The organism is Psychromonas sp. MME1, from assembly GCF_041080865.1.
Lineage (GTDB): Bacteria > Pseudomonadota > Gammaproteobacteria > Enterobacterales > Psychromonadaceae > Psychromonas.
In genome coordinates, this window is the sequence record NZ_CP160906.1 from 57672 (window position 1) to 115342 (window position 57671).

Below are 57671 nucleotides of genomic sequence, written 5' to 3' on the forward strand. Positions count from 1 at the left end.
TCCTTCTAATATGCTTGTTAATTATCAAACTAATGGTTTGGGTGAAATCACCGGGATTACTGTCTCGGGTGACTCGCCGACTTTCTATTCTAGCCTTGTCGACAATATCCGTTATTCAGCGGGTGGTCAGATACAAAGTTTGCATTATGACAATGGCTTAACATTAACACAGTCATATGATTTAAATGGTCAGCTAAGCAATCAAAACGTAACCGGGCAGTGGAATTTGAGCTATGGCTATGATCTCAATCTTAATCTGGGCAGTATCAGTAATGCAAACTTAAGCGCTGAAAATAAAAACTTTGGCTACCACGTTAATAACCGTTTACAAAATGCAGCGTACGATAGCACAAGCAGCAGTTATGAGTATGATGGCGTGGGTAACCGTATTTCACAAAATACGATGGATATAAACGGCAGTACGGATGACAGTTACCAATACGTTTGGCAGTCCAATCTATTAGCGAGTGTTAACGCTAATTCGGCAACCTATGATGAAGTGGGAAATACACTGACCTCAGCGGTGCGTGATCAAACTTACAGCTATAACGCAGAAGGGCGTTTAAACGTAGTTAATAGCGCAGTGGCACAAGCAGAATATTTTTATAACGGTTTGGGTGAACGTGTCATTAAACAAGTCGGTAGCGATACCTTCCTCTATTTTTACAACACCGCAGGGCAGTTATTAGAAACGCAGCATTATCAAGGTGTGAGTAAACTCAGCACAAGCAGCGTTATCTGGTTAGGCGCGACGCCGATTGCACAGCTAACTGTTACAGAGGGTGTAACGCCACAACTGGTTTACCTGCATGCAGATCACCTCAATACGCCGCGTAAAGCAACCAATGAGCTGGGACAGCTGGTGTGGCAATGGCAGTCAGATGCCTTTGGTAATGGTTTACCGAATGAAGATGTCGATTCAGATGGTGAGTTAACCACCATTGACCTGCGTTTCCCGGGGCAGATTTATGATGCGGAATCAGGGTTATATTACAACTACTACCGTTATTACGACCCACGTTTAGGGCGCTACATTACCTCTGATCCGATTGGGTTGAATGGGGGGATTAATACCTTTGCGTATGTTGGGGGGAATCCTGTAAATTATATCGACCCTACTGGTGAGCTTGCATTTTTATTAGTAAACCCAATAACAATTGCAGCCGCGGGGCAATTAGCTGTAGACATAACAGCTGTCGGTATTGGCCTTTGGGCAATTTATAATAGTGATGTTCCCCAGTATTATAATGAAGAAACAACTGGAGAATTAGCCGCTGACGCTCCTGGGTGTCCAACAGAAGATGATGGTTATAAAGAACCTAAAAAGGGTAAAGGGATCAAAGTTAGAAACCCTAATGGAGAAGGAAAAGGCTACCCAGATAAGGGTGGAAAGGTATGGGTGCCGACTGGCCCTGCCGGAGCTTTGCCAGGTACAACAGGCCCTGCCCATGGAGGCCCACACTGGGATGTACAAGATCCTAAAACAGGGAAACATATTAATGTGTACCCGGGTGGGAAAAAAAGATAAATATTAATAAACACAAAAGAGAAAAATCATGGAATTAGAATGCTATTCGTTAGAATTTTTATCCGAAAAAGATGAAAATAATTTTTTTAACTGGTTAAACAGTTTAGATTGTGTAAATGATATATACGGTAAGGGGTTATCTGTTTTTATTGATATCAAAGAAGATATTAATGACGAATCATTAAAAGAGATAATCGCTGCTTTTTATCGTTATGAAATAGATATGACTCAGCTAGCTGTATTCAAGAATGCTAATAATCAAGATTGGTTTTTTGGTAATCGTTCAGCCTATTGGAATAAAAAAGTATTTCCAGCTAATACGGCAGAATAAAACTAATCGGGGACACTTATTGTTTCGTTCCCAAAGGTAAAAGGTAGGACAGCCATACATTTTTCTTGATTTTAAAGTTTTTTTGATGGCAAAGAGAACTGGAACCTGGTTTTAATTTTGAATGTTAGCTAACTATTCAAAGCCCTGCTTAGGTAACTAAGCAGGGCTTTTTTCTAACCTTCACTTTATGATAATTTCCCGCTTTCCTGCTGGTTGTTGGCTGCAAGTTGTAACCAAAAATATCAACGGAACGAATAAATTTACGAATTGAACGAGTGTCAATAAGGCTTGTGGAGTTAGATTTTTAATATTGATTAAAAATAATAAAAAGGTAGGACAGCCATATCTTTTTTAAACAGTATTACTTATCCTTCTAATATGCTTGTTAATTATCAAACTAATGGTTTGGGTGAAATCACCGGGATTACTGTCTCGGGTGACTCGCCGACTTTCTATTCTAGCCTTGTCGACAATATCCGTTATTCAGCGGGTGGTCAGATACAAAGTTTGCATTATTAAAAGGTAGGACAGCCATACATTTTTCTTGATTTTAAAGTTTTTTTGATGGCAAAGAGAACTGGTACCAGTTTTAATTTTGAATGTTAGCTAACTATTCAAAGCCCTGCTTAGGTAACTAAGCAGGGCTTTTTTCTAACCGTTACTTTATGATGATTCTCCCATTCTCCTGCTGGTTGTTGGCTGCAAGTTGTAACCAAATTTACCTACTACACGCTTAAATATGAGGAGTCAGCCGTTAAGCCCCCCCTTCTTTTATAGCAAGATTACTTCATCATCAATAAACCACTTTGATGCAATTGCATGTTTCTTAACTGCTTGAGGGTCTTGAGAATACGCAACAATTGCTAAGCTCTTTTCTGCCCTGCTACAGGTTACGTAAAACAACCTCCGAGTTCTAGAAATAACCGAGTCTATACCTTGTTTTTCATTATCAATATCTCTTTGCGACAACTCAATAGCCCCAAATAGCTTTTCATACTTAAAGAGAAAACCTTTAGAGCTTTCATCATCCAGAACGACCATAACCCGTTCGAAACTCGCGTCCTTTTACGCCTTGGTGGGTACTAAAACCAAGTTCTCCTGATATATACTTTGAATAGTTATTCACATGGTTTAATGATGAATCTAGTGCTTTATCCCATGCTAAAAGTTTAGGGTCTAACTCTTCCTCATCTATATTTTCTTCATCATCCGCATCAGTAGATAATAATATTTGGAAATTTTCAGGTAATAACAAAAGTTCTTTTTCTCCAACTAATTTCACTACCTGTCGTAAAGAAACAGTATCAACTTGTAATAGCGCTTTTAACTCATTCACTGAATTATTAACTTCTTTTAAAACACCTATAGGATCTTGGATAAATGCTGAATTATTAGAGAGAATGACACTTGAATACTTTTTAATAATCCTCGCCACATCAAAATCATTATCAGCTAATACAGCTTCGATTAAAGGAAGGAGTTGCTCAGTTATAAACTTAATAGTACTGCTTGTACCATTAAGAGCTGAATCTCGTAAGCTATTTTCAGAAGCAAGTGGCATAAAGAAGTCTGAAAATTCCCCTCTATCAGCAGCCATTGCATGTTCAAGAGTTAATGTTTTAATATCATTGACTTGAATCCACTTTTTATCAGAAGAAATCGCAGACATTTGGGAACGAATATCTGACTCTACTCCAGATTTATTGTTAGCCTTAGAATTAATAACAAACAGTCTAACGACTCCTTTTTCAGCATTCTCTTTAGGCTTTTGTTGCTTACCATCATCTTCATTACGAACTGCATTAATCAATTCAATTACTCGTTCAGGGCAACGGTAATTTATTTCTTTAGCAGGAGTTTTCCAATCATTTGGAAGGGAATCCTCTAGATCTTCTTTACCGCCACTGTAGATTCGTTGCATTAAATCACCAAATAGACCTAATGAGAATTTATCAGTGTGGGCTTTCTGAGCACTCATAAATGCTTCTAATAGTCCTTTATTCGTGTCTTGGCTTTCATCAATCAATAATATTGGAAAACGATTTATCAAAACATTCTGCATCAATAAACTATGGGCAATGAATTCTGCACCTAGCTTAATTACTTCATCGTGGTTTAGCGTCCCTTTACCTTTTAGCAGGCTAGTTGGGCTATAAATAAAGCTAGTAATATCATCTAATTCATCACGCCTTTTTACTTTTGAATTAAGTTTTTTGGCATTAATAATTGCTGTTTTATTCGTAGGGCTTTTAGCTCTTTCAAGTTTATCTTTAAGATCTGCAATATCCGTATTCAACTTGTCTCGTAACCAAACTTTAATGTCTTCTGTAAATGGTTTTATAAGATCCCAAGTAAAGCTATGAATTGTTGAAACTGCAAAAATAGGATCATATTTTAAGCGATGTTGAATCTCTTGACATGCTGCGTTGGTATAAGTGATAACAGCAATGCGCTGCCCATTCTTAATAAAACGAGGTAAGTCCCTATTGCGAATTTTTTGCAATACATTCACAAGCGTTCTAGTTTTACCTGAGCCGGCTCCTGCAAATAAAAGAATGATGTGGTTCAATACTACCGGACACTACTAAAGACTTCAGTTAATATGTCTAGTAGAGGTAGATTATGAATAAGAAAAAAGTACGTCCAATTTTTACAGTTGAGTTTAAACAAAGTGCAGTAAAGTTAATTACTGAGCAGGGGTATACACGCCAAGAAGCCGCTAATAATCTTGGTGTATCGCTGAGCGCAATTACTCGCTGGGTAAGAGCCGAAACGCAAGTTGACTCAAAAGCAGGCTCAAAGCAATCAACATTAAACATATCTGAGCGAGCTGAGCTGGAGATATTACGCAAAGAAAACAACCGGTTAAAAATGGAGCGTGATATTTTAAAAAAGGCCGCAGTCTTCTTTGCGAACGAAAAAGAATAAGATTTCAGTTTATTCAGCATCATAAAGAAGACTGGCCAATTAAAGTAATGTGTCGCGTCATGCAAGTAAGTTCAAGTGCGTTTTATGCTTGGCAAAATGCGCCTACTAAACCTTTTGATGCTTTGGGTTTTAATATAGACAGTGCGGTGCAAAATACCTTTAACAGTCACAAAATGACCTTGGGTAGTCGGCGCATGGTGACAGAGTTGGCAAAGCAAGACATTACGATTGGCCGTTACAAAGCCCGCTCAATGATGCGTAAATTAGGGCTTGTGGCTCGCTATCCCAAGAAATATAAAACGACAACTGATAGTAATCACAATAATCGAATTGAACCGAATAAATTAAATAGGAAATTCACTGTTGATGAGGCTAATCGTTATTGGACGACAGACATTACTTATATCGCTACGCATCAAGGGTTTATCTATTTGGCGATTGTCATGGACTTATATTCTCGCCGTATAGTGGGTTGGTCTATTGCAGACAATATGCGTACTGAACTATGCAGATTCAGCCCTTAACATGGCTTATTGGCAGAGAAAACCAGCATCGGGGTTAATGCATCATTCCGACAGGGGAAGCCAATATACCAGCGATGATTATAGGAAATTACTTAGCAGCATGAAAATGGATGTGAGCATGAGCGGTAAAGGGGAATGCTGGGACAATGCCCCTACAGAGCGATTTTTCCGCAGTTTAAAGCATGAGCAATTAAACTATGAAACATTCAAAACAAAGAAAGCAGCAGAGCTAAGCATTTTAGATTATCTTGCTTATTACAACGGTAAACGCCCACACTCGGTTAATGGGTATTTATCACCGATTCAATATGAAAATAAAGTCGCTAAGAAAGTGTCCGGTTTTTATTGACCATTACAGAAAGCTTTTAGGGGAGTTAAGGTCAAGGTACTGATAAATAGCATTATCTACATCATCTAACTTGTTATCGTCACTCATTCCCTTCCTCCTTTTCTTTTGGAAGGGCTAAAATATCGAGATTAGATAACTCAAGTTCATTATTCAACCAATCTAAGCCTTGCTTGACGTACTCAGGGATTTTTAAATTTTCTGGGTCTACATCATAAAGAAGGTCAAGAGCCATCTTAGCTTTGGTTCCATCTAATGCCTCATATAATTTTTCAGAGCATTTATCTAAATCATCTTCAAGAGTGGCTTTATACATCTTTTTAACCATCCCAGTTGAAGAGGTTAACTTTTTAAAAACATCCAAATTTGTTAAGGCAATCGCATCTTCAAACGTATATGGTATTGCCTCTTTGGTCTTGCCATCATTGTTATAGTCAACCTCAATTCCACATTGGTAAGCGGCCCTAACATTGCCTATTATTTTTTTATCCTCAGATAAATCTAAAACGTCATCTAATTTTTTCCCCTTTAAATCAAACCAATCCTTCAAGGTGTCGCTACCAAAACTATAACCTTTACCACGTTGTGGCCGTATCTTGTTTTCATTAAAAGTAGCATCTGTATCCGTCACAACCAATGTTGGTAGCCCGAGCGCCATAATTAAAGGTTTTAGTCTTTGTGCATGGGCTCCACCAACTTCTAAAATGGAGATATAACTTTGGTTTAAAGATTCTGAATATTTATTGCTAATAAAATGAGGGATTAGCATTCGCTCAGCAGCACCTTCCACCAAAATAATACCGTTAGCAAAAAATAGATCGCAGTGAGTTGTTTTCAAGTAACGCGACACAAATTTCTTCGTGTTTTCAACTTTATCTACAGGTGATTTTTTCGTGGATACACCGAAAACCATCGATAGATCAACTACCTCCGCACAGGAGACTTCTGCCGTATTAGTTGCAGGTTTTCGTTTAAAATAACAAAGCTTATCAAAACCAGCTTCGTGAGCAATATAGCTAGAATGACTGCTAACTATCATTTGAGTTGTAAAATTATCACCAACACCTTTTCTTAATACATCATAGGCTTTACGAATAAAAACTTGCTGAACTTGAGCATGAAGATGAGCCTCTGGCTCTTCTATTAAGACCAAGTGAATGGGTTCAATTGCTATATCAGCTTCTGTTCTACGTCGCTGAGCTTTACCTATTCGTTGCCATTTATCCCTATAGGTAATCAACTTAAATACGATATGAATAAGGTTTTTATAGCCTAGTCCATTATATTTCTCAGGTAGAGAAAACACTGAGTTACCAAAGCTTTGCTTTTGCACATCAAAAATAACGGCTGCATCATGATTTAAACTCTCAATAGGATTAACCTTGCTAGATAATTTTATATCGGGGTCGCTAAACCCTGGATAACCTAATGTTTTTATTTCACCAAGCGCACTTTTAAAAGAGCTCTCAAGACGATCATCAAATAAGCTTTGTGCTTCATGTATTGCACTTAATGCCTTAATATCATCTTCATCAGGTAAATCGGTAGGGTTAAGGTGACGAGCATAATACTCGCTCAATTGAGTCGATAAACTCCCTCCTGCTTTTCCATTTTCACCATTTGGGTCTGTAAACCCTCGCTGGGCTTCAATAGTATCGACATTAAATATGCCATTAAAAGGGTAAGCCTCTAGTGGTAATGATTTATCATCTAGCACCTGAAAATAGTTTATTTGGCTTGGATCAAGTAAAAATGCTCTAATTTCAAAATGAGTTTTAAGCTCTTTATCAAGATAGTCTTTAAGATCCCGTGGCCATAAAGATAATTTTTCATCTTGTGCAGTTAGTAGTTTTGCAGCTTCATGTTCCTGTAAATAACTTTCTCTTAATTTATCTATATCTTTAGGTTGATACGACAAACGTACCCCCAATGGCTCACCATTCCATTTTAATGTAGGGATCAAATGAGCTACTTTCTGTACCTCACTAACTCCCGCATCTAGCCAGACATCAATTGACGGGCATAATCGCTGCCACTCATGTAACTCAGTGCCTTTAACATCCTCAGGAGTATTATTCCCCCATGTTTCAGCATATTCATTTAAATTAGACCAATTACTTAGGGTAAAATCTGTCACAGAAAAACGTTTTTGTTTTTCTGTGTCTAAAAAGTTGATTAGAGCATCAATAGCAGACGTTTTCCCACTATTGTTTGCACCGACAAATAAGGTTTCTTTATCACCAAATGGAATCCTACATTGCTTTAGTTTTCTGAAATTTTGAACACCTACAAATTTAATTTTCAATTGCAATTCCCTTCAGTAATAATTAGTTACACAAGTAATAAAAGAAAACCACACTATACCCATTTAATAAGTAATGTTACTTTCTCTTTAGAAAATGTGATTGTAAAAACTTAATGCGGTGTGTAAGACAAGAGACACTTAGGAGGACTTAGACTTGCTATTTATTTTCGTAGCAACAATGCGTTGGCTAAAAACCCCCTTAAATTGATCATATTTAAAGAATTTTTAAAATAAATAACGATAATTTTCATATCGAAAACAAGTCTATTACTAGACATTTGAGCACCTGAAAGTAGATTTTGATGCTAATTTTCAGTTTATGTGAAAATATTTCAGGAAATTTACCCCCCAAAAACATGTCTATTGTTAGACATTCTTACCTATAAAATGATCTTGTGAGTTGAAAATTAAGTTTTGTATTTAATCGGCCAAATGACCGTTTGTGTGTGGCCAGCTAAATTGGCTTTGCCTGGCCAATCAACCGGAATAGACGGCCAGTTGGTGCGGAATCTATAGCAGCTATGTATTGTGAAAAAATAAATTCTGCAAACATTGTATACAGTAAAAAGTCAACGTCGCAATAGGTGAGTGCGAGCTAATGGTAGTGAAAGTACCTCTAATGGTAGTGAAAGTACCTCTAATGGTAGAAGAACTTATCGATGTTTTTACCAATCATTCCAGAAAATCGTCGTGAAAACCTTCTAATCCTTATATTAGTTATATAATGATTATAATACTTATAATCGTTATAATAGTTATAACACTTTTCAAGCTTTTTTTCAATGATTAAAATAATGACTTAATAAGGAAAGGTTTTATTAATCAAGTGTTTATATTTTTATTTGTATAATGTTCTGTGATTTTTCATCTAAAAATTTTGCTTTTTTATTTTTACTTCGCACTCCCCTAGAGAGAAACTTTAAGGGTGAAATTTGGTTGGAATTAAGATAAATTTTAAATTGATTGTTTTATTGAGAAGGGATTAAAGAGCTGTTTTAGTCTTGTTAGCATTTCAACTTAGCTACCAACTGGCGTTTTTAATGGAGCTCAGCGACATTAGTATAAAAAGAATTCTGCCTGCGTAGTAAATTACTCTATTGATCTAAATGAGAAGTACAAGGTGTATTAATAAGTATACTTGTGAATATAGGTTTGGTTTGAATACATCGCAAACCATTTTGTGGGGATTAAGAGTTACTGCTTCTAATGAATTTAGACTATACTTCTAGGGTTTAGATATATGAATACATTCATTAAAGGAATAACAAATGCGACTAGCTTATATAAGAGTATCGACAGTAGAGCAAAATACAGATCGTCAAGTAATTGAAGCGGATAAAACTTTCACTGATAAAGTATCAGGTGCAAATACAAACCGACCAGCTCTAAAACAATTAAAAGATCATGTTCGATCAGGTGATATTGTCATATGTCACGATATAAGCCGATTAGCTCGTAACCTCTTAGACTTGAAAGAGCTAATCACATTTTTCACTGGTAAAGGTGTATCTGTTCAATTTATAAAAGAAGCAATGACCTTTAGCAGTGACAAGAGCAATCCGATGAATGAACTAATGCTGAACCTGTTAGGTGCTGTTTACCAATTCGAGCGTGATATTATGAAGCAACGTCAGGCAGAAGGTATTGCTATTGCTAAAAAGAAAGGTGTATATGTTGGAAGAAATACATCAATGCGATTAAAGTCTTCAATTATCGAGTCTTATAAGAGTGGTACTTCACAGCGTAATATTGCTAGAGACCTTGAGACCTCGCTGTCTAATGTTCAACGTGTTATTAAAGCTCATAAAAATAAAGCTTCATATGATTTATGACCCGCAGTAACTGAATGAAAATATAGAAAGCTGTTGGGTGGAATTTTTTAGCTGGTGGGGCCCCTATGGCACAGATGCTCTATAAATAAGTGTTCTTTTAATAGACATTTCAAGTCGTTTTTTTGAATCTCTCAAGCAGCAGTGCTACCTAATTACATTTAGCTATGCCACACCCATGAATTATATTTGAGAAGAAAATTTATGTTAATAAATAGTCTGCTTAGCTCACAGTTGAATCTTGCTTTTGATAGCTTCAAATTCACTGATCTTCAATAATGAAAAAGAACCATCCAGGTTGTTTATCCACTCAATGGTATCTCCTTCTTCCCACCCTAGCTCTTTTTGAAGCTTCTTGGGAAGGTTAAAGTAATGCTCTCCCCTCTCAAGCTTTTTAATTTTAACTTTCATCAAAGTCCCCTAAAAACCGTTGCATTATGTAGAGTATATCAAACTGACTGTTGTGGCTAAATAGCTTTGTTTTTGATTGGAATGAAGTGATTATTCTAATTATTCGCACATTCTCATCAAAAATGCCGTGTTTTTGATGAGAATGTGCGTTCTATCCTCATCATTTTTACACTTGCGATAAATTTTGAACTGCATTGCTAATAATCTATCCATTCCATTTATACGGAAGTTGAGCCGCGGAATAACTCTCTTTTATAGAATAATTGGAAATCGCGACTTTATAAATCATTGTTTTAAGAAGTGGTCGTTTTTAAAAAACTCAGACCACTTTAATGCCTGCTATGTCGGATTTCCTGACGTAACAAATTGAATTAGTTACGGCTCCTCAGAGCCTAGAGCGGACATTGAATATGTTGCTTTCTATGGCGCAAAAAACGACTTAGGGGATGTAAATTATTCCACTCTATTACTGTAGTTTTTTATTCATTAGCGATGCATTTCTATCAATAGGGCTTGTCGTGCAGGATGAATGCTGACCAATAACATGCGTATATATCTGGGTTGTTTTTAAGTCGTTATGCCCTAATAACTCCTGAACGGTTCTGATGTCTGTCCCATTTAACAGTAATTGAGTAGCAAAACTATGGCGGAAGGTATGTGCAGTGACATGCTTTCTAATACCACTTTTTATCACTGCTTTTCTTAACTCTTTTGTAAGCGAAGTCCAATGTAAGTGATGTCGGCAAAAGTAACCATCAACAGGATGCTGACAACGATTTCTAGAGGGAAATATATATTGCCATTTAATATCGGTGATTGCATAGGGGTACTTTCTTGCAAGTCCGGTTGGTAAACTGGTTCTTCCTTCTCCTTCTAATATATCTTGTTGGTGTAGGTCTTCCACTTTACTTATTTGTGCTCTGATCAACGGTATTATTGTTTGTGGGAGTAGAGCTACTCTATCCTTACCACCTTTCCCACGAAATATAAAAATTGAATTAGATTCAAAATCAATATCTTTTACCCTTAACCTGAGCAACTCAGATTTTCTTAGGCCACTGCCATATAAAATTAAAAACATCAGTCTATATGGTTCTTTCAGTAAGTTAATAATAGTCATTGCTTCATTATTTGATAAAACAACCGGTACACGTTTCGGGGCTTTTGCTCTGACGGTATCATCAAGTAAAGTGAGTTCTCGGGAAAATATATGTTTGTACATAAACACAATTGCACACAAAGCAAGGTTTTGAGTGGATGCGGTAACACCTCTTTGAACAGCCAGATAAGTCAAAAATTGACTGACTTCTTGCTCTGCCATATCTTGAGGATGCCGTTTGTGATGAAAAATAATGAATCGCTTTATCCAAGCTAGATAAGATTTTTCAGTTTGAATACTGTAATGCTTCGTTCTTAACACCTGCCTAATGTGTTCTAGAAAGGGAGATTTTGACATCATTTCGATCCTATTTTTACTGTTTTTATATACAGTTTTAGTTTGTATTTTATAAAAAAGCAAAAAACAATAAATTATGTTCCATTTCAATTAGACCAGAATAGGTATTTGGTCGGTAAGTAGGTGACAATCTTTTGAACCATTAATAATATCAACTTTTTTAAATTGGATGTTACTGAGAATTCTTAGTAACACACATGACTGTGTTCAATTATCAAGGTAACTACATTGTTTTTAATGTGTTTAGGTATTTTGTGGAGAGATTATTACTGAGACTTCTCTGTAATAATCAAGGGAATGATAATTAACCCCGTGTTAATTTAGATAAAAAATTGATTTAAATGGTTTATCTGGTAACTTTATAGCTTTTGAGTAGGCGTTATTACTGATATGTCTACATAATAAGCTGTTATGCGGCATCGCGATTCTGATTTTAGGTGTTTTAAGCATTTGTACGTTACTAAAAGTGCTGCGCGTGTTTCTTTGCCTTTGTTGGAAGTAGGCCGATTAAATTTATTTTTTTAGCGCGTTGCCACCAGTTTTTCGCCAGTGTAGTTTGTAAACTAAATTCAGTTTTATTAAGTGGCTCAAAATTAAATTATTGCCGGGTCGCGATGCTTGTATTTGTTAATCGTTCTGTTATAAATTAAAGCCTAATAAACGTTGGGTGTTTTGTGGTCATTTATCAATCGCATAACAAGTCACTCAAGCAGGACAAATAACAGTTGGCTTTTGTTCGCTTCGCTCACTATTTTAGCCAACCATTATTTGCCTCTTAGTGAGGCGTTAAATGGCACAAGGATACGCATGGGACGTCGATATAGAAAACGTAGTTCAATAGTTTCAGATTCCGTTTCCATAGGTTCACGTTTACCTTGGTGGGGTGCACTAATATTTGGCTGTATATCGTTTGTTCTTTTCTATTTTATAATTCCAAGTTGGCTTGAAGCAAAATTAGCATCAGAGTCTCAGAACATGTTTTATCCTTTGCTAGAAGCTATTTTTGGTCGCAGAATTCATTGGTTTGAATGGGTTGGTATTGCCTGTGGGTTAATAGGTTTGTTCTTTTGCATTAGAAATTCCCTTTTTGGTAATCGCGCAGGGCATTCAGAAAGAACTATTGTTGGGTACTTTGCTCGAATGTTTGGGCGAGACCTAAGCTAAGTTGCCATTTAACAAGCAATTTAACAGGACTAAAAACAGCGGGCTATTTCGCTTCGCTCCATTTTAGCCCACAATTTTTAGCCCGTTAATATGGGCGTTATGTATTTAGGGTAACTATGAACCAGCAACAGGAACATTATCGGCAACGTACAGTCGCATTGTTAACTAATTACCAGTTACTAGAGTTAACTTTGAAAATGTACATCGGCACTTCATATGACTACATACAAATGCTTGTTGCAGACCATATTCACTTTGATTTTTCTATCAAAGATGTTGAAAGCTATCCATTAGAAAGATTGCTCAATGTGTTTGGTAAAATGAACGACAATACTGATCTTAAAAAGAGACTCAATAAGCTTAGAAATGAGCGTAATTACATCGCCCACGAAGCTTTAATTGTCACTATTGGTAATAACCCCAATATGGATACATTACATAAAAAAGCAGAAGATTTTTTCTATTTAGAAGATGAGCTTATGGAATGTTTAAAATTACTTACTGATGAGTTTGCCAAGCTAAAAATGAAAGGCGAATTCAGTCGGTTAAATACATAACAAGGCAATTAATCGGAACTAAAACAGTGGGTTACGTTTCGCTTCGCTACACATTTTAACCCACTGCTTTAGTCCGCTTATTGCGGCGTTGAGGCTGTAGAATTTCTCCAAAAAGAACATTTTTACATTCTTTCTCTTTTTGTGTTGATTGTATAAAAAATGTACTTGAATGCGCTGATCGACTGTGATCTAATAGTTATTATTCGCTCAGAGTTAAATGTAATGGCCAACTATAAACCTGACTTATCCTGCCAAAGTAAATTCATTCCGATTGATTTTGCACAGCAAATTATTCCCGGAACGTTTGAATACGCACTTTCCCATATCGTCGACAAACACCTTGATTTAAGTACCTTTGATAAATGGTATAACAACGACAAAAATGGTGCCGCAGCTTACCCACCTTCAGTGATGCTTAAAATAATCTTGTTTGGCTATTCTCGCGGATTGGTTAGTAGTCGTCGAATTGCTAATGCTTGTGAAACGAACATTACCTTTATGAGCTTATCGGGTGATGTACAACCTCATTACACCTCCATTGCCAGCTTTGTTGCTAAAATGAAAGACCAAATTGAACCGCTTTTTACACAGGTTTTAATGATATGTGACCGTGAAGGTTTGATAGGTCGTAACATGTTTGCGATTGACGGATGTAAAATTAGTTCGAATGCCAGTAAAGAGTGGAGTGGCACATTTGATGAACTTGAACGCAAACAAGCTAAGTTACGTCGAGCAAGTCAACGCATATTAGCACGTCATCAAGCACAAGATAATTCAAACGAAGATGACTTGTCACATGACTTAAAACAGAAAGCGAAACTCGATAAAAGCGCTGATAAAATTAGCGCATTCCTTGCGACAAATACAGAGAAATTAGGCAGTAGAAACACACCCGTTAAAAGTAATATCACCGACCCAGACAGCGCTAAGATGACGACCAGTAAAGGCACGATTCAGGGGTATAACGGGATTGCCATTAATGATGATAAGCATCAAGTGATCATGCAAGCACAAGTTTGGGGAAGCGTTGGAGAACAACAAACCTTACAACCTGCCATCGAAGCTCTGCAAAAACAACTGGCAGAACTCGGTACGCCCGATACTTTCAGCGAAGCAAAGTTTACCGCAGACAGTGGTTTCCACAGTGAAGTGAACCTTGAATTTATCGCTACAACGGGATTCGATGCTTACATCGCAGACACTGCGTTTAGGAGTCGTAATCCATTATTTAAAGAGAGTGAAACGTATCATACAGAGCAGGAAAAACGACGATTGAAACGCAGTAAAGGTCGGGCGAGATTGTTTAATAGCAATGATTTTTACTTTGATGAGGCAGCATTAACCTGTCGCTGTCCAGCGGGCAAAGAGATGTGGTTGAGTGTGAAGCAAGTTGAAACAGCGGGTAGGCAATATGTGCGTTTTTCAGGGTATTTAAAAGATTGCCGAGTCTGCCCACTTCAGCAACAATGTATGCGCAAATCGCCTACAAAACAAGGTCGACAAGTACAGTTTGAGATTAATAAAAGTACTAAACCCATCTCCTATACCGATAAGATGCGTGTGAAGATAGACTCTAGCGCAGGGCGACGACAATACAGCAAGCGACTAGGAGCGATTGAACCCGTGTTTGGTAACATCACCGTCAATAAAGGGATGAATAAATTCACGCTGCGCGGGCAAGAGAAAGTCAATGCGCAATGGCAGATGTATTGTTTAGTGCATAATATAGAGAAGTTAAGGAATAGTTTACATTAACACAAGGGCTAAGCCCTTAAACTGCAATAATCCAGCCTAAATAACCTCATAAATACCTTCACAGCTCAAATTAATCAATCATTTATTGAAAAGAGAATAATCTATTGGAATCTAAACTAAATATGAATTAATGTGGTTTTATTTTAAATAATCAGGCTGAAAATGAGAAATTCTACAGCCTCGTTATGTGGCTTTGTGCAAAGTAGCATTGCTATTTATACTTTTATCATTTTTACAATACGTTAGGTTATTAAACTTATGTCCAAAAAAATTTATCTTGTGAAATATGAAATTGAGGATGATATCCCTATTGATGAAACCTCTGAAACACTGGACTCTACTTACATTTCAGATGATTTAATTGCTTGGCTACAAGATAATGAATTCTTAGTCGAAGAAAAAATCAAGGAAAGTAAAGGAAACAATCCTGATATTGAAGTCATCTTTATAAATGATGAAAAAGGCAAGGGTCTTGATGATATCTTCAGTCATTTGGAAAACCTTGTTTTAAAAATGATAGAAGATACGGCTTCTAAAAATAGGGATGGCGTTATTGTCGCCAATGAAGTTGATAACGATCTGACAAATATTCAAGTCCTATTGAATGTCAGAAGTATTATAAGAAGAAAAAGGGATAAGTTTGCTGACTCTCCATATATTAAGTTGATGCTGGGGTAGTCATTTATGTCTAAAAATAGTGAGAAAGGCAGAAGGGGCGAACTAGCTGCAACTGGAATTTTTTCTAATATTGGTGTTCGTGAGAAAAAATTTGAGGTGCTTCGTACAAGTGAAACTACAGTAGCTGACGATGGTGTGGATATTATAGTTAAATGCCCACATAACACCGCAGAAAAATTCGATGAAATTGTCGAGCAAGGTAGTTCTGATATTGCTTTATCTAGTACTCAGATTGGCGTAAGAGCACAAGTCAAAAATTATTCAAAACCAATTACTAAAGCTGTTGCCGAAGGATTTGTGGAAGACATTGAAAAAAATTCGAATTTTGATGAACACTGGCTAATTGGTGGTACTCGATTAACCAAAGGTGCAAAGGAAGCGTTGGATAAGAGCAAAAATAAAGCTCCTATTAGATACTATTCTAATGAAGGGTTTACAAAAATTCAGTCTCAATACCCAGCGATCCCTTTCTCTGAGATAAATGATATTGATGATGAGTAAAAACCTGAATAATATCAGTCAGCGTCACATAACAAGTCACTCAAAAGGACAAATAACAGTTGGTTCTTGCTCCTTCGTCGCTTATTTTAACCAACTGTTATTTGCCTCTTAGTGAGGCGTTGAGGCTGTAGAATAACTCGCTTTTTATAAAACTTTAATAATTGAAGATTTTTAACTTATTGTTTTAATTGGTAATTAAATTTTAAAAATGGCTGTTTTTTCTTAAAAAAGAGAAATTCTACAGCCTCGTTATACGCTATTCATAATTTGGAAGTATCGTGGAAATAATTAGAAGTAAAGAATTCAAATCTGAACGCGCTTGGGGTGCAAAAGACATCGCAAATATGAACGGTATTACGACGCGCTTGCATTGGACTGATCAGCCTTATAAGTGGCATGTAAATGACGGCGAAGAAGTGTTTGTTGTTTTAGATGGCGTTGTTGAAATGTTGTTTAAAGAAAATGGAATTGAGCAATCATCGGTTTTAAGAACAGGTGATATATTTTATGCGTCTATTGGAACTGAGCATGTTGCGCATCCGCGTGGTGAAGCTCGAATATTAGTCGTAGAATCGGAAGGAAGCGTATAACAAGTCATTTAAATGGAAAATTAACAGTTGGCCATCGCTTCGCGATTATAGCCAACCATTAATTTCCACTTAATGAGGCGTTGAGGCTGTAGAATAACTCGCTTTTTATAAAACTTTAATAATTGAAGATTTTTAAGTTATTGTTTTAATTGGTAATTAAATTTTTAAAATGGCTGTTTTTTCTTGAAAAAGAGAAATTCTACAGCCTCGTTATGAATCACAATCAAAGTTAATAGGTATACGCATGGATAAAAAAATACAAGGGTCGTGGTTAATTCATCATACCAATAAGTTACAAAATGTAACTAATCAAGGAAAGTATCAAAATACCTTTGTAGCAGGTAAAGCAGGGATTTTGTTATCAGCAATTTCAGAGACAAATGAAAGTGTATTATCAAATGAGAAGTTAGAAGTATTGGCAAACGCTTCAAATATCAATATCGTTTTTGAACTTCCCAAGCTTATTGAAGTATTAAAAGAACAGGATCTAGTTGATGTTTCAGCTAGCGGTATTGGGGTTCTAGGTGTGACAACATCATCTGCTTTACAGCATACCTCTAATATTTTCGAATCACTCAACCCTAAAGATATAGAAATTTCATCCATTGAGCTTGCTGAAGCAGCTTCAATAAGACCTGTTAATAGTTCAGAACTTTCCCAACGATTATCGGATGAGTATAAATTAACTAATAACGAAGTAAATCAGCTTTTTCATGACTCAGAGAAAATAGGTTTTGTAGATGTTGAACATATTAGTAAAAATGAAAAATTACTTTTTAATGGAAATTTATTTAGAAGAGATTCTGCTGCAAAAACAAAAGCAGTATTAGACTCTTTGACCGTTACGGAGCAGACATCCTTGACTGAATTGACGCAGAGATTAAGGCTCATGGCTTGTGTTGCAATATCTGATGCACAGCGAATTCTTGGTGAAAAATTATTTAAAAAAATCAATGCTATTGGTTTTTTTGATATTAATGTTGTAAGTAATAGCCAAGAAGAAGTTGGTTATCTTACGTTACCTTCGGCCTTTTCAAAATACAGTAACTCCATGGTAGATGATGCATTTGATTTGGCGAAAGCATTCGTAGCATCTTTGACTTACGGTATGACAAAAAGTGGTCATGCCCGAGGCCAGATTAGCATGATTGACAAGTTGCTAGGAGCTCTCATTGATGGTCGAGAAGTAGGCCCAGTAAGTGCTATCGGCCAAGACTATAAAATCTTAGAATTAAAGGGTGTTGTTGCAATAAGGCACGGCACTAAAGGCGGGCGTAGCGGGCCACTTATGAGACTTTTGAAAAGAGAAGTCGGTGAATTAGCTTTACAAGCGATTAGAATGGGCGATGTAAGTGAACAATCTATACTCTCACTACCTGGTGCAGCCATTACCAAATTTAGAGGTCCTGAAGCAAATAGGGAAATAATCAGACGGGAACAAATACAAAGAAGCCCATTTGAAACCAATGATATGATTAGTGCATTAAGAACAGGAGGGGGCTTCTAATGGGAAAAATATTATCCAAAGGCTTTGAAATGGAAGAGCAACTTAGAAATTACTTTATGCAATCTGGTTATTTTGTTGTTAGAGGCGTACCTTTTGCATATAAAGGATTTGATGTCACTGATATAGATTTGTGGCTTTATAGTCGTGAATCTTCTCTTACAAGAAATATAACTATTGTTGATGTCAAAAATAAAAAAACACCTCAAGCAATAGAAAGAATTTTTTGGGCAAAAGGTTTAGCTCAGGCCGTTAATGCACAGAACGTTATCGTGGCAACGACCGAAAGAAGAAAAGAAGTTAAAGAATTCGGACAAGATTTAGATGTATTAGTGTTGGATGGGGTTTTTCTATCGAAGCTGTCAAAATCCGAAGGTTTTCTAAAAAATAGATTTTCGGATGAAGAATTCTTTGATTCTATCGAAAAATACAGCCTGAGTAAATTAGATGGCGATTGGAAAGGGCAAATGGTGAAATGTAAAAGCTTATTAACCAAAGGTATTAGCTTTGATTCATGCAATCAATGGCTGGAAGTGTCTAGGTACTTCGCAGAACAAATTTTAACAAAACCTAGTCAAGTGGATGTGGCATTGAGATGTTTTTATTATTCTTTGTCACTATTTTCGATTGGTGTTGATTTCATTCTGAAGGAGTTGTCTTTTTTAGATCATGACGAGAGAATAAGTAAACTAATTGAAGGGTTTACATATGGTGCAAAGGGGCTGAATGGTGTTACTAAGATGTTGTCACTTTCTCTTTCTCTTGTAGAGCAGTTTGCTGCTGAAGGTAAAGCTATTTCTTCTCAGGTGCGGTCCAAAATCATGGCTGATTTTGAATCATTGCCAACAGGAATTATTGGGGAATATTTTGCCAAAAGTGATGTGGGAAAAATTCTTTTCCCTGTTGCTAAAGAACTAGAAGGCTTAGCTATGAATCGTCAATTTAGAAATCATTTAGAGTCATCGCTTGAGTTACGTGGAATGCTCGGTTGCTTATTAGATTGTTGGGAAATTAACCGGAAAGAATTTAGCATTGTAGTAAGCACCTCATAACAAGGCACTTAAACGGAACAAAAACAGTGGGTTATGTTTCGCTTCGCTACACATTATAACCCACTGTTTTTGTCCGCTTAGTGCGGCGTTGAGGCTGTAGAATAACTCGCTTTTTATAAAACTTTAATAATTGAAGATTTTTAAGTTATTGTTTTAATTGGTAATTAAATTTTTAAAATGGCTGTTTTTTCTTGAAAAAGAGAAATTCTACAGCCTCGTTATGTGCTAGAGGAGTGAAGCATGAGTTATGACTTAATGGTCTTTGATCCCACGGTCGCACCAAAGGAAAGAAAAGACTTTATGAAGTGGTATGCCCAACTGCATATTCCGGCCTATCGTGAACAGCCATTCCGGCGTAACGTGAACACCAATTCTGGATTAACGTGAACAGCTGATTCTGGTTTTAAGGTGAACACTTTTACCTTAATTTCCGGAATCGGTGTTCATCATCAACCAGAATTGTTTCAACGTATTGATTATTAAAACCTTTAACTGCCATATTGGTTCTTTTTCCATTAAGGAACCGTCATGGCTGCAAATAGGCTCACAATGCGTAAAATCAGAGAAGTTTTAAGACTGCGTTTCGAGGCAAATCTCAGCGTTCGTCAGATCAATGCCAGTACCAAAATAAGTGTTGGTGCTATTCAAAAATTACTAACAAAAGCCAACGAGTTAACCCTTTCCTGGCCATTATCTAATGAGCTGGATGATACAGAACTGGCTAGGCTGTTTTATCCCAAAGCCGATACCCAGACCGCTCGTCGGTTCCAAATACCTGACTGGCCCGAAATACATAAAGAACTCAAAGCAAAAGGAATGACTAAGCTGCTGTTATGGGAGGAGTATTGTCAGCAGTACCCAAATCGTTGTTTGAGTTATTCGCAATTCTGCGATCGCTATTTAAATTGGGCTAAAAAGCAGAAACGCTCCATGCGCCAGACCCACAAGGCGGGTGACAAATTATTTGTTGATTACGCCGGACAAACCATGTCTGTCATTTCACCGACAACAGGAGAAGTCAGAGCTGCTCAGATCTTCGTTGCTGTTCTTGGCGCATCAAACTACACCTATGCAGAAGCCACATGGAGTCAAAGCCTACCGGACTGGCTTGCCAGTCATGTGCGTACCTTCGAGTTCATTGGCGGCACCCCAGTGATGGTTGTACCGGATAATCTGCGTAGCGGGGTAAGTAAAGCGTGTCGCTATGAACCCGAGTTAAATCCAAGTTATCAGCAGTTGGCAGCCCATTATAGCGTCGCGGTCATGCCCGCTAGGCCCTACAAACCCAAAGATAAATCCAAAGCAGAGGTAGGTGTACAGATCATTGAGCGCTGGATTTTGGCTCGATTACGCCACCAGATCTTCTTCTCGTTAGCAGAGCTTAATCGCTGTATTGCCTCATTATTAACCGAGGTCAATTTAAAGCCGTTTAAACAACTGCCGGGAAATCGGTTGCAATGGTTTGAGCAATTGGACAGGCCATTACTTAAAGCACTACCGGTTCATCCATATCAATATGTCGATATTAAATCGGCCAAAGTTAATATCGATTATCATATCCAGTACGATCAGCACCTGTACTCAGTGCCGCACCACCTAGTCGGTGAAAAAGTCGAACTGCATGTCGGCGATAAGCTGGTACAGATTTATTTTAAAACACACCTGCTCGCCAGCCATGTCAGGAAGCACCATCCCGGCACAACAACCGAGCCAGGGCACATGCCAGAAAGGCATGCCAAGCACCAACAGTGGAGCCCTGGACGCCTAAAAAACTGGGCAAAGGATATAGGGCCGGAGGTGCTGCGCTGGGTATCAGATCAGCTAGAGCACAAAGAGCATCCGGAGCAGGCATACCGCGTGTGCTTGGGGCTGCTTAATTTAACACGCTCCTATCCGGCAGAACGCCTGAATAATGCCTGTGCAATCGCGAACCAGAAAGCCCTCGTAAAGCTTAAAAACATCAAAGCCATTCTGCTAAGTAATCAGGACAAATTACCCCGGGAGGAGACGGCTAAAGCCATCACTTTACCTCAAGATCATGAAAATGTTCGCGGGCCCCAAAGCTTTCATTAATAAGGATAATAATGATGATCGACCAGACTTTATCACAGCTTCGCCAACTGAAACTTAGCGGTATGGCAACAGCGCTACAAATCCAATCGGAACAGCCCGGCACCTATGAAGGACTCTCATTCAACGAACGCATTCACCTATTGGTTGAAAGCGAAAAGTTAGAGCGGGACAACCGAAAACAGCAGCGTCTGCTGCGTACTGCCAAGCTCAAACTCGCAGCCAATATACGAGATATTGACTACCAACACCCACGAGGAATTCAGCCGTCTCAGATGGCTGCGTTAACGCAGTGTGACTGGCTAAGGAAAGCACAAAACTTACTTCTCACTGGGCCGTGCGGTAGCGGTAAAACATACATCGCCTGTGCTTTAGGGCATTCAGCTTGTATGAACGGCTTCAGCGCTCGCTATTATCGTATATCACGGCTGATGCTGGAGTTAACTCAATCAAAAGCAGACGGCACTTACAGAAAGGTATTAAAAAACTTAGCTCAAACGGATCTGCTGATATTAGACGACTGGGGATTAGAGCCATTGAAAACAGCGCAACGCAATGATCTTATGGAGATAATGGATGACCGGCACGGTACTTCATCAACGATCATTATCAGCCAGTTACCGACTGAACAGTGGTATGAAATGATTGGGGATAATACGCTTGCAGACGCTATTTTAGATCGCGTAATGCACAACTCACATCGATTAAAACTCAAAGGAGAATCAATGCGAAAAAAACTAAACAGCTTGACCCATGGTGAACACTTAGGGTAAAAAAGAGAACGGGCAATACATTGAAAGTTCAGGTGTTCACGTTGAACCAGAATCAGTGTTCACCTTCGCCGGAATACGCATTGAAAAACACATTCAGCGACTTTCATACCTTATATTAGTTATATAATAGTTATAATAGTTATAATAGTTATAACATATTTCTAGCCAATACTCCTAATTTAAATTTATTTTATTTTTAAATTTTTCTTTTATAACAGTGCTTTATATTGACATCTTTGCAGTTATTTAATATAGAAGATAATTTAATTTCTACTCTAACAGAGAGTGAATCTATTTATAATTAACTCTAAATATTCACATTAAATAGCTAAATATTGAAGAGATCTAAATCTGGTTATGGTTTTCAACCGAGCCCTGCGAGAGTTGAGCAAATTTCAAAAAATTAATTTAGATCTGCTTTTCGTTGATAGCAATATATGTAAATATTTATTTCACTTTATTCATACTCTTCAACTAAGTTAATATCTACCGGTAACTTAAAATTAAGGTTTAGAATTATTTAAGATTTTTATTATGATGTTCGTAAACTAAAAAATGAAGCAATTCACTATTATTGAATCATCCTTATGATCCAATCCAATCCAATCTAATTTATTTTATTAACTACAGATGTATTGGCTAGGAGAGGTGCCCTAAAGATAGTTTAAGGTCGAAATCAGTCATTTAGTTGGTATTGAGGTTAGTGAATAAAAAACTATCTTAGGTAATCTGTCAGACGATATTAAAATATATTGGGTAGATCATATAAATATTGTCGAAAGTTGTTTTTTAATTTGAATGTATAGGTGATTTTTTAGTGAGTGATATTAAATTTTAGCATGTAAACTGGTAGTAATATTATTCAATAGGTTCGTCTCTGGTCATCAGGGGCACAGCTCGATAATGTTATTATTGCGCATGCACAACGAAGAGCATTATAATCAATGTAACAGTTTGATTTATTTGTGACATGATAAATTGTAATGATTCATTTAGCATCAATATCCTTAGTATTGAAAGAATCAATTTTATAAATAACGAGAAATAACACTTAATGAAAATTTTTGTAATTAGTGATTTACATATTGGGCCATATGCTCGTTCTAATGATTTTAGAACTCAGGGGGCAGATAAAACCAATGTTGATAACTTCATTAGTGAATTTCAAAAAGTAGTAGATAAGGAAGGCATTACTGCTGATTACTTAATTATTGCAGGCGATATTAGTAACTATGCTGAATATGAAGAGTTTGAAGTTGCAGCAAAGAGAATTCAGGAAATTGCAAATATACTTAACATTAGCCATAAGAAAATATTTTTTGTACCAGGTAATCATGATGCTAACTGGAAAGCAGAAGAGACTTCATTAGCGAACAAAGAACCAGAGGGGTTGGCTCGGGTCAAAAAATACGTAAACTTACAATCCAATTCTTTTTTTTCCGGACTTTTAGATAATAGTTGCTATCCGAATTACTATAAAGATCCTTATGCGTCTATTTGGGAAGATGAATTCGTTATTGTAGTTGGCATTAATTCCTCTGCCTATGACAGTTGTGATAATGAGATCCATCATGGGGAAGTCCGCCTTAGTACTTTTGAAGAAGTTCAAAAAAAATTAGATATAATGGTTCAACAAGGCACACAGAAAGTAAAAATACTCCTGACCCATCACCACCCCATTAATTATAGCGATAGAACTTTCAAAGAAAGTGATCTAAGTATGATGAAAAATTCTGAAGACTTTATTTCATTTTCTAATTCTAATGATTTTGATTTTATTGTGCACGGGCATAAACATGTTCCAAACTTTAAAATCCAAAGTAACGACATGAGCAATCCTGTTAATATTTTATGTGCTGGAAGTTTTAGCGCGATGTTAAGTGAACACCACAACGGTGTACCAAACTGTTTTCATATCATAGAAATCGAAAATTTTTGTAGTGAAGCTAAAATCCCCCGAGGACAGGTTTCTTCTTGGTCTTACTTTACTGCAAATAATTGGGGTAAATCCAAATCAGACCGAGATGGCATTTCGCACAGAGAAAACTTTGGAACCATGTTATTTCCTGCTTCATTAAAAAATAAACTATCGGAGATAATATCTAACTTATTTGAAAGTAAAGATTTTGCTCGCTCCCAGTGCATCGTTGATGCTTTTCCTGATATAAAATACTGCCCAGGTAAGTCGGTAATGCATGTACTTCAAAAATTAGCCATAGAACTACAGTTTGAGATTCAACAGGCTGACAACAACGAATTTATTTTGTGGTCTAAGGATGCACAATGAGCGAAATTGATTTTAACAGCGTATTTGATAGCTCAAATGCAAGGTACTTGAACTCCGAACAGTTAGTTAATGAGTTTATATGGACGGATTCTTTTGATAGCCTATTAATACAAAAAAACCAGATGGTCTTTGGGTCAAGAGGCTCGGGTAAAACTGCACTGATAAAAATGCTGTCACACTCAAATCTGAGTAAGTTAGGCGAGTTGCACTCGAAAGCTCTAGAATTGGTTGCAAAAAAGAGTTTCATAGCAACATATGTTCCTCTAAAAGTAGAGTGGGTAAGCACTCTAAACAATTTTGAAGATAAAAATTGTACATATTTTATGTGGAGTCTAAATTTAGCAACATGTGCATACCTACTAGATACATTAAAAAGTTGTATATTTTCTTATATTCCAGATGAGATTGAAAAGTTAAGAACGGAGAGATGGATATCTAAAGAAATATCACGTTTTTGGCTCAATGGAGATGAGAAAAATAGTTTTATTGATATCAAAAATGAATTAGAAAATATTGAGTATTTAAAAAATATTTCATTTAATAAAAGTAGTATGGGATTGGACTTGTCTGATGCGGAACAAAATATTGGATCGGCCTTTCATGCATCTTTGTTTAGACCATTTTCTATTGTTGCAAAAGCTTCTTCTAAGTACTTCGATTTGCCAAATGATAACCCATGGGTAATATGTATCGATGAAGCAGAGTTCTTAAAAAAAGAACACCATCAAATATTGAATACACATATGCGTTCAGCTTCAGATTTGACATTTAAAATTACCACAATGCCTTACAGGCATCATACGCTAGACACTAATGTTGAAGCTAATATCAATGTTGGACATAATCTGTCATATGTTTATATAGATAAGCTTGGGACTTCTAACCAAGATACTCGAAGCGCCGACAAAAAAATAAAACTCTTTGCTGAGAAATTATTCAACAACAGACTTGCTACTTTTGATGTGCCAGGAAATTTCAGTTTTGAAAATGTTGTTGGTAAATCTCCTTTACTTGAGCCAATGTCTGAAATAATAGATGATATTGAATTACTTCGGTTAATAACTAAACACTGCTCCGAAAGCACGGTTAGTCGTGCTAATAAATTGTACAATTTAGATGATAAAACTCAATTCAACGACTCGATTGCAAGAAAACTAAGAGGTGCCTTATTGCTCAAAGAAGAGTGGGGTAAAATAGCTGGAAACAAATCTCCGACTTTATATTCAGGGGCATCACTAATAGCCCGTTGTTCAGATGGCAATCCTCGTAGATTGTTCAGGATATTTAATCACCTTCTTTCTGATATGAAACTTAATGAAAATAGTAAACTAACAATCAGTCCCAAGTCTCAAAGTAGGAAATTGATGAGCTTTTCATTCTCTGAACTAGAAGTCATTAAATTCGAGACAAAAGGAAAAGATGCTTTTGATACATTAACAAAAATTGGGAATTACCTTCGGGACAAAATGATGAATGATAAAATAGGTTCTGACATTCATCGTTCTTTTAAAATTAATGAGCACATTGAAAATAGCATATGGGAAAATATAAAAACAGCTGTCGACTTAGGGCTCCTTTATCCCAAAATTAAGAAGAGTCAAAATGTACAGATTTTATTTCCATCTAAAGAAGGGGAGTTTGATATAGCAAACTGTCTATCACCTCACTTTTACCTCCTACCTCGTACTGGGAATTCAATCTCGTTAACAACAATACTGAATAATCCAGATTACAAAAAATACCAAGAAAAAATTGGTGCTAAACAAATGGACTTTTTTGATGATGGAAATTAAATTAGAAGATATATCCAGAAATGATATTGGTTCAACTATTTACGATTTAGCTATTTTTTCTATCGGTTACGAACTTAGATGCACCCACCTGCCCAGTATTCTCAATAAAGCTAATATCAATACTAGTATCATTTTGTCATATCAAGAGAATCAAGGTTGTAAAAATAGAGCAATATCATCTAAGTTTTACAATTCAGAATGGCCTAATGCTGCATATATTGAGCAGGAGCACTCAGAGACAGAAAAGCTATATAAATATTTAGTCGATTTCACAAAAAAATGTGTCCATATAGGTGTGAAACCGAAAATATTAATCGATTACACATCAATGTCTCGTAATTGGTATTCTGCCATATTAAATTATTTTTTAAGGTTTTCTGAAATAGAGTCGGAGTTATACCTTTCATACTCAAGTGCAATATACCCGGAAGATCATGAATATTTAGATTTTGAATTAGGTGAACTAAGGGTAATACCTGGATGCGAGGGTACTTCGATAACTAAAAAGAAGAAGGCTGCAATATTTATGTTGGGATTCGATAGAGTCGGCCCACAAAGCTTTTACAACTTATTAGAGCCTGATATTAGCTACGGAGTTATTGCCTCTCCAGGAGCTAAGCCCAATTATGATGAAATAGCACTTAGTATTAATAAGCAGTTCATTGAACACCAGATAAAAGATGATAACAGGTTGATAAAACTGCCTATATCAAGTGTTTCTTTTACTTTTGAAAATCTCTGCCAGATAGTTTCCCCATTAAGAGATGAATATAACATATCCATTATTCCGTTTGGCCCTAAACCTCATATATTAGCATCGATTATAGTCGGCCTTTATTATAAAAATGTTAGCTGTATTTATTCCGAATATAAAAGAAGTAAAATCTTTAGTATCGTTGCTAGTGGTGAAGTTGTGTCCACTAAAGTAACGACGCTAAAAATTCCTCCTATGTAATTAAAAATCTTATAACGCTAGGTCAATAACGCTATATTGACCTATGAAATTTTTATTACTCACTGCCAAGGAGCAACTACCTCAATTCATACTCTAGCTATTTCTCGTATCTGTTTTCGACCAATTAAGGTACAAATTGGTGGCAAACATCACTCTGTCATAACATCCTTAATTGACTCAAATAATTCACCAACACTTATACCTAAGTGAATACAAATTTTATCTATTACTTCAATGTCAATTCTAGTTGCTGTTTCATTATAAAGTCTGTGAATTGTGTTCTTATTAACATCTATTTCTCTTGCTAATTCAGCAACTTTTATGCGTTTTTCACCCAGAATCATCGATAAGTTACATCTGATCATGTTTCTCCCGTGTGTACTTAGTACCTGCAATGGGTATTTTGTACTTGACGTGAATATAAATTGAACTATGGTACCTTCTGTGGGTATAAAGTTTCATATTTAAATCTAAAATACCTGTGGTTTATTGTGGCACATATCTATCGAACTACAAAGTGCTAGCGTCATATATTAAATATGCTGCCAGAAGGATTTCTGAACTGTCATAACCAATCATCTAATTACTATGCGAATAGAGGATATTTATCATGCTGAATGAACAATTTACGCCGTTTGTAATCTCACCATTTCAAGAAGGCCCACAAGAATGTTATTTACTAGAAAATGGCAATGAATCATTCAAAGCCATTGTGACAGATAAAATTCATTTTAAGTGTGATACGCCTTGTTTAGGCCTGATTGATTATGAAGTGCTTGATCATAAAGTGCTAATAACAGAAGTGCATTTAATCGCAACTAATGTAGATAAAATAAAATTACTATCATGGTTGCAGTCAATAGAGCTTAACTTAGTGGGTTACCTCGTCATCTTAATTAGTTTGATTACCAAGGTGAATGATAATGAGCTACGGGCGAGTGTGCTTGAAGTTATTTTTCATGAGGAATTACACCCAAGAAATATAATTGAAGAGAATGCTGAAAAAATAAAGAACCTGTACCCACCTCTAATAGTTGCAGGGCAAAAAGTGTTTTCAAAATATCAAAGTAGCCCTTGCTCTCAAATTGTTAGAGACAAGTTTTTGGTTCGATGTTTATTAAGCTTATTGATAAAAAATGAATTAATTGCTAACTCATCTAAATATTTACCAGTAAAAATATTAATAAATGAAAAATTAGCTTCGTTGCAAATTTAGCATCGATTATTGGTGGAGCCCCGCGACAGTTATGGTTTTCGCTAGAAAGTTATGTTTTATCAGTAATGATTTCTGATTTGTTATGTTAGATATTAATAACAAGACCAATCAATATCACCTAAAAAAAGCAATATAAATATTGCTTTGATATATCCAAAGTTACTTTTGTTTGTTTGTTTGTTTGTTTGTTTGTTTCCAAATTTGCATGCAGTAAATAAGAAAGGTGGTTCATAAGCTTCAAAAATTATGAAGTTTAAATTAAAAGAGATAAAAATATGGCTAGACCAATAACATTTACTTCAAACGACATTATCAAAGCAGCAAATGAACTGAACAAGTCATCAGCAAATAAAATCACTGGGACTGCATTACGAAAAATAATCGGTACGGGGCGTCCCGAAGTTATTATGCGGCATTACAATAAATTGCTAGAAGCAGGAACAATAACAGCAACCTCAACTACTACAGAAGTAACTGAAGTAGTTGAGGTTAGGGACCTTCCCAAAGAAGTGGAACAGTCATTAAATGAGGCTATGACGGCTTTAAAAAGTGTGGTTATGCATTGCAATGATATTGCGCATAACACAGTTGAAAATCGTTTAAGCGCTGCAATTGATAAAGCTAAATCAGCAGAAGTTTTAGCTGCTGAAGATGTTGAAAAATCGGAAATAGATCTTGCTGCCGCATATGATGAGATCGAACAATTGAAAGATGAGAGAATGACTGAAACAGATCAATTAAATGAAAAAATTACAACATTAATTAAAGAAAATTCAGATCTGAAAATCGAATTAAACAGTTTGAAAAAATCATATGAAGATACTCAAACAGTTAAAATGGATTTGTTGGAAAAACTAGAAATAAAAACAGAACAATACACACATGCAGAGCAAGAGTTTTTAGTGCAAAAAACACGGTCTGAAGAGGTTGATAAACAACTGCTAACGGCTCATAAAATTAATGCTGAGCATTCTAAAAAAATAGAAGATGCAACTGCACTGCATACTTCTAATACTGCTAATATTGCTAAATTAACAACACAGTTAACAGATGCAATAAAGGCTAAAGTAGATGCTAAACAAGAAGTGAAATCACAAACAGAAATTGCGAATAGTGCATTGTTAGGCGCTGCTAAATCGCATGCAGAGACGGTTAGTGCTAAAGAACAGATAACTGCATTAAAGGATAGTGAAGCTATGTTACATAAACAACTTGAACAACTGATAGCAAAGCATGCAGTGGAAGTGGAGCAAGCAAAAGTGCAGATCAATGTATTAGAAAATAATATAAAAACCGAACAAGCAAAGAAAATATGACATCTATTATTTTGCCACATTTGAATAGAACCAACTGCTGCCTCAAGTTAGGTGTAGTAGCTCAGACTTAATCTGACAGTTACCCATTTTGTAATGGTGACTGTTAGTTTAGATTTGAGCTAAATTCTTTTCTGCCCAAATCGATTTACCATCAATTAATGTTTCAAGTGGTGTTCGTCCACAACACATTTTACCTTGATGGGTACGTTCATTGTTATAGTAATTGATCCATTCGTCTAGATCTTTTTGCAGCTCCTCCAAACTGCTATACAGTTTTTTCCTAAAAGTAATTTGATAAAACTCGTTCAATATCGTCTTATGGAAGCGCTCACAGATACCATTAGTCTGCGGAGACATCGCTTTCGTTTTAGTATGATCGATATCGTTAATAGCAAGATAGAGCTGATAATCATGCTGCTCAACTCTTCCACAGTATTCAGTACCTCTGTCAGTTAAAATCCGTAGCATAGGAAGCTCATACTGCTCAAAATACGGTAATACTTTGTCGTTAAGTATATCGGCAGCTGTAATTGGGGTTTTGGTGGTATAGAGCTTGGCGAAGGCTACTTTGCTATAGGTATCAACAAAAGTCTGCTGATAAATACGACCAACACCTTTCATATTGCCGACATAAAAGGTGTCTTGAGAGCCTAAATAACCTGGATGTACCGTTTCTATCTCACCACACGCCTCATCATCATGCTTTTTCTTTTCTAGTGCTGCGACCTGTGCTTCCGTTAGAATAATGCCGTCGTTAGCGACTTTTTCTTCAAGTGCTTTTAAGCGTTTTTTGAAATTTTCAAGGTTATTCCGCAACCAAATAGAGCGAGCACCACTACCGGATACAAATACACCTTGTTTGCGTAATTCATTGCTTGTACGGTGTTGGCCGTGAGCTGGTTGTTCAATGGCATACTTAATAACAGCTTGTTCTGTTGCTTCATCAACACGATTTTTAAGATTGGGTGCTCGTCTGGTTTTGTTGATCAGAGCATCAACACCACCTTCCTCCACAAGCTCTTGATAACGATAAAATGTATCTCGTGATACACCCATGACTTTACAAGCTCTAGATACGTTGCCTAATTCTTCTGCTAAATTAAGTAAACCTGCTTTGTGTTTAATGATTGGATTGTTAGTATGAAACATGAGAGTTACCTTTTGTTGTTTTGAAATAAAGATTCGACACCTTTATCAAAACGGGTAACTCTCAACTTTTCAAGTCGAAATGTCAGATTCTAGTCTGAACTAATACAAGTTAGGTGCACATGGCTAAAGTCTTATGGAGCCCCGCGACAGTTTTTAGTTAGCCGTCAATAGTCTTAGTCTTCACAATTAGATCATTCCACATATTGTATGTCTCTGCATATTTTAGGACTTCGATGATATTAATATCTGACTTCCACAAGTTTGGATTAATGTTAAATTTACTTTCAAAATGATCAAGAAAAGTATGTATTAATGAACTCAAAGATTTTTTAGAATCTAATAGTTTGTATTCACAATAAGAGATCGCAAAAACTAACGGAATAATATCGTTATTTAAACCATAAGCTTCTTTTCTTTGATATAGGTTCAAGCCCAAATCAGTTAACCAGGTATATAGAGGACCTGCATCGTGCACGAAGGGGGTTTCTGTAATATAGATGTCTTGTGCTAAAAGTAACTTTATTAGTTGGTCTTGAATTAATTTACAGGCATCTTTTAGCCTTCCCTGATTCATAATACGAATCATATTGAAGGGTCCACAATTATAATAATCTATCAGTTGTGGGAATTTAAGCGCGACTAACTTTTGTGTCGTTTCATCCGGAGCACCTTTGCCATTTTTAGCTTTATAAAGCGCGTCAGGTCTTCCCAACTCAATTTTTTTTGCTAAGTCATTTGTGTTTTTTGCTTTGGCTAAATGTGATAACTCGCAGTACCAAAGCTGAGCTTGGATCCTCTGAGTATTGGATAATTTTGGTCTACCTTGATTTTGTATTTCAGTCATATTTTATTTTCGCTAGAAAGTTATGTTTTGTCTGTAATGATTTTTGCTTTGTGATGTTAGATATTAACATTAAGAGTAATTAATATAGCCTACAAAGAAGAGGCTAAGGATAATAATATGAATAGTACTTATTTTGCATTAATGGCTGAGTTTGGCACTGGCACTGTACCTCTAGCATCGGTGTGTGAAAAATACTTTGGACTAAACGAAGCTCAAGCCCAAAGACGAGCTAGAAATCACCAGTTACCGCTCCCCATTTTCCGCGGTGCAAAAAGTCAAAAATCACCAATGCTGGTGAATATTTCTGATTTAGCGCAACATCTAGATAAAATGCGAGCTGAAGCTGAAAGTGAGTTTATTGCAGTTAATTATTAATAAATATAAGTAAAACTCGAGACACTGAATGTGATGGTAAGTGTCTCGGCTTATTCATAACTTCGCTGTTATTTCTTCAGGTCTGAGATGTGTGTATCGTTTCAGTACTACCCATGAGTCATGTAGAGTAATTAACTGAACCTCTTGTATTGAGTGACCTGCTTCAAAGCATCTACTTGTTGCTTCATGCCTTAAATCGTGGAAGTGTAAATCACTTATTTCAAGTATTTTACAGGCATCTGTGAATTTTGAACTTATCGTTGCAGGGTTGAAAGGGAAAATAAATTTATTTTTTTTATCTTGTTGTTGCATCACTTCCCATGCTGCATTGGTATATTTGAAACGTTTATGATTTCCCCGTTTTGTACGAGGGTGCTTAAGATTTCTTACTAAACCTGTTTGTGCCTGATCATCATTATCATTCCATTCTATGCGTGTTATTTCTTCCTGTCTTCTTGAAGAGTGTATGGCAAACCACATAATCTCACGCATCGGAATACTGGAATTAAGATCTTTAATTTTGAAATAGTTATCTAATTTAACAAGTTCATTTGATGTGGGTCGCCTCTCTCTAGTGTCTGAACGTGCTATTAATTTTTCATTTTTTGCAATTATGATTGCATTCTCAATGGCCTCAATCGCTAAAGGCCAATTTTTCTTTGCTTTTACGGACTTAAAAGCAACTCTCAAGTAAACCGCGTCATTATTTGCAGTTTGAGGTTTTACTCTATCAATTTCTAATCGATTCATTAAATGTGTAATAATATCTGCGCTGGTTAGCTGTATTGCGTCTAATTCGGAAATGTTAGTATTTTGGAGACGTTTTAATTCTGAGTTTTTACTTCTTCCCGCTTGCTTAATTGTGTCGAATTCTTCTTGATATACTTTTAAAACTTGCCCAACCGTAATTCCAATGTGCTTAATTCTATCGAGTTCATTCGGATTATCTAACGCTGCTTCTCTGTTACGGATCCACAGTTCAGCATTTTTCTTTTTATTAAATGTTTTGCTCTCTTGGTGTATAATCTTCCCTTTTAATTTTCGTCTTATTTTTGCCTGATATGTCACGTTACCAGATTTACCTGTGCGCTTTTGTATTGTAGCCATATCAAACTCCTTTTCTGGTGTCTCCTTGATAAATGTAGAGACACTTGTGGGACACCGTTAGGTGAAAAATACGCCAAAACGTACCAAAATGAGTATAGAACATGCAACTTAATAATGCACCAAAACATCATGATATATCAGCTCTGGCAGGTGTTTTCCCCTCTAATCGCTTCTCTATCGCACCGATGCTTGATTGGACTGATAGACATTGTCGTCATTTCCATCGAGTATTAAGTAAAAATACTTTGCTTTATACTGAAATGGTTACCACGGGGGCTATTTTGTACGGCAAGGGGAATTACTTACAGAAAGGTGATAGTGAGCATCCCGTCTGTTTACAGTTAGGTGGCTCTGCTTCTGTTGATTTGGCGCAAGCTGCGTTGGCGGGTAAAGAACAGGGTTATGATGAAATTAATTTAAATGTAGGTTGTCCATCGGATCGTGTGCAAAACGGTCGTTTTGGTGCCTGTTTAATGGCTGAACCAGATTTGGTTGGTGATGCGGTTAATGCGATGAAAGAAGCAACGGGCTTACCTGTGTCGGTTAAAACACGTATTGGTATTGATGAGCTAGACAGCTATCAATTTTTATGTGACTTTATTGCTAAAGTACAGGAAAAGGGCTGTGACACCTTCATTGTACATGCGCGTAAAGCTTGGTTAAGTGGATTAAGCCCAAAGCAAAATCGTGATGTTCCACCGCTCGATTATGAGCGTGTTTATCAACTTAAAAAGGATTTTCCTGAATTAACGATTGCGATTAATGGTGGTATTAAAACACTCGATGAATGTGAAACGCATCTTAAGTATTTAGATGGTGTGATGTTAGGGCGAGAAGTGTATGCTAATCCCTATCTATTAAGTACCGTTGATCAACGTTTATTCGCTTCACAGGAAAAAGTGTTAACACGCTTTGAAGTACTAGAAAAGATGTATCCCTATATTGAGCAACAACTCAGTAATGGGGCTAACCTCAATCATATTGCTCGCCATATGTTAGGGTTATTTCAAGGTGTTGCAGGGGCTAGGGCATGGCGTCGTCATTTAAGTGAGAATGGACATGTGCAAGGTGCCGGTATCGAGGTGATGCAAAAAGCGGCTTCGTTTATTGCCCAATAGTAATTCTAAATTTAATCATTTGCTGTTGATTGAAATTTGTTAACAATGTATGCTGATTTTGTTGATTAATTTAATTAAAACAAATCGTTACTGTGTTTGTTATGGCGATTTTATCTATTAAATAGGGGCTTCAATAGGCCATCTAAGTTAATGAAATTGTTATGATCATAGAGGGGAAGTTATGAATAAAATTAAGTTTACTGTTTGCCTGTTAAGTTCTCTGTTTCTGTTATCGGCCTGTTCAACTTCACCAGATGGGGCGAGTGACGCGCTTGTTGAAAAAGAAAAATCACAGAGAATGACCGTTGTCAGTAGTGGGCGTCCTGCAGATGTATTGCCTGCTTTTACTACGTTCACTTGGAATGAAGAGTATAACCGAGTTTTATCTGCTATTAATGATAGTAATGCCGCCGATGTGAAAGATCATATTCGTGCTGAAATAATTCGTTATTTAGGCACTAAAGGCTATCGATATGAACCAGACGCGTCGCGAGCAGATGTGGTGATTGGCTTTTTATTTGCGCTTGAGCAGGATGCAGGGGATAACCGTATCATTCAACAGTTTGGTTTGTCTCCAGGGCTTAACGATAGTGATCTTAAAGATCATCGTTATGAAAAAGGAACTTTTTTACTGGCTGTTCTAGGCCCGAATTTAACGCCTGTATACTGGCGTTCGGCGATGCAGGGCTTTGTCGATATGGATAGCGATAGAAAAGATCCACAAACAAACCGTATGCAAGCGGTATTAAGTATAATGATGGATGGTTTTCCTAAGGCGGGTCAGTAGCTCTTCCCTATAAAAGTGCGTACTTAGCGGTACGCACTTCCTATTGACCTTATAAATTTTTTACACATTTATTATCAGTGATTTTATAATCACAAGCTTGCATAAAGTCCACTAAACCTGCTTTTTCATCCTTTTTAATCACAGATAAATCCATCTCTAGGTTGGTAACACCTTCGCTGCAAAGCTGTTTTTCAACTTCCTTTATTAAATTACTCGCGATTCCACGACGACGTGTTATATCTCGCACGGTTAATAAACTCATTTGTGCTTGCTTTTCTTTGATGACCACTTGCAATGCAGCGAGGTGACGCTCATTAAACATAGCTACAAATATTTTGTTATTGCTATCATTAAGCCATGCTTGTAGTGATTCGCTTGTTAGTTGTTCTGGCAAAAGGTAGTGCTGGTAAATATCTTTTTTAAATCAATAATTAATTGATCTGTTATTTGTGGAGAAAAGACAGATAAACGCATGATGAGCTTCTTTTTTGAGAGTTGATAGATATAAACTAGTTAATTGTAGCAAATTGTTGTTGTTTTTGTAAAAGTGCTAAACCTTGTGTTTCAGGAATTAACTGATTAATTGCAACAAGCGTAAAATTAGTCTCTTTATTTTGTAATAATTTTTTGTTTAGGAAGCTGAGTGTTTCAGGATAGGGGTGGGCAATGATGATGACGTTGATTGTTTGTTTACTAAGGTTAAGCGCACGTTGGAATTGTTCTTCCATGGCTTGTTCTGTTTTAATGTTATCTAAAAATACGTGGCGTCTTAGCGCTGGGACTGCGAAGGTTTCAGCTGTCTGTTGCGCAATGGTATTGACGCTCGTGCGACTATCTAAAAAAAACAGTGCACGTGATTGCAGCACTTCCATCGTCCAGATCATTGGCCGTTTAAGCTCTGTTAATCTGCTGCCCATGTGATTATTAATACCTTGCGCTTCAGGTAAGTAATCTAGAGATCGCTTCAGCTGGTTTTTAAAGTCAGATTCGGACATGTCATTCATTAATGCGCCTTTACCCAATTTATGATTGTCTTTTCTGGCCTGCATTGGAATATGAGCGAGAATAGTACGTCCTTGTTGCTGCCCCCGTCGGGCAATTTGTTGGGCGTATGTGGTATATGGAAGGATTGAAAATGAAACTTCAATAGGTAATGTGAGTACTTGAAGGTCATTTTTATTATTACCTAGGTCATCGATAATAATGGTTAATTGATGCTTATCTTGTGCAAAGGATACTTCACTTTGCACAAGATAGATAAGGCAGACAAAGATGCCTATGAGACGCACTTTATCTGCTTACCAATTGGCTTTTTTAAGCCATTGCATTGGATCTTGCGCTTTTCCTTTATGACTAATTTCAAAATAGAGGCTATTTTTATCTTGGCCCCCACTGTGTCCAGCCAATGCAATTGCATCTCCTTCAAAAACTACATCGCCTGTTCTTTGTAATAATGTTTGGTTGTAACCATATAGGGTAATGTAATTATCTCCATGATCGAGAGCGATTACCATGCCATAACCTTTAAAATAACCTGCAAAGAGAACTCGTCCAGTTGCCACTGCTCTTACTTTTTCACCTTCATTAGCGGCGATGGAAATGCCTTTCCATTTTACTTGGCTACTACGCTGACTACCAAAGCTAGAGAGGACTTTCCCTTTAATTGGCCAATTTAATTTGCCCTCTTGTTGGGTAATGCTGGAATGACTTTGCTCTTCATTTTTTACTGTTACATTTTGTTGAGCACGTGTCTTTGCGGCTGCTAACTCTTTCTCTTGACGGGCTTCACTCTCTTTTTTTAATCTTGTTTTGAGTGACTGTTCTGTATCCGTCAATTGCGCAAGAATCGCTTCTTGATAATTGAGATCCTGTTTGATTCTTGCAGTGCTGTTTCGCGTTGCTGACGTTGACTGAGCAATTTTTCTTGCGTTGCTTTTTGTTGTGCATGCATTTTTTCCAGTGCGGCTAATGATGCTGCTTGTTCTGTTTTATTACTATCGAGTTGCTGCAATGTAGTTTGCAATGTCTCTAAGCTATCTGAACGTGCTTTACTTAAGTAAAAATAATAGCTTTTCGCACGAATTATTTTACTTAAGTCATCTTGGTTAAGTAACAGTTTTATTAAGTCATTTTGTCCTGCCATGTAGGCACTGATCAATTGCTGTTGCAGTAACTTTTGCTGTTGTATTGTATCTTTTTGTAGTTGTTCAGTCTGTACTTTGAGCTCTTTTAAACGCTTGCCTTCCGCGAGTAATGCTTCGTTAGTTTGCTCGGCTTGTAGGGTGGCGATAGCCGTTTCTTGTTCAGACTGTGCAACAAGTTCTTCTAGCTCTAGTCTTTTTTTAGTTTGCTCTGCTGTACTTAATTTACTCTTTTTGATCTGCTTTTGCAGTGTTGAAAGATCGTTAGCAGCAAGGCTATTCTGTAATGGAAGGGTAAAAAGAGATAGCAATAAAAATATATTTATTATCAGTGTCTTAATGTCTATTTTTTTGCAAACATCCATGCTTTTCATCAATTTCCTACACTTTTGAAGAGAATAATAGTATTTAGAAATTTTACCCATTTTATTGGTATATGTTGAGTAAAATAACTAAATACTGAGTGTTGAATCTTATTTTAATGTAATAAGAGGGGTACCTGTCATTTCAGCAGGGATATCAATGTTCATTAATTGTAACATTGTTGGTGCAATATCACACAAGCGTCCATCTTTACTGTTGATTTCTGCATCGCGACCCACGTAGATGAAAGGAACTGGCAAGTTAGTATGAGCTGTATGTGGTTGTCCTGTGATTGGATCAACCATCTCTTCTGCATTACCATGGTCAGCAGTGATTAGACATTCACCACCGACTTCTTTTAATGCATCAACAACTTGACCAATGCAGCTATCAACTGCTTCACAAGCTTTAACTGCTGCTTCATAAACGCCCGTGTGTCCAACCATATCACCATTTGGATAGTTACAGATAATCACATCATATTTTTCACTCTTAATTGCTGCAACTAATTTTTCTGTAAGTTCTGCTGAGCTCATTTCTGGTTGTAAATCATAAGTGGCAACTGCTGGTGATTTTATTAGCGTACGATCTTCGCCTACAAATTCATCTTCAACACCACCGTTAAAGAAGAAAGTGACGTGTGCATATTTTTCTGTTTCAGAAATACGTAGTTGCGTTTTGTCATGTTTAGATAACCATTCACCGAGTGTATTCACTAGATCTTCACTTGGGTATGCAGCGGGTGCTGTAATATCTGCTGCAAATTCAGTTAATGTAACAAAATTGATGTTTGGCGTTACTTCACGGGTAAAGCCTGTGAACTCTTTCGCAGTGAAGGCATAAGTCAATTCACGAGCACGATCGGCACGGAAATTTAAAAATAGTACTGCATCACCATCTTGGATCGGTGCTTTTTCCCCAATCACGGTTGCTTTCACAAATTCGTCATTTTCATCACGACCATAGGCCGCTTCTAAACCTTCAATAGCTGTGTTAGCGCTATATTGTGCTTTTGCTTGTGTTAATAGATCGTAGGCTTCAGTAACGCGTTCCCAACGATTGTCTCTGTCCATTGCAAAGTAACGACCAACTAAGGTTGCAGTGCGACCCGCTCCTAATTTAGCATATTTAGCTTCAAATCTTGCTAATGTATGTTCCGCGCTTCTTGGTGGCGTATCACGGCCATCTAAAAAGGCGTGTACAAGAATTTCTTTAGCACCACGTCGTGCTGCTAATTCAATGGCCGCTTCAATATGGTCGTCATGGCTGTGAACACCACCAGGAGAAGCAAGACCCATAATATGTACAGCTTTGCCAGCTGCTACCGCTTTATCAACGGCTTCTACAAATACTGGATTTTCAAAAAAGTCACCATCTAAAATAGATTTAGTTACTTTAGTTAAATTTTGGTAAACCGTACGTCCTGCCCCGATATTGGTATGGCCAACTTCTGAGTTACCCATTTGCCCCGTTGGTAAGCCTACGTCCATACCCGATGCTGAAATATGCGCATTTGCATAATCTTGACATAGTTTATCTAATACGGGTGTATTTGCATTTGCAACAGCATTGTCCGCTGTCAGTGGATCGCGGTAACCCCACCCATCAAGAATCAATAGTACGAGTGGTTTTTTAGCAGTAGTCATAGGAACCTCTATGGTTATTAAGTTAATATAAATTGATGAGCTGATTTTACAACATTCATCGGTATTGTCACTGAAAAAGCCCATGGATAGCTGAATTGAGTATAAAAAACAGTCAATTTCGCTGTTTTATAAGGGGTGATAAAAGTGTTTGTCTTTTATTATCTGTATCACAAGGTATACTCAGTACAAAATTTTCCTTTACCCTACAGAGATGAATAAAAATTATGCAAGAATTTATACAGTTTCTTTCTAATAATCCGATGCTATCAATTACCTGGATTGTGATTGCTGGCATGTTGGTACATAGTGTTGTAAAAGCTAAGATATCTGGGTTTAAGCCGTTATCGTCACAGGATGCTATTTTGCTCATAAATAAACAAGATGCCATTGTTGTTGATGTTCGTGCAGTCGATGAGTATAAAAAAGGGCATATTGTCGATGCAAAAAATATAACTCTGTCACAAATTGAGCAAGGAAATTTCACAGAGATTGAAAATAAGAAAGAGACCCCCATTATATTAGTCTGTGAAAGTGGTGCGCGTTCAAGTAGTGCCGCTAATAAATTGGCAAAAGCCGGTTTTACGCAGGTATATAATTTGACAACCGGTATGAGTGGCTGGGCTGCTGCTAATTTACCAACGACAACGAAGAGATAAATATGGCAACGGTAATTATTTATACAACCGCTTGGTGTCCTTATTGTATCAAAGCTAAAAAGTTATTGGATGATAAGCAAATTGAGTACACTGAGATTAATGTATCTGAATCTGATGCGCGTGCGAAGATGGTTGCATTAACGGGTGGTCGAACCGTGCCGCAGTTGTTGATTAATGGTCAGTCAACGGGTGGTTGTGATGAATTATATGCATTAGAACGTAGTGGTAAGCTTGATGAGTTACTGCAAAAATCATAACAAAATAAGATGGCTATATTTTGTTGTTTAATGATACTTCTTTAAACAATGGAAGCAGTTAGCAGATAAAATATTACATAACTTAAAATAAGGGAACAGAATGTCAGAACAACAAGCTCCACAACAGATTGAATTTAACATCCAACGTGTATATGTAAAAGATATCTCTTTTGAATGTCCAAATTCTCCACTGGTTTTCAAAAAAGAGTGGGCGCCAGAAGTTTCAATGGATATTGATACAAAAGCGATAAAATTAGAAGAAAATGTCTATGAAGTTGTTTTAATATTAACGACAACGGCTAAAGTCGGTGAAGACGTTGCATTTTTGTGTGAAGTTCAACAAGCAGGTATTTTCTCTGTTGGTGCTTTAGAAGGAATGCAGTTAGCACATTGTTTAAATGCTTTCTGTCCAAATATTCTATTCCCATATGCGCGTGAAGCTGTCTCTAACTTAGTATCTCGTGGTACTTTCCCGCAGTTAAACTTAGCGCCAGTTAACTTTGATGCACTTTTCCAGCAAGCGATTGCAAGTAAGCAAGCTGAAGCGCAAAAAGAAGCTGAAGCGGTACAATTAGACTCTTAGTCTATACAATTAAGTAGGTATTTAAATGGCAGATAAAGCAGCCATTACAGTCTTAGGGGCAGGATCTTACGGTTCTGCCCTTGCTGTATCCTTGGCACGAAATGGGCACTCCGTATTAATTTGGGGGCATGAAGCAGACCATATTGAACGTTTGCAACGGGATCGTGAAAATAAAGAATTTTTACCTGATATTGCTTTTCCTGAATTACTTAAACCTGAAGTCGATTTAGCGACTTGCTTGGCTTCAACGCGTAATATTTTGTTGGTTGTACCCAGTCATGTTTTTGCGCTGGTGCTAAAGCAGTTAAAGCCATTTTTACGTGCCGATCATCGCATCGCATGGGCAACTAAAGGGTTAGAAGCGGAAACCGGACGGCTATTGCAAGAGGTTGCCGTTGATATTCTCGGAAAAAATTATCCTTTGGCGGTTATTTCTGGGCCAACCTTTGCTATGGAGGTGGCGAAGGGATTACCAACAGCCGTTGCTGTAGCGGGAAGCGAACCGCAGTTCACACAAGATATTGCTGATTTATTTCATAACAAGAGTAACTTTCGAACCTATCTCTCCGATGATTTTACAGCCGTACAATTAGGTGGTGCGGTGAAAAACGTTATTGCGATAGGTGCTGGGCTGGCTGATGGCTTGGGTTTTGGTGCTAACGCACGTACAGCACTGATCACGCGCGGGTTGGTTGAATTAACTCGTCTAGGTGCGGCACTTGGAGCGAAAGAGTCATCCTTCATGGGAATGGCTGGGTTGGGCGATTTAGTGCTAACCTGCACAGATAATCAATCGCGTAATCGTCGTTTTGGACTCGCTTTAGGGCAAGGGAAAGGGATTGATCAAGCGCAAATTGAGATTGGTCAAGTCGTTGAAGGTTATCGAAATACCGAAGAAGTATTTAATTTAGCGAAACGTGTTGGTATTGAAATGCCAATTTGTGAGCAAATTTATTATGTGCTTTACCAAGGTAAAGCGGTAAAAGAAGCTGCCATGGCGTTATTATCTCGTAGTAAAAAAGGCGAATAGTCGCAATATAATTAACCTGTTTAATGCTAATCTATCCACTCTTTATTTGCCTGCAAGATTACCTTCAGTTGATGAAACGAGATACAGGTATCTCGTTTTTATCCAATTGACATTGATGGCTATTGCACTGCGTTCATTAAGACTCTTGTAAAATATTTAGCATACGGCGAAGAGGCTCTGCCGCTCCCCATAATAGCTGATCACCAACGGTGAATGCGCTGATATATTCAGGACCCATGCTAAGTTTGCGAATGCGTCCTACAGGAATACTTAGTGTACCCGTCACTTTTGCAGGAGATAATTCTTTAACCGTTATTTCACGCTCATTTGGAATCACTTTAACCCACTCATTATGGGAGGCTAAAATTGATTCAATTTCAGCTACTGAAATATCTTTTTTCAGTTTAATTGTGATTGCTTGGCTATGACAGCGCATTGCACCAATGCGTACGCATAATCCGTCAACGGGAATCTGTTTATCGCTGCTGCCAAGAATTTTGTTTGCTTCAACCTGTGCTTTCCACTCTTCCTTGCTCTGTCCTGAAGGCATTGGCACATCAATCCATGGGATCAAACTACCCGCTAAAGGTGCACCGAAACATGCCGTAGGTAATGCATCACTACGAATAAATTCAGCAACTTGTTGGTCTATCTCTAAAATGGCAGAAGCTGGATCTGCTAGTTTGTCAGCGACTGCACCTTCGATAGCGCCCATTTGGCTAATCAGCTCACGCATATTACGCGCACCCGCACCAGAAGCCGCTTGATAGGTTTGTGGTGAAACCCATTCAATTAAATCGGCTTCGAATAAGCCGCCCAGTGCTAATAGCATTAGGGAAACGGTGCAATTACCACCAACATAAGTTTTAACACCACTTGCTAGCCCTTTTTGAATGACGTCTTTATTGACTGGATCTAATACGATAATGCTGTCATCTTTCATGCGCAGGGATGATGCTGCGTCAATCCAGTAGCCATTCCAGCCAGTTGCGCGTAGTTTTGCGTATACTTCATTGGTGTAATCGCCACCTTGACAGGTTAGGATAACATCCATTTTTGCAAGTTCATCGATTGCGAAAGCATCTTTTAACGTTTCTGTGGCTTTGCCAATTTCTGGGGCCGCTAAACCGACTTGTGAGGTGGTAAAAAACGTAGGTTCAATGGTTGCAAAATCATTTTCATCACGCATTCTTTGCATAAGTACAGAGCCAACCATACCGCGCCAACCAACTAAACCAACTTTTTTCATGAGTCAACATTCCTTAAATTTAAAAATCACAATGAGTATTCGGTTAATCTATAACCGAATAGCAAATTTATCATTATCAGCTTTGTTATGGCTAGTTTTTTGACTGATCTAGATGAATAAATATGTAAAAAAATAGGTTTATTATGTAAATAAGCCTATTTTTCACAATATTTAGCTAGGATTAGTGGTTAATCGTAAATAGTCGGAGTCGGGATGCGTTTGTGTTGAGTGCGTAGGTAAATGGCGATTAATTTTTCTTCTACTTCCGGTGCAACCTGCTTGCCTTCAAGAAAATCATCAATTTGATTGTAAGTCATGCCTAAGGCAATTTCGTCTTGCAGTTGTGGCTGCTGTTCTTCTAAATCTGCCGTTGGTGCCTTTTCCACTAACACTGCAGGGGCTCCAAGATGTTTAGCAAGAGCCCGCACTTGACGTTTATTGAGACCAAATAAAGGGGCTAAGTCACAGGCACCATCACCATGCTTGGTATAAAAACCGGTAATATTTTCAGCACTATGGTCGGTGCCAACCACTAAACCATTAGTTAAACCTGCAATTTCATATTGGCTAATCATACGCATGCGTGCTTTGACATTACCTTTAACAAAATCAAGTTTATTACTTTCAGGTAATTGGATCCCGCTGTTTTGTAATGCGCTGGTGGTACTTGTATGGATGCCATCCACACCGGTTTGTATATTGACCGTAACACATTTTGAAGGGTGGATAAATTGCACGGCGAGTTGTGCTTCATCTTCATCCTGTTGTACAGAATAGGGAAGACGAACGGCAATAAATTGATACGCTGTTGTTGCTTCTTCGATATTAAGCTGGTCAACGGCTAGTTGGCATAAACGCCCGGCGGTGCTTGAATCAACGCCACCGCTAATGCCTAAAACTAAACTTTTACAAAAGCTCTCTTTGAGTTTATTTTTTATAAAGTCAATACGTCGGTTGATCTCTTCTTCAACATCGATGCTAGCTAGTACACGCATCTCTTCTAATATTATTTTTTTCATTGAAATAGCCTGTATGGGGATTTGTAGTTAATTATTATGCAAAAAGAAATACATTTTTTATAGTGAAAATAGAGAATAAATTAATTAGTTTAGTTATGTTTATAAAAACAACGTGTTGTTTGCTGATAAACTCCGTTAAAATATCCTTTTCATCATTTTATTTATAAGGTCGAAATTATGTCTTTAAGTGTTGTCATTCTTGCCGCAGGTAAAGGAACACGTATGTGTTCTGCTCTTCCAAAAGTTCTTCATAAAATAGCTGATAAGGCCATGGTGCAACACGTTATTGATACCGTTAAAGGAGTCGGTGCGGACAATGTTCACCTCATTTATGGTCATGGTGGTGAGCAGATGCAAGCGACGATACTCGATACTCGATTAAATTGGATAAAACAGAGTGAGCAACTAGGTACCGGTCACGCCATGCAGATTGCACAACCGCACTTTAGAGATGATGAAAAGATATTGATGGTTTATGGCGATGTACCTTTACTATCAACACAGACATTACAACGTTTAATTGCCGCACAACCTGAGAATGGTATTGGTTTGTTAACGGTTGAATTAGATGATCCTACTGGATATGGTCGTATAGAACGAGTAAATGGTGCGGTTGTCGGTATTGTTGAGCAAAAAGATGCAACGATAGAACAACGTAATATCAATGAGGTCAATACGGGGATTTTAGTTGCTAACGCCCGTGATTTAGGCCGTTGGCTACCTGCACTAAGTAACGATAATGCCGCTGGTGAATATTATATTACTGATATTATTGCCATGGCCCACCGTGAAGGGCGCAGTATCTGTGCGGTGCATCCTGATAATGCCGTTGAAGTTGAAGGGGTTAATACCCGTCTACAGTTAGCGAATCTCGAACGTGCTTATCAGCGTCAAAAAGCCAATGAACTATTATTATCCGGCGTGATGTTACGTGATCCAAACCGTTTTGATTTACGTGGTGAGTTAACCTGTGGCCAAGATGTTGAAATTGATATCAATGTGATTATAAAAGGCAAAGTGACACTCGGTAATGGCGTGGTGATTGGTGCGAACTGTATCTTAATTGATGCTGTCATTGAAGATAATGCCGTGATTGATGCTAATTCCATCATTGAATCTAGCCACGTTGGTGAATCTGCAACTATTGGTCCCTTTGCCCGTATTCGCCCTGATAGCGTTATTAAAAAAGAGGTGCATATTGGTAACTTTGTGGAGGTAAAAAAATCGACACTCGGTAATGGCACTAAATGTGGCCACTTAAGTTATATTGGTGATAGTACCTTAGGTGAAAGAGTGAATGTGGGGGCTGGCACTATTACTTGTAACTATGATGGTGCAAATAAATTCCACACCCATATTGGCGATGATGTGTTTATTGGTTCTGATTGCCAATTAATCGCGCCTGTGACTGTTGGTAATGGCGCTACAACAGCCGCTGGTTCAACCATTGTTAATGATGTTCCCGATGATGCGCTCGCAGTTTCTCGTGGTAGACAGAGAAATATCAGTGGTTGGCAGCGTCCGGTAAAATTAAAATAATAGCAATAAAAAAGGGTGCTCAATGCACCCTTAATATTAAAAGTTATGAATTAACTTATTCTTTTCTAATTTTTAATTGACGTTTGCAAACAAAAACATTTTCAAGATGCTTTAAGGTTGCGTTAGGCATTCCTTTCGGCAATTCAATCGTTGAATAATCATTATTTAATTTAATATCACCAATGAAACGGCTATTAATATCGGCTTCATTAGCGATTGCACCAACAATATTTTTAACTTGCACGCCATGACTACGACCAACATCAATACGGTAAGTCTCTAATTCAACATCCGTTGGACGACCTCGACCACGCGGCGTATCGCCACTTTCATTTCTATCGCGGCCTCTAGGGCCACGGTCACGACCTGGGCGCTCAGAGCGTTCACGATGACCTCGAGGTGCTCGGTCATTATGGTCAGGACGAGGCTCTACAAATTTTTCTTCAACAGGTTGAAGTGGTTTGTCTTTTTGTGCGAGATAAAGCAGGGCTGCAACTAAATCTAACTCTTCGAGCTCACTGTTATTTTCGATTTGCTCGAATAATGTACGGTAGAAAGAGAGGTCTTCGCTTTCACAGACTGCTGCAACTTGTGCTTCAAAGTTGGCAATACGCGTTTTTGTCACTTCATCATGTGTTGGTAAATCCATGATGGTGATTTTTTGACGAGTAGCACGTTCAATTGCTTGTAATAGTCGACGTTCACGAGGTGCTGCAAATAGTATCGCTTTACCTTTACGTCCAGCACGGCCTGTACGACCGATACGGTGAACATAAGACTCAGTATCCGTTGGAATGTCATAGTTTACAACAAGGCTTAAACGTTCAACATCAAGGCCTCGAGCAGCTACATCTGTAGCAACAAGTATATCTAAACTGCCAGATTTTAAACGAGCAATAGTGCGTTCTCGTACTTGTTGGTTCATGTCGCCGTTTAGTGCTGCACTGCGGTAACCGCGCGCTTCTAAACGTTCAGCTAATTCAACTGTTGCTGTTTTGGTACGGGCGAAGATGATAACACCATCAAAATCTTCCGTTTCCAACATACGTGTTAATGCATCTAGTTTGTTCACGCCGCGTACAATCCAACATTTTTGTTCGATGTTTTCAACGGTTGATGTTTTTGCTTGAATCTTAACTTCAGTTGGGCTGTTCATGTAACGTTTAGTAATACGTTTGATTTGGTCGGGCATAGTTGCTGAGAAAAGTGCCGTTTGACGTTTTTCAGGCATCTCTTTCATAATGGTTTCGACATCATCAATGAAGCCCATACGTAACATTTCATCCGCTTCATCAAGCACTAGTGTGGTTAATTTAGAGAGATCTAAGGTTTTGCGTTTAAGGTGATCCATGATACGACCGGGTGTACCAACAACAACCTGAGGACCACGTTTTAATTGATTAAATTGAATGTTGTAACTTTGACCACCATAAATAGGCATAACATGAAAACCGCGTAAATGACGAGCATAAGTTTGAAATGCTTCTGATACTTGGATTGCAAGTTCTCGTGTAGGTGCAAGTACTAATACTTGAGGGTAATTTGCACTGACATCTATATTCGCTAATAAAGGGAGTGCAAATGCGGCCGTTTTACCGGTACCTGTTTGCGCAAGGCCTAATACGTCTTCACCTTTTAAAAGGTGTGGAATACATTGTGCTTGAATAGGTGAAGGTGTTTCATAGCCTAATTCAGTAACAATATTAATCAATGCTTCTGGTAGCTTTAAATCTTTAAAGGTAATTGATAGTTCTTTTTGTTCTGTGTTTGTTGACTCTGACATAGTGGCCTCATGAGTTCAGTTTAAATCCATATTTATCTCGTGGATAAATATACTAAATTCAGCCTATACCTACGTCACATCAATCATTTCATTAGTTGAAATCATCTATTAATTCTCGCGTTATTAACCGCGTAAGTAGGTAAATCTGAAAATTTTGCATCGTTGAAAGGAAAGCCTTTTACGAGGGTGGCATATACTACTTTATTTGCTTACAAAACACCCGTGTTATTTGACCTACTACTCATAATAATAAAAAAATAGCTTTTTTACTTGGTTTATTTTAGAAAACACTTGTCAATGCCCTGCTATTGTGGGTTGTTAGAGTCATTGTTATTTAGCCTAGTAATGTATTTTTTTGGGGGCTGAGTTTTTTCATCGAATCTACGTTGTTTCGCTTGATTCTCTATGACTTGTTTTTCAAGTTGTTGATTTTTAGGTGTTGTTTTTCCGTTGTCGGGGGCGTAGGGTGTGGGAGGGAGACTAAAAGAGTAACTCGCATTAAGGTAGCTATAGGGTAGTCAATACACTTTATCGTTAAATAGAAGGAATGCCACAGTGGTCAACAAGCAGACAGTATTGCAAGTTTGGATACACATGCCAACCAATTTTACTCGTCGTTTAGGCGTGCTAAGTAAAGATAATAATCCTTGGCACAGTGCTTTTTTAAAACAGTTAGCCTTAGCTAAATCTCTCGGAATTGATGCGGTTATCGTACCTATTAGCTGGCGTGTTATTGAACCCTATGGCCCTAACTGTGCCGATTTAAAGAGTAGTTGGGCGAGTTATCGAGAGGTTTTCAATACTTGCATAGATCATGGTTTGAAAGTGATCCCTGAATTTCACTCTGCAGCGACAGGTTTAAAAGATAATAGTCAGTTAAATTTATTACCCGATTGGTTATGGGGCACTTTAGGTGGCAAATTAGCCGGTGATGATGCGCAAAGTATTAAGTATATAGATAGTTATGGACAAGATAGTTTTGCTGCTATTTCCCTGTGGCAAGATGAAATGTTTCTTCCTTATTTTGAACAGCTACTTGCTGGCTTTGAAAAAAACTTTTCTGATTTGGCGGATCATATTCCCCATGTCAATTTAGGTGCAGGACCTGAAGGAGAGCTGCGTTATCCTTTTCTCGGGTTGCACAGCGAAGGGCCTGATTTTTTGCAGTTACCCTGTTTTAGTCGAAAAGCGAAATTAGACTTTAAGACCTTTATTTCAGAGCAAGCCTCTACTGATAAGTTACTGCAAGATACCTCTTTTTATGAGCAGTTAATGCGTGATGATTTTTTTGATTTACAGTTAAATTATTTGCAACAACTAGCGCATAGCGAAACGCCTAATAATCCTGCATTTATCTATTTCACTCGCTGGTATCATCAATCTCTTATGGACCATGGGCAACGTTTGCTCGCTTTAGCCGATGGCGTATTTAGTCAGAAGTGGCAATCGACTACATTGGGACTAAGACTGGCTCTTAATTTGCCCGATCTTAAAAATAGCCCCGATCTCGCTGAGGTTGTATCTGGATTGTCCTCAGAGCTTAATGCTAACCACGTTATGCAGAAAAATAATTGGCAACAAAGTTTTTCGCGTTTACTTGATGGTGCTTGGAAATCCCGTGTGCGTCTGTTTGTCTCTGGAATAAAGGAGTCAGAGCAAAAAAATTATCAGTCATTGCTATCGGTTGCTCAAGATTTGAATGTTAAATTACTTATTGAGAATAGTGAACAGGTTAAATTGCAACAGCACAGCGAATGGGACAAATTATTAGAAAGTGTCATGCAAGAGAAAACTTTCTGTGGGTGGAGCTTACGTGACTTAGGTATGCTTAGTAATGATGCCGGGATTGGTTATGCTCGATTGTCTCAAATTGGTAAGTTAAAATATGGTCAAGGTCAGTATCAAGGTGTCGCGCGTAAATCGTTTCGTGTCATGGCGCCACTACACCTCAAGGTGGCTAACCAGAAGCAACTATTAGATGAAGAGAATTGGTTGCTTTTTGAACAGCAATTACGAGTGCTTAGAGATGCCGGGGTCGATGCGGTCTCGACTGATTTATGGTGGGGATTAATAGAAGGACGACACCCCGGTTGTTTTGACTGGAGTTATTACGATCGCCTTGTTGAGGTGTTAGAAGCAAATAATATGCACTGGGTGCCGATTCTCTCTTTCCATCAAGCAGGAGGAAACGTCAATGATGATTTCAATCAAACCATTCCTTTATGGCTTTGGGGGAAATTATTAGAGCAGCATCAAGAGATTGAATCTGTTCGGGACTTGCAATATGTGAGTGAAACAGGTGATGCATCAATGGAGTATGTTTCTCTCTGGGCTGATCCCTATGTGTTACCCTATTATTTAGCATTTGTTAAAGCGTTTCGTGACCACTTTCGTACTAAAGTTCATTTAATTGATGAGATAAATATTAGTATGGGACCAGCAGGAGAATTACGCTATCCAAGCTATAACGCGCACGATTGGGGCGATTACCCTAATCGCGGTACACTGCAGTGTTACAGCCCACTTGCTCAGAGAGATTGGAATCTCTATTTACGCAAGAAATACCATTCAATAGGGGCATTTAATGCAACCTTTGGCACGCAATTTAATGATTTTGATGAAATCAGTATGCCTAGCGCCGATAGTTTATTTGAACATAAGAAATACATCTATAGTGCATGGGGGAGAGAGTTATTAACGTGGTATAACGATCGATTAGTACAACATGGACGAGATGTACTTGAAGGTGTTCTTATGTTGTTTTCTGATAGTGATTATATTAATGCCCCAATCGGGATAAAAATCCCCGGTATTCACTGGGAAATTAGTGATCCTAAAATGCCACGTGCCGCGGAAATATCAGCTGGCTTGATTCGTGTTCATCCTAATTTAAGCAAGTTAAATTCTGGGGAATATGTACAGCTACTTAAGGGGATTATACCAGCGCAACATTTGTCTCGGGTCGTGGTTCACTTCACTTGTTTAGAAATGGTTAATAAGGATCACGAAGGTTACTCTCGAGCCGAAGATCTCGTTAACTGGATGGCTGATGCAGCCTATGAAGTTGGCGTTGAATTGATGGGAGAAAATGCCTTAGCTGGTGAGTTGTATGGTAAGCAAGGCTGGCAACAGATGGAAAGAGCGTTAACTCGCACGCCAGGTTATGGTGGTATTACTTTATTGCGTATGCAGAATTTCTTTGATGACAGTAAGTTACCTTTAGCTGAACTTAAATCGTTAGTGAATCGTTCTATTTGAAATAGATAAAAGAGAGGATGGCATCGCCATCCTCTCTTTTTACTTTAAGTAAGGGTGAGATTGCGTTATTTATAAAAAGAGTGATCACCTTGCTGGTGCTCAGTGATATCTCGTACAGCATGAAGCTCACCAGAAAACTCTTCTAGTAACTCTTTTTCGATGCCTTCTTTGAGTGTTAAATCCACTTGGGAGCAACCGTTACAACCGCCTCCAAACTCAATGATAGCGACCTTATCTTCTGTTATTTCAATTAGTTTAATAAATCCACCGTGACTTGATAGCTGTGGATTTATTTGCACTTGAATGACATATTCGACACGATCTAACAGTGGTGCATCATCTTTAACACGACGCATTTTGGCATTCGGTGCTTTTAATGTTAGTTGTGTACCTGCCTCCTCTTCAACAAGATCGATAAAAGCTTCTTCTAAAAAAGGTAAGCTTACATCATCGACTAATGCATCAAAGTCTGCGAAGTTTAAGCGTGTATCGCTTCCTTCCACTGCTTCTGGTGGGCAGTAAGAAACACCACATTCAGCTTTTGGGGTACCAGGGTTGATAACAAAAATGCGTATATTTGTGCCTTCTTTTTGTTGTTCAAGTAATTTTTTAAAGTGCGCCTGTGCAACTGGGGTGATTTCAATCATTATTCAACCTTAACCTTGAGTGATTTACTCGGACATTATAACTGTGTTCAATATCAAGAATCAAAGAAAAGAGTGAAATTATTATTTATAGTCATTTTTTGCGTAACGCCGGGGTATCTAAGCGGTATCTGTACGGCTGATGCAAAATACCGTAATCGAAGCAACGCCTGCTTTTAGCAAAGATTGACAAAGACTATTAATAGTTGCGCCTGTTGTGACAACATCATCAATAATGGCGATATGTTTATTTTGCAAATGAACATTATCATGGATGTGAAATGCGCCATGTAAATTTTTTTTTCGTTTGTTAATGGAAAGGTTTTCCTGTGGAAGCGTTTCTTTATGACGTTGTATGGCATCTTTAAGGACGGGAATAGATAGCTGCTTAGCAACCGCTTCTGCAATTAAAGCCGCTTGGTTAAATCCACGTTGTCGCAATTTTTTATGGTGCAATGGGACTGCTATCAAGTATTCAATGCTTTTTATCTGTTGTGCATTGAGGTTTTCTAGGATAGATAAACTTAACAGCTCTCCTAACGCCTCTGCAATGATTAATTTCTTGCCATATTTCAGCTCTTTTATGAGAGATGAATAGGGCGTTGTATAGCTTGCTAGTGCGTGTAATTTGGTAAAATAGTGCTGTTGTTGGATACAATCGCCGCAGAAATGCTGGGATACCGGTAAGCTTAACCCACAGTGTTGGCAACAGGTTCGTTGCTGCAATAGTGAACTCTTGCAATCCTTGCAAATAAGTTTGTTGTCACTTGCTAATTGACAAATTAAACATTGCGCAGGAATAAACTGCTCAAGTAAATGTAATAATTTATGTTTTAATTGCGTATAAATTGAATTCAACACTTTTTTATCACCTTAATAAGGGGGCTGTGTGAGTATAGAACAAACTGTTTATTGTCGTGTTGTCGGTGAGGGAGATGATTTAGTCCTATTGCATGGTTGGGGGGTAAATTCTCTTGTTTGGGAGCCTGTCATCGCGACATTAAGTCGTCATTTTCGACTGCACCTAATCGATTTACCCGGTTTTGGGCAAAGCCAGTGTATGGAAAAATATAGCTTAACTGCGATCGTTGAACGTATTTTGTTACATGTGCCAGAGAGAGCGAATTGGTGTGGGTGGTCACTTGGCGGCTTAATAGCCACCTATGCAAGTTATGCTCATCCTCAGAGAGTAAAAAAAATAATTCAAGTTTGCAGTTCGCCGAAGTTTGTTGAAGATGCAAATTGGTCTGGTGTGGATAGGGGTGTTTTTGAAAGTTTTCAATCTAGTTTGCAAAAAAACAGCAGTAAAACGTTGTCCCGTTTTATTGCCATTCAAGCGATGGGCTGTGCAACAGCACGTCAAGATACGCTTTTTTTGAAAAAACTATTAATAGATAATTGGCAGAGTGATGAAAACGCGCTATCTGCAGGGTTGGTATTACTCGAAGAAACTGATTTACGAGTGCAATTTAGTCAAATTAAAATACCTTGTTTATCCATTTTTGGCCAATTTGATAGTTTATTGCCGCAGTCAGCGCATCTCAATATCCATCAATTATTACCTAATTCAGTTCAGCAAGTATTTGAAAATTCAGCTCATGCTCCATTTGTTAGTGAGGATGAAAAATTTTCAGAGAGTATAATTGCATTTTTAAGTGATTAAATATTAATCAATATCTGTATTTGTGTTAATATGGTGCCATACTTTGTATTAGTTCTTTCTCTTTTAAACAATATGATGGTGTTTTATGGATGTTCGCTCTGCTTATAATTCAGGTCTAACTGGCTTTCAAGATGCTTCTGCTAAGTTGAGCAACGCAAGTTCTCGAATTGCCCAAGCGGGCGCTGCAGGAAATAGTGTCAATGAAAATCAGCAGGCTACGGAGATTAATTCTTCACCTGCTGAGCGAGCACCCATATCTTTGACGACAGAGTTAGTGAACTTGAAAGTGGCTGAGTATCAGGCCAAAGCATCGGCAAAAGTCATTAGTAGTGCCGATGAGGTTATGGGCACCTTAATTAATACGAGTGTTTAAGGTTACGTAAATGGCTAATATCAATGCGCAACTGCCTCAAGCCGCGACGATATCATTTCACCCAGCAACGGAAAGCTTACAACGTGAAAATTTAACTAGGCCGATTATTCCTAAAACGGAAGTGACCAGTGCTTATCAAAAAATGCGTGATGAGCAGGAGCGTAACAACCAGTTTTCAACTCAATCACGTACACTCTTTCAAGATCAAAAAAATCAAAATACCCAACACTCTTCGCAACAGGAATCATCACAACAAAATACCTCTCTACAGCATAAGCGAGCACTTTTCTTTGCGCGTAAAGGGGTGTTATGTCAATCTGAAAAAGGTGATGTAAGTGCATATGAAATAAAAGATTTCACTGCCGTTATTTCGGTTATTCAAGCGCGTTACCGTTGTGCTGTTAACCCGTTACCTGAACCCGTGGTAGATGACCTCGTCTAGTACAACTTGCAATATATAACTATGAGACTTCAAGATGCAAAGTCAGCAAGAACAAGTGTACCGAAATGTGATTTTTTCCTTGCCCTACGGGGGGGATTCACTTTTATCTTGATGAAAAAAAGCTATCCGCGACCATAATAAACTGTTTATGCAACGATTTTTTTCTTTATCTGAATTTTATCTTTACTTATTATATAAAAAATAGGCTAGACTATACTGTGTAGATGTTTGCTCTATGTGATCTATCTGACTCTGAATAATAAGGATAAAATATGAAAATGAAATATACTGTGATTGCAGCACTAGTTGCATCATTGCCAATGGTTGCTCAAGCGGAATCTAATTTGGAGATTGGTGCAGGTGCAGCGTTTAAAAATACGGCATACCGCAATTATGATGACAATGCTCAAGTTATGCCGCTAATCAGTTTTGATTATGAATGGTTTTATGCGCAAGCTGGTGAGTTTGGTTTTAAACCTTACGATGACGGCACTAACCGTATTGGCACGTTTATCAGTATGGGCCAAGAAGAGTGGCAACGTAGCGATAATAATAACGACAGCTTTAAAGGTTTTGAAAATAAAGATCGCGCGATCAACATCGGTGTTAGTTACCGTCATAAAGCAACTTGGGGTGTTATCAGTGCATCGATTTATACTGATGTGAATGATACATATGGCGGTAAAGGCGGAACGTTAGGCTATGCTTACCCATGGGTTATTAATCAAAAATTTGCGGTTGTGCCAAGTGTTAAAGTGAAGTTTATGGATTCTGATTATGCTAACTATTACTATGGCATTAGTAATAAAGATGCTCAAAAAACAGGAATCAATTCATATGATACGGGCAGTGCAACGAATATTGAAGTTGGCGTGATGAGCTCTTATTTAATCGCGGATCATTGGAAATTATATGCAGGTGTTAATTACACCAAATTAGATAGCGATATTAAAGACAGCCCTTTATTAAGCGATGATAAAGAGACTGTTGCTATTATAGGCGCAGCTTATAAATTCTAGTATTTTCACTTAAATTAAAAGTGTAATACTAATTGAAAACGGGTCTATTTTGACCCGTTTTTTTATGGATACAAATACGCATTTTATTTAGGGAGTTTGCATTTTGATTGATGTTCATGGTTACTATTCACTTGCGAAGCAAATTGAAAGCCCTTTTTATAATGAGCGTCCTAGCGGTGTAGAGATTAGTTTATTGGTGATCCATTGCATCAGTTTACCGAAGGGATGTTACACAGGTGGTGCCATTGAAGCGCTTTTTACTGGTTGCCTAGATTGTTCTAGCGACCCAAGTTTTACTGATTTATTAGGTGTTGAGGTTTCTGCGCACTGTGTTATTCGCCGCGATGGTGCTGTACAGCAATATGTCCCCTTTAATGGCAGAGCTTGGCATGCCGGAATTTCAAGCTTCGAAGGTATGCCTGCATGTAACGATTATTCAATTGGTATTGAGTTAGAAGGAACAGATGATTCGACCTATACCGAGAAGCAATATCACTCTTTAGCTAAGCTTACTCAAGCAATTCAGCAGGTTTATCCCCATATTACTAAAGAGCGTATTACTGGCCACAGTGATATTGCCCCTGGCCGGAAAACAGACCCAGGGCCTTATTTTAATTGGCAGCATTATTTTAGCTTATTCGAATGACAGAGTTCACCCTCTATCAAGCACTGATATATTGTATCAAAAAGTCACACCTAATCGCATATCAGTACGTTATTTCTGTACTATTGCAGCACTTTGATTATGGTTGCATTCATCATACAAATTACAGCAATGTATCATTAATCCACGTTAAGCTTGATATTTATTGATTTGAATCAATAAATGCTGGACGTGTTGTGAATTAATTGTTAATTTACACAGCAAAGTTAAATGGTAATACCATTTTCATGAATTGAGTTTTTGTATTCTAAGGGTGCTATGGTTTACGCAAAAATTAAACAGCCTAAATTAGCGGATGTAATCGAAAAACGTATCGAAACGATGATACTCGATGGTTCTTTAGAATTAGGCGAAAAATTATTGCCAGAGCGTGAACTAGCGAAGCAATTTGATGTTTCTCGCCCCTCATTGCGTGAAGCTATCCAACGTCTAGAATCAAAGGGATTATTAAGTCGACGCCAAGGTGGTGGTACTTTTGTAAAAGAAGAGTTGCGTGATCAGTTAACGGATTCATTATTTGAATTGTTTAATACGCACCCTGAGTCACAATATGATCTTCTTGAATTTCGTCATGCATTAGAAGGGTTTTCTGCATATTATGCGGCATTGCGTGGTAATGCAGATGATTTTATTCGTATTAAAGAAAGTTTCTCGGCCATTAATCATGCCAAGAAAAAGAGAGATTTAGATTTAGAGATTGAAAGTGTCGCACTGTTTTATCTTGCTGTTATTGAGGCTTCTCATAATGTGGTATTTATACACCTTGCACGAGGTATTAAATCCTTACTTGAAAAAAATATAGCCGATAATGTGAAAACACTTTATCGCTACCCTGAAGTCGCTAAAAAGATTGATCAACATCGTCAAGAATTATTAGATGCAATTCTCTCTAAGCAGCCTGCGAATGCGCAGAAAGCATCTGCACAGCATTTAGCCTATATTGAAGAAACACGTCTTGTTATGTTACGTGAAGAAAGTTTATTTAAACGCGAATTAGGGCGTTTTTAACTTTTTAAAAAATAGCAAAAATTAGGTAACTATTTAGATTGCTTATTGCCTTAGTGGCATTTCCAAAACGTGTTATTCAACAGGTAATGGTTAATCTAAATAGTTATTAAGCACTTAGCTCATGGCTAAGATTATTTAGTGATAGAGAAGGAAAGTGTCATGACTGACATCTTAAATAGAGATATTGATGCGCAAGAAACTTCGGAATGGCTTGATGCCCTAGCTACAATTCTTGAAGATGAAGGCACTGAGCGTGCTCAGTTCATCGTTAAAAAATTAATAGAGCAGGCTCGTAAAGACGGTGTTAAATTACCAAGTGATATTAATACAAATTACCTTAATACGATTGCACCTGCTGACCAGCCTATTTATCCTGGAGATTTAGAGTTAGAGCGCCGTATTCGTTCCGTGATTCGCTGGAATGCGATAATGATTGTTATGCGCGCATCAAAAAAAGATCTGGATTTAGGTGGGCACATGGCTTCTTACCAGTCTGCGGCTGCATTTTATGAGGTTTGTTTTAACCACTTTTTCCGTGCCCCTAATGAGGCCGATGGCGGTGATTTAGTTTATTATCAAGGCCATATCTCTCCAGGTATCTATTCTCGTGCTTTCCTTGAAGGTCGTTTAACGGCTGAACAACTGGATCATTTCCGTCAAGAAGTTGATGGAAAAGGACTGCCTTCATACCCTCATCCGAAGCTGTTACCTGAATTTTGGCAGTTCCCAACGGTATCAATGGGACTAGGCCCTATTTCTGCTATTTATCAAGCGCGTTTCTTAAAATATCTTAATGGTCGTGGTTTAAAGAATACCACTCAGCAACGTGTCTATGCTTTCCTAGGTGATGGAGAGATGGATGAGCCAGAGTCGCGTGGTTCATTATCATTTGCTGCGCGTGAAAAACTAGATAACTTATGCTTCTTAGTTAACTGTAATTTGCAGCGTCTAGATGGCCCTGTTATGGGTAACGGTAGTATTATTCAAGAGCTTGAAGGTCTGTTTAATGGTGCTGGTTGGAACGTGGTGAAGGTTATCTGGGGGAGTAACTGGGATTCTTTAATCGCACAGGACTCATCGGGCCG

The 57671-nt window shown here is 37.7% G+C and carries 56 protein-coding genes (2 of these 56 cut by a window edge); 37 read left to right on the plus strand and 19 right to left on the minus strand.

The features are described from left to right. Window positions 1-1528 carry the final stretch of an RHS repeat-associated core domain-containing protein gene (locus tag AB2N10_RS00210; RefSeq protein WP_354622602.1) on the plus strand. Its footprint begins 2783 nt before the window's first position, so only the last 1528 of its 4311 coding nucleotides appear in the window; its start codon lies off the left edge, out of view; the stop codon is at window positions 1526-1528. Between the two features lie 28 nt (window positions 1529-1556). Continuing rightward, window positions 1557-1859, plus strand: coding sequence for a hypothetical protein (locus tag AB2N10_RS00215; protein ID WP_369434146.1), 303 nt, complete (start codon window positions 1557-1559; stop codon window positions 1857-1859). A 771-nt stretch (window positions 1860-2630) separates the two neighbouring features. Here AB2N10_RS00215 and AB2N10_RS00220 read toward each other — a convergent pair. Together AB2N10_RS00220 and AB2N10_RS00225 are read right to left on the minus strand one after the other, a co-directional pair. Further along, window positions 2631-2900, minus strand: a complete 270-nt coding sequence (locus tag AB2N10_RS00220) for a hypothetical protein (RefSeq protein ID WP_369434147.1) — start codon at window positions 2898-2900, stop codon at window positions 2631-2633. Next, on the minus strand, window positions 2884-4371 hold the full coding sequence (locus AB2N10_RS00225) for a UvrD-helicase domain-containing protein (protein ID WP_369434148.1): 1488 nt from the start codon (window positions 4369-4371) through the stop codon (window positions 2884-2886). Before AB2N10_RS00225 ends, AB2N10_RS00220 begins: the two co-directional genes overlap by 17 nt. A 110-nt stretch (window positions 4372-4481) precedes the next feature. On the opposite strand from AB2N10_RS00225, the gene AB2N10_RS00230 reads away from it, so the two are divergent. The 3 genes from AB2N10_RS00230 to AB2N10_RS00240 all read left to right on the plus strand — a co-directional run bounded on the left by AB2N10_RS00230 (window position 4482) and on the right by AB2N10_RS00240 (window position 5660). Further along, entirely contained in the window at window positions 4482-4787 is a 306-nt protein-coding gene (locus AB2N10_RS00230) for a transposase (RefSeq protein WP_354622597.1), read from the plus strand. 11 nt (window positions 4788-4798) lie between these two features. After that, window positions 4799-5311, plus strand: coding sequence for an IS3 family transposase (locus tag AB2N10_RS00235; protein WP_369434639.1), 513 nt, complete (start codon window positions 4799-4801; stop codon window positions 5309-5311). Window positions 5312-5429: 118 nt separating this feature from the next. Then, a complete protein-coding gene (locus tag AB2N10_RS00240) occupies window positions 5430-5660 on the plus strand; it encodes an IS3 family transposase (protein ID WP_369434640.1) in 231 nt (76 codons plus the stop codon). Between the two features lie 79 nt (window positions 5661-5739). Here AB2N10_RS00240 and AB2N10_RS00245 read toward each other — a convergent pair whose 3' ends face one another. Then, window positions 5740-7962: an ATP-dependent endonuclease gene (locus AB2N10_RS00245; protein WP_369434149.1), complete on the minus strand. Its 2223-nt coding sequence runs from the start codon at window positions 7960-7962 to the stop codon at window positions 5740-5742. Window positions 7963-9230: 1268 nt separating this feature from the next. Here AB2N10_RS00245 and AB2N10_RS00250 point away from each other — a divergent pair. Further along, the gene (locus AB2N10_RS00250) at window positions 9231-9794 is read left to right on the plus strand and encodes a recombinase family protein (RefSeq protein ID WP_369434150.1); all 564 of its coding nucleotides are present in this window, start codon (window positions 9231-9233) and stop codon (window positions 9792-9794) included. A 225-nt stretch (window positions 9795-10019) separates the two neighbouring features. On the opposite strand, the gene AB2N10_RS00255 is transcribed toward AB2N10_RS00250, so the two are convergent. Further along, window positions 10020-10202, minus strand: coding sequence for a hypothetical protein (locus AB2N10_RS00255; protein WP_354624570.1), 183 nt, complete (start codon window positions 10200-10202; stop codon window positions 10020-10022). A 466-nt stretch (window positions 10203-10668) separates the two neighbouring features. Next, entirely contained in the window at window positions 10669-11661 is a 993-nt protein-coding gene (locus AB2N10_RS00260) for an integron integrase (RefSeq protein WP_354624571.1), read from the minus strand. A 1277-nt stretch (window positions 11662-12938) separates the two neighbouring features. On the opposite strand from AB2N10_RS00260, the gene AB2N10_RS00265 reads away from it, so the two are divergent. The 13 genes from AB2N10_RS00265 to AB2N10_RS00325 all read left to right on the plus strand — a co-directional run bounded on the left by AB2N10_RS00265 (window position 12939) and on the right by AB2N10_RS00325 (window position 27337). Continuing rightward, window positions 12939-13379, plus strand: coding sequence for a hypothetical protein (locus AB2N10_RS00265; RefSeq protein ID WP_369434151.1), 441 nt, complete (start codon window positions 12939-12941; stop codon window positions 13377-13379). A 222-nt stretch (window positions 13380-13601) separates the two neighbouring features. Continuing rightward, complete coding sequence (locus AB2N10_RS00270) at window positions 13602-15134, plus strand: transposase (RefSeq protein WP_354624574.1); 1533 nt, start codon at window positions 13602-13604, stop codon at window positions 15132-15134. A gap of 258 nt (window positions 15135-15392) precedes the next feature. Beyond that, the gene (locus AB2N10_RS00275; protein WP_354624575.1) at window positions 15393-15812 is read left to right on the plus strand and encodes a hypothetical protein; all 420 of its coding nucleotides are present in this window, start codon (window positions 15393-15395) and stop codon (window positions 15810-15812) included. A gap of 6 nt (window positions 15813-15818) precedes the next feature. After that, window positions 15819-16313, plus strand: coding sequence for a hypothetical protein (locus tag AB2N10_RS00280; RefSeq protein ID WP_354624576.1), 495 nt, complete (start codon window positions 15819-15821; stop codon window positions 16311-16313). Window positions 16314-16591: 278 nt separating this feature from the next. Then, window positions 16592-16903, plus strand: coding sequence for a cupin (locus AB2N10_RS00285; RefSeq protein ID WP_054456199.1), 312 nt, complete (start codon window positions 16592-16594; stop codon window positions 16901-16903). Window positions 16904-17147: 244 nt separating this feature from the next. After that, the gene (locus AB2N10_RS00290) at window positions 17148-18410 is read left to right on the plus strand and encodes a hypothetical protein (RefSeq protein WP_354624577.1); all 1263 of its coding nucleotides are present in this window, start codon (window positions 17148-17150) and stop codon (window positions 18408-18410) included. Then, window positions 18410-19459 (plus strand): hypothetical protein, encoded by a 1050-nt coding sequence (locus AB2N10_RS00295; RefSeq protein ID WP_369434152.1) that lies wholly within the window; start codon window positions 18410-18412, stop codon window positions 19457-19459. The genes AB2N10_RS00290 and AB2N10_RS00295 overlap by 1 nt, the downstream gene beginning before the upstream one ends. Before the next feature lie 240 nt (window positions 19460-19699). Then, complete coding sequence (locus AB2N10_RS00300) at window positions 19700-19846, plus strand: hypothetical protein (protein WP_354624579.1); 147 nt, start codon at window positions 19700-19702, stop codon at window positions 19844-19846. Between the two features lie 141 nt (window positions 19847-19987). After that, window positions 19988-21532, plus strand: coding sequence for an IS21 family transposase (istA, locus tag AB2N10_RS00305; RefSeq protein WP_354624580.1), 1545 nt, complete (start codon window positions 19988-19990; stop codon window positions 21530-21532). A 14-nt stretch (window positions 21533-21546) separates the two neighbouring features. Then, entirely contained in the window at window positions 21547-22302 is a 756-nt protein-coding gene (istB, locus tag AB2N10_RS00310; protein ID WP_354625296.1) for an IS21-like element helper ATPase IstB, read from the plus strand. A gap of 1054 nt (window positions 22303-23356) precedes the next feature. Continuing rightward, window positions 23357-24589: a metallophosphoesterase gene (locus AB2N10_RS00315; protein ID WP_354624581.1), complete on the plus strand. Its 1233-nt coding sequence runs from the start codon at window positions 23357-23359 to the stop codon at window positions 24587-24589. Further along, window positions 24586-26382 (plus strand): hypothetical protein, encoded by a 1797-nt coding sequence (locus tag AB2N10_RS00320; protein WP_369434153.1) that lies wholly within the window; start codon window positions 24586-24588, stop codon window positions 26380-26382. Before AB2N10_RS00315 ends, AB2N10_RS00320 begins: the two co-directional genes overlap by 4 nt. After that, window positions 26369-27337 (plus strand): hypothetical protein, encoded by a 969-nt coding sequence (locus tag AB2N10_RS00325; protein ID WP_354624584.1) that lies wholly within the window; start codon window positions 26369-26371, stop codon window positions 27335-27337. Before AB2N10_RS00320 ends, AB2N10_RS00325 begins: the two co-directional genes overlap by 14 nt. A 149-nt stretch (window positions 27338-27486) precedes the next feature. Here the strand turns inward: AB2N10_RS00325 and AB2N10_RS00330 are convergent, their stop codons facing one another. Beyond that, the gene (locus AB2N10_RS00330) at window positions 27487-27702 is read right to left on the minus strand and encodes a helix-turn-helix transcriptional regulator (protein WP_354624585.1); all 216 of its coding nucleotides are present in this window, start codon (window positions 27700-27702) and stop codon (window positions 27487-27489) included. Between the two features lie 245 nt (window positions 27703-27947). Here AB2N10_RS00330 and AB2N10_RS00335 point away from each other — a divergent pair, with 245 nt between their 5' ends. Both AB2N10_RS00335 and AB2N10_RS00340 read left to right on the plus strand, forming a co-directional pair. Continuing rightward, window positions 27948-28553 (plus strand): hypothetical protein, encoded by a 606-nt coding sequence (locus AB2N10_RS00335; protein ID WP_354624586.1) that lies wholly within the window; start codon window positions 27948-27950, stop codon window positions 28551-28553. A 275-nt stretch (window positions 28554-28828) separates the two neighbouring features. Then, window positions 28829-29869, plus strand: a complete 1041-nt coding sequence (locus AB2N10_RS00340; protein ID WP_354624587.1) for a hypothetical protein — start codon at window positions 28829-28831, stop codon at window positions 29867-29869. A gap of 108 nt (window positions 29870-29977) precedes the next feature. Here the strand turns inward: AB2N10_RS00340 and AB2N10_RS00345 are convergent, their stop codons facing one another. Both AB2N10_RS00345 and AB2N10_RS00350 read right to left on the minus strand, forming a co-directional pair. Continuing rightward, window positions 29978-31018: an IS481 family transposase gene (locus tag AB2N10_RS00345; protein WP_369434154.1), complete on the minus strand. Its 1041-nt coding sequence runs from the start codon at window positions 31016-31018 to the stop codon at window positions 29978-29980. A 157-nt stretch (window positions 31019-31175) separates the two neighbouring features. Continuing rightward, window positions 31176-31862, minus strand: a complete 687-nt coding sequence (locus AB2N10_RS00350) for a hypothetical protein (RefSeq protein WP_354624588.1) — start codon at window positions 31860-31862, stop codon at window positions 31176-31178. Window positions 31863-31979: 117 nt separating this feature from the next. Here AB2N10_RS00350 and AB2N10_RS00355 point away from each other — a divergent pair, with 117 nt between their 5' ends. Continuing rightward, entirely contained in the window at window positions 31980-32237 is a 258-nt protein-coding gene (locus AB2N10_RS00355; protein ID WP_354624589.1) for a pyocin activator PrtN family protein, read from the plus strand. A gap of 54 nt (window positions 32238-32291) precedes the next feature. Here AB2N10_RS00355 and AB2N10_RS00360 read toward each other — a convergent pair whose 3' ends face one another. Further along, complete coding sequence (locus AB2N10_RS00360; RefSeq protein WP_369434155.1) at window positions 32292-33344, minus strand: tyrosine-type recombinase/integrase; 1053 nt, start codon at window positions 33342-33344, stop codon at window positions 32292-32294. Window positions 33345-33445: 101 nt separating this feature from the next. On the opposite strand from AB2N10_RS00360, the gene dusA reads away from it, so the two are divergent. Next, window positions 33446-34462, plus strand: a complete 1017-nt coding sequence (gene dusA / locus AB2N10_RS00365) for a tRNA dihydrouridine(20/20a) synthase DusA (RefSeq protein ID WP_354624591.1) — start codon at window positions 33446-33448, stop codon at window positions 34460-34462. A gap of 181 nt (window positions 34463-34643) precedes the next feature. Continuing rightward, on the plus strand, window positions 34644-35249 hold the full coding sequence (locus AB2N10_RS00370; protein WP_354624592.1) for a DUF4136 domain-containing protein: 606 nt from the start codon (window positions 34644-34646) through the stop codon (window positions 35247-35249). A 49-nt stretch (window positions 35250-35298) separates the two neighbouring features. Here the strand turns inward: AB2N10_RS00370 and panM are convergent, their stop codons facing one another. The 5 genes from panM to gpmM form a co-directional block, all read right to left on the minus strand. Further along, window positions 35299-35643 (minus strand): aspartate 1-decarboxylase autocleavage activator PanM, encoded by a 345-nt coding sequence (gene panM, locus AB2N10_RS00375; RefSeq protein ID WP_369434156.1) that lies wholly within the window; start codon window positions 35641-35643, stop codon window positions 35299-35301. A 115-nt stretch (window positions 35644-35758) separates the two neighbouring features. Further along, the gene (locus AB2N10_RS00380) at window positions 35759-36538 is read right to left on the minus strand and encodes a divergent polysaccharide deacetylase family protein (RefSeq protein ID WP_354624594.1); all 780 of its coding nucleotides are present in this window, start codon (window positions 36536-36538) and stop codon (window positions 35759-35761) included. Window positions 36539-36547: 9 nt separating this feature from the next. Next, on the minus strand, window positions 36548-37084 hold the full coding sequence (locus AB2N10_RS00385; protein ID WP_369434157.1) for a murein hydrolase activator EnvC: 537 nt from the start codon (window positions 37082-37084) through the stop codon (window positions 36548-36550). Further along, window positions 37081-37764, minus strand: a complete 684-nt coding sequence (locus AB2N10_RS00390) for a murein hydrolase activator EnvC (protein WP_369434158.1) — start codon at window positions 37762-37764, stop codon at window positions 37081-37083. Before AB2N10_RS00390 ends, AB2N10_RS00385 begins: the two co-directional genes overlap by 4 nt. A 99-nt stretch (window positions 37765-37863) precedes the next feature. Beyond that, window positions 37864-39399 carry a 2,3-bisphosphoglycerate-independent phosphoglycerate mutase gene (gene gpmM, locus AB2N10_RS00395; RefSeq protein ID WP_354624596.1) on the minus strand — a complete coding sequence of 512 codons (1536 nt, stop codon included), beginning with the start codon at window positions 39397-39399 and terminating at the stop codon, window positions 37864-37866. Between the two features lie 224 nt (window positions 39400-39623). Here gpmM and AB2N10_RS00400 point away from each other — a divergent pair, with 224 nt between their 5' ends. The 4 genes from AB2N10_RS00400 (at window position 39624) to gpsA (ending at window position 41925) form a co-directional block, all read left to right on the plus strand. Further along, the gene (locus tag AB2N10_RS00400) at window positions 39624-40055 is read left to right on the plus strand and encodes a rhodanese-like domain-containing protein (protein WP_369434159.1); all 432 of its coding nucleotides are present in this window, start codon (window positions 39624-39626) and stop codon (window positions 40053-40055) included. 2 nt (window positions 40056-40057) lie between these two features. Continuing rightward, window positions 40058-40312, plus strand: coding sequence for a glutaredoxin 3 (grxC, locus tag AB2N10_RS00405; protein ID WP_354624598.1), 255 nt, complete (start codon window positions 40058-40060; stop codon window positions 40310-40312). Between the two features lie 100 nt (window positions 40313-40412). After that, complete coding sequence (secB, locus tag AB2N10_RS00410) at window positions 40413-40895, plus strand: protein-export chaperone SecB (protein ID WP_354624599.1); 483 nt, start codon at window positions 40413-40415, stop codon at window positions 40893-40895. A gap of 25 nt (window positions 40896-40920) precedes the next feature. Then, window positions 40921-41925: an NAD(P)H-dependent glycerol-3-phosphate dehydrogenase gene (gene gpsA / locus AB2N10_RS00415; RefSeq protein ID WP_354624600.1), complete on the plus strand. Its 1005-nt coding sequence runs from the start codon at window positions 40921-40923 to the stop codon at window positions 41923-41925. Between the two features lie 136 nt (window positions 41926-42061). On the opposite strand, the gene asd is transcribed toward gpsA, so the two are convergent. Both asd and nadE read right to left on the minus strand, forming a co-directional pair. Beyond that, the gene (gene asd / locus AB2N10_RS00420; protein WP_354624601.1) at window positions 42062-43174 is read right to left on the minus strand and encodes an aspartate-semialdehyde dehydrogenase; all 1113 of its coding nucleotides are present in this window, start codon (window positions 43172-43174) and stop codon (window positions 42062-42064) included. A 188-nt stretch (window positions 43175-43362) separates the two neighbouring features. Then, a complete protein-coding gene (gene nadE / locus AB2N10_RS00425) occupies window positions 43363-44193 on the minus strand; it encodes an ammonia-dependent NAD(+) synthetase (RefSeq protein ID WP_354624602.1) in 831 nt (276 codons plus the stop codon). 177 nt (window positions 44194-44370) lie between these two features. On the opposite strand from nadE, the gene glmU reads away from it, so the two are divergent. Next, a complete protein-coding gene (glmU, locus tag AB2N10_RS00430) occupies window positions 44371-45732 on the plus strand; it encodes a bifunctional UDP-N-acetylglucosamine diphosphorylase/glucosamine-1-phosphate N-acetyltransferase GlmU (RefSeq protein ID WP_354624603.1) in 1362 nt (453 codons plus the stop codon). A 55-nt stretch (window positions 45733-45787) separates the two neighbouring features. On the opposite strand, the gene AB2N10_RS00435 is transcribed toward glmU, so the two are convergent. Continuing rightward, window positions 45788-47515, minus strand: coding sequence for a DEAD/DEAH box helicase (locus tag AB2N10_RS00435; RefSeq protein WP_354624604.1), 1728 nt, complete (start codon window positions 47513-47515; stop codon window positions 45788-45790). Between the two features lie 555 nt (window positions 47516-48070). Here AB2N10_RS00435 and AB2N10_RS00440 point away from each other — a divergent pair. Then, on the plus strand, window positions 48071-50773 hold the full coding sequence (locus tag AB2N10_RS00440) for a family 14 glycosylhydrolase (RefSeq protein ID WP_354624605.1): 2703 nt from the start codon (window positions 48071-48073) through the stop codon (window positions 50771-50773). A gap of 65 nt (window positions 50774-50838) precedes the next feature. Here AB2N10_RS00440 and nfuA read toward each other — a convergent pair whose 3' ends face one another. Both nfuA and AB2N10_RS00450 read right to left on the minus strand, forming a co-directional pair. Next, a complete protein-coding gene (nfuA, locus tag AB2N10_RS00445) occupies window positions 50839-51420 on the minus strand; it encodes a Fe-S biogenesis protein NfuA (protein WP_354624606.1) in 582 nt (193 codons plus the stop codon). Between the two features lie 117 nt (window positions 51421-51537). Beyond that, complete coding sequence (locus AB2N10_RS00450; RefSeq protein ID WP_369434160.1) at window positions 51538-52278, minus strand: ComF family protein; 741 nt, start codon at window positions 52276-52278, stop codon at window positions 51538-51540. Between the two features lie 28 nt (window positions 52279-52306). Here AB2N10_RS00450 and bioH point away from each other — a divergent pair, with 28 nt between their 5' ends. The 7 genes from bioH to aceE form a co-directional block, all read left to right on the plus strand. Then, complete coding sequence (bioH, locus tag AB2N10_RS00455) at window positions 52307-53080, plus strand: pimeloyl-ACP methyl ester esterase BioH (protein WP_354624609.1); 774 nt, start codon at window positions 52307-52309, stop codon at window positions 53078-53080. A gap of 85 nt (window positions 53081-53165) precedes the next feature. Further along, window positions 53166-53453, plus strand: a complete 288-nt coding sequence (locus AB2N10_RS00460) for a flagellar basal body rod C-terminal domain-containing protein (protein WP_354624610.1) — start codon at window positions 53166-53168, stop codon at window positions 53451-53453. A gap of 10 nt (window positions 53454-53463) precedes the next feature. Further along, entirely contained in the window at window positions 53464-53895 is a 432-nt protein-coding gene (locus AB2N10_RS00465) for a hypothetical protein (RefSeq protein ID WP_354624611.1), read from the plus strand. Between the two features lie 272 nt (window positions 53896-54167). Then, entirely contained in the window at window positions 54168-54914 is a 747-nt protein-coding gene (locus AB2N10_RS00470) for a MipA/OmpV family protein (RefSeq protein WP_354624612.1), read from the plus strand. 103 nt (window positions 54915-55017) lie between these two features. After that, on the plus strand, window positions 55018-55560 hold the full coding sequence (gene ampD / locus AB2N10_RS00475) for a 1,6-anhydro-N-acetylmuramyl-L-alanine amidase AmpD (RefSeq protein ID WP_354624613.1): 543 nt from the start codon (window positions 55018-55020) through the stop codon (window positions 55558-55560). Window positions 55561-55836: 276 nt separating this feature from the next. After that, window positions 55837-56586 carry a pyruvate dehydrogenase complex transcriptional repressor PdhR gene (gene pdhR, locus AB2N10_RS00480; RefSeq protein WP_354624614.1) on the plus strand — a complete coding sequence of 250 codons (750 nt, stop codon included), beginning with the start codon at window positions 55837-55839 and terminating at the stop codon, window positions 56584-56586. A 159-nt stretch (window positions 56587-56745) separates the two neighbouring features. Continuing rightward, a protein-coding gene (aceE, locus tag AB2N10_RS00485; RefSeq protein WP_369434161.1) for a pyruvate dehydrogenase (acetyl-transferring), homodimeric type crosses the window boundary here: on the plus strand, window positions 56746-57671 show its beginning. Its footprint extends 1741 nt past the window's final position; 926 of the gene's 2667 nt are visible here — the first part of the coding sequence; its start codon is at window positions 56746-56748; its stop codon lies off the right edge, out of view.

What these genes read in the sequence shown, in the direction of transcription:
- istB (WP_354625296.1), top strand. Translation starts at nt 21,547, where the DNA reads ATGATCGACCAGACTTTATCACAGCTTCGCCAACTGAAACTTAGCGGT.
- AB2N10_RS00320 (WP_369434153.1), top strand. Translation starts at nt 24,586, where the DNA reads ATGAGCGAAATTGATTTTAACAGCGTATTTGATAGCTCAAATGCAAGG.
- AB2N10_RS00390 (WP_369434158.1), bottom strand. Translation starts at nt 37,764, where the DNA reads ATGAAAAGCATGGATGTTTGCAAAAAAATAGACATTAAGACACTGATA.
- AB2N10_RS00435 (WP_354624604.1), bottom strand. Translation starts at nt 47,515, where the DNA reads ATGTCAGAGTCAACAAACACAGAACAAAAAGAACTATCAATTACCTTT.
- AB2N10_RS00220 (WP_369434147.1), bottom strand. Translation starts at nt 2,900, where the DNA reads ATGGTCGTTCTGGATGATGAAAGCTCTAAAGGTTTTCTCTTTAAGTAT.
- nfuA (WP_354624606.1), bottom strand. Translation starts at nt 51,420, where the DNA reads ATGATTGAAATCACCCCAGTTGCACAGGCGCACTTTAAAAAATTACTT.
- glmU (WP_354624603.1), top strand. Translation starts at nt 44,371, where the DNA reads ATGTCTTTAAGTGTTGTCATTCTTGCCGCAGGTAAAGGAACACGTATG.
- AB2N10_RS00270 (WP_354624574.1), top strand. Translation starts at nt 13,602, where the DNA reads ATGGCCAACTATAAACCTGACTTATCCTGCCAAAGTAAATTCATTCCG.
- AB2N10_RS00240 (WP_369434640.1), top strand. Translation starts at nt 5,430, where the DNA reads ATGAGCGGTAAAGGGGAATGCTGGGACAATGCCCCTACAGAGCGATTT.
- AB2N10_RS00330 (WP_354624585.1), bottom strand. Translation starts at nt 27,702, where the DNA reads ATGATCAGATGTAACTTATCGATGATTCTGGGTGAAAAACGCATAAAA.
- AB2N10_RS00280 (WP_354624576.1), top strand. Translation starts at nt 15,819, where the DNA reads ATGTCTAAAAATAGTGAGAAAGGCAGAAGGGGCGAACTAGCTGCAACT.
- AB2N10_RS00265 (WP_369434151.1), top strand. Translation starts at nt 12,939, where the DNA reads ATGAACCAGCAACAGGAACATTATCGGCAACGTACAGTCGCATTGTTA.
- AB2N10_RS00335 (WP_354624586.1), top strand. Translation starts at nt 27,948, where the DNA reads ATGCTGAATGAACAATTTACGCCGTTTGTAATCTCACCATTTCAAGAA.
- AB2N10_RS00355 (WP_354624589.1), top strand. Translation starts at nt 31,980, where the DNA reads ATGAATAGTACTTATTTTGCATTAATGGCTGAGTTTGGCACTGGCACT.
- AB2N10_RS00315 (WP_354624581.1), top strand. Translation starts at nt 23,357, where the DNA reads ATGAAAATTTTTGTAATTAGTGATTTACATATTGGGCCATATGCTCGT.
- AB2N10_RS00350 (WP_354624588.1), bottom strand. Translation starts at nt 31,862, where the DNA reads ATGACTGAAATACAAAATCAAGGTAGACCAAAATTATCCAATACTCAG.
- AB2N10_RS00325 (WP_354624584.1), top strand. Translation starts at nt 26,369, where the DNA reads ATGATGGAAATTAAATTAGAAGATATATCCAGAAATGATATTGGTTCA.
- AB2N10_RS00275 (WP_354624575.1), top strand. Translation starts at nt 15,393, where the DNA reads ATGTCCAAAAAAATTTATCTTGTGAAATATGAAATTGAGGATGATATC.
- AB2N10_RS00345 (WP_369434154.1), bottom strand. Translation starts at nt 31,018, where the DNA reads ATGTTTCATACTAACAATCCAATCATTAAACACAAAGCAGGTTTACTT.
- gpsA (WP_354624600.1), top strand. Translation starts at nt 40,921, where the DNA reads ATGGCAGATAAAGCAGCCATTACAGTCTTAGGGGCAGGATCTTACGGT.
- AB2N10_RS00255 (WP_354624570.1), bottom strand. Translation starts at nt 10,202, where the DNA reads ATGAAAGTTAAAATTAAAAAGCTTGAGAGGGGAGAGCATTACTTTAAC.
- AB2N10_RS00230 (WP_354622597.1), top strand. Translation starts at nt 4,482, where the DNA reads ATGAATAAGAAAAAAGTACGTCCAATTTTTACAGTTGAGTTTAAACAA.
- pdhR (WP_354624614.1), top strand. Translation starts at nt 55,837, where the DNA reads ATGGTTTACGCAAAAATTAAACAGCCTAAATTAGCGGATGTAATCGAA.
- AB2N10_RS00250 (WP_369434150.1), top strand. Translation starts at nt 9,231, where the DNA reads ATGCGACTAGCTTATATAAGAGTATCGACAGTAGAGCAAAATACAGAT.
- AB2N10_RS00360 (WP_369434155.1), bottom strand. Translation starts at nt 33,344, where the DNA reads ATGGCTACAATACAAAAGCGCACAGGTAAATCTGGTAACGTGACATAT.
- AB2N10_RS00300 (WP_354624579.1), top strand. Translation starts at nt 19,700, where the DNA reads ATGAGTTATGACTTAATGGTCTTTGATCCCACGGTCGCACCAAAGGAA.
- AB2N10_RS00465 (WP_354624611.1), top strand. Translation starts at nt 53,464, where the DNA reads ATGGCTAATATCAATGCGCAACTGCCTCAAGCCGCGACGATATCATTT.
- AB2N10_RS00400 (WP_369434159.1), top strand. Translation starts at nt 39,624, where the DNA reads ATGCAAGAATTTATACAGTTTCTTTCTAATAATCCGATGCTATCAATT.
- AB2N10_RS00290 (WP_354624577.1), top strand. Translation starts at nt 17,148, where the DNA reads ATGGATAAAAAAATACAAGGGTCGTGGTTAATTCATCATACCAATAAG.
- AB2N10_RS00340 (WP_354624587.1), top strand. Translation starts at nt 28,829, where the DNA reads ATGGCTAGACCAATAACATTTACTTCAAACGACATTATCAAAGCAGCA.
- AB2N10_RS00215 (WP_369434146.1), top strand. Translation starts at nt 1,557, where the DNA reads ATGGAATTAGAATGCTATTCGTTAGAATTTTTATCCGAAAAAGATGAA.
- AB2N10_RS00470 (WP_354624612.1), top strand. Translation starts at nt 54,168, where the DNA reads ATGAAAATGAAATATACTGTGATTGCAGCACTAGTTGCATCATTGCCA.
- grxC (WP_354624598.1), top strand. Translation starts at nt 40,058, where the DNA reads ATGGCAACGGTAATTATTTATACAACCGCTTGGTGTCCTTATTGTATC.
- gpmM (WP_354624596.1), bottom strand. Translation starts at nt 39,399, where the DNA reads ATGACTACTGCTAAAAAACCACTCGTACTATTGATTCTTGATGGGTGG.
- AB2N10_RS00260 (WP_354624571.1), bottom strand. Translation starts at nt 11,661, where the DNA reads ATGATGTCAAAATCTCCCTTTCTAGAACACATTAGGCAGGTGTTAAGA.
- asd (WP_354624601.1), bottom strand. Translation starts at nt 43,174, where the DNA reads ATGAAAAAAGTTGGTTTAGTTGGTTGGCGCGGTATGGTTGGCTCTGTA.
- dusA (WP_354624591.1), top strand. Translation starts at nt 33,446, where the DNA reads ATGCAACTTAATAATGCACCAAAACATCATGATATATCAGCTCTGGCA.
- secB (WP_354624599.1), top strand. Translation starts at nt 40,413, where the DNA reads ATGTCAGAACAACAAGCTCCACAACAGATTGAATTTAACATCCAACGT.
- istA (WP_354624580.1), top strand. Translation starts at nt 19,988, where the DNA reads ATGGCTGCAAATAGGCTCACAATGCGTAAAATCAGAGAAGTTTTAAGA.
- AB2N10_RS00295 (WP_369434152.1), top strand. Translation starts at nt 18,410, where the DNA reads ATGGGAAAAATATTATCCAAAGGCTTTGAAATGGAAGAGCAACTTAGA.
- nadE (WP_354624602.1), bottom strand. Translation starts at nt 44,193, where the DNA reads ATGAAAAAAATAATATTAGAAGAGATGCGTGTACTAGCTAGCATCGAT.
- AB2N10_RS00370 (WP_354624592.1), top strand. Translation starts at nt 34,644, where the DNA reads ATGAATAAAATTAAGTTTACTGTTTGCCTGTTAAGTTCTCTGTTTCTG.
- AB2N10_RS00460 (WP_354624610.1), top strand. Translation starts at nt 53,166, where the DNA reads ATGGATGTTCGCTCTGCTTATAATTCAGGTCTAACTGGCTTTCAAGAT.